This window comes from Bacillus sp. NH11B, assembly GCF_001884205.1.
GTDB classification, from domain to species: domain Bacteria; phylum Bacillota; class Bacilli; order Bacillales; family Bacillaceae_G; genus Bacillus_A; species Bacillus_A proteolyticus.
In genome coordinates this window covers 1-48,680 of sequence record NZ_MAOG01000014.1, presented here as the reverse complement: position 1 = coordinate 48,680, position 48,680 = coordinate 1, and the positions used below count along the sequence as shown (strand labels likewise).

Sequence of the window (48,680 nt, the reverse complement as noted above, 5' to 3'; positions counted from 1 at the left end):
AGGGTATTTTAACTCATCTCGTGCCGGAGATGTAACAGTTAGCTTTGATAAAACCCGCCGTGCGTCTAAATACAGTACGAACGATTTCTTTGGGGGCGTAAAATACGAGATTGACTTAACAAAACCATATGGAAGTAGAATTACAAATTTACGATCTATTCGTACAAATAAACCAATCAAAATGAGCGATGTTATGACGCTGGGAATGAATGCATATAGAATGGAGGCTCTTCAGGCAAAAGGTGGAGCTTTAGAGGGACGTAAGTTTGAACAAATTTGGTCATCTAAACAAGAGAATGCATTGGGAGAAACAGGTGGAACCATTCGTAACCTTGCTATTACATATTTAAAAGAGGTAAAGAAGGGTGTATATACGCCAAAAGTTATGCATAATTGGAAAATTACTGGTGTAGATACACATTCTTCAGAGCATAAGGCTGTAGTGGATCTTGTAAATAAAGGGATTTTAGAAATTTCAAAAACAGAAGATGGAAAATATACAAATATAGCATCTATAAATACTAAAGATTCAATTACAAAAGAAGAGATTGTAGCAATCTCTCAAAATGCTAATATTAATCCGAATCAGTTTAATCATGTAAAAACAAAAGGTGAATTTTACAAAAAACTTAATAGGATTATTAAATAAAATATAAGAAAAATGGTTTTGGTGCAAAAAATCTATCAACCTTGGACATACTGATACTACTACTCTACAAAGGTGTGTGATTGGTATGGAAATAAGTTATACGAACAACTACTTTGAGTTTCGCGTTGTAAAGAAGATCCTTAATTTAATAATCTTCAACAAACAGGCGCGATTGTTGAACAACAATTAAAAGGGCGATACATATTATGCATGACTAATATGTATCGCCCTTTATTTTTTATGACTTTTTACGATTTAGGTCTTGATAACTAAAAAAAAGATGTGATGTGTTGAAGAAAGCCACGATGTTTATAAAAAGTTGTGAAGCTTTGCCCTTTTAGATCATTTAGTCTAAAGGGGTGTTTATATTTTTTTAAAAAGAGCTTCTGTGATGGTTGAAGAGGAAGGTAGAAACATTAGATCAACAGCAGAGGAAGATTATTATTTGTGATTCATCTCACAACATAAATACATATATAACTTTACAATTAGAATATCAATTGATGGGAGGGTTAATCTTGATTAATCGTGATTTTAATAAAAATCCGTTTATTGTGATATGGGAGTTAACAAGAGCATGTCAATTAAAATGTCTGCATTGTCGTGCAGAAGCACAGTATCATCGTGATCCTCTAGAGCTAACATTCGAAGAAGGAAAAAAACTAATTGATGATATATATGAAATGGAAAATCCAATGCTTGTATTTACTGGTGGAGATCCATTAATGCGTCCAGATGTATATGATATTGCGGAATATGCAGTGAAAAAAGGTGTTCGAGTATCTATGACGCCAAGTGCCACTCCAAACGTTACGAAAGAAACAATTCAAAAAGCAAAAGAAGTAGGACTTGCTAGATGGGCGTTTAGTTTAGATGGACCAACAGCTGAAATACACGATCATTTTAGAGGGACAGAAGGGTCATTTCAATTAACAATGAATGCGATTCGTTATTTGCATGAATTAAAAATCCCTATTCAAATTAATACTGTTGTTTCTAATTATAATGTGGATGTACTTGAAGAGATGGCAATGTTAATAGAAGAATTAGAATGTGTACTTTGGAGTATATTTTTCTTAGTTCCAACGGGGCGAGGTAAGGAAAAAGATATGATTTCACCAGCCCAACATGAAAGGGTATTCCATTGGCTATATCAACTTAGTAAAAAGGTTTCTTTTGATATTAAAACAACAGCTGGTCAGCATTATAGACGTGTTGTGATTCAAGAAAAAATGAAAGAAAATAAAAAAACAAATCAGGTCATTCAATATCAGGATGTATTGATGAATGGGACGACGGGTCGAATTGATGGGCTTGGGCGTGCTCCAAAAGGGGTGAATGATGGAAACGGTTTTGTATTTATTTCTCATATTGGAGATGTATATCCAAGTGGGTTATTGCCAATTAAAACTGGGAATATTAGAACAACATCGCTAGCTGAAATTTATCGAAACTCCCCTGTTTTTCAAAACCTTCGTAATCCGGACAAGTATAAAGGAAAGTGCGGTGTTTGTGAGTTTCGATATGTTTGTGGGGGATCTCGTTCTAGAGCATATGCGATGACGGGGGATTACATGGAAAGCGAACCTTTCTGTGTATACATTCCAAAAGCATTGCGAAAACAGAAAAAGAACGTAAAAAGCGGTACATGAGTAAGGGTTTGCTCATGTACCGTCTTTTTTAGATTATATAATTTATTGTACTTTGCATCCGTCGTACGATGATCTAAGAAATGAAAACTGTATCCCTCATTAAAAATCCACTACCTGGCTCCGTTGTGCTGATACGAGTTTTTTACATGTTAATTCTATTAAACTGATTTTAATAAAGAATAATAATTCGTATCATATGGAATATCATCTTGATACATATAATTTTTTAAAACTCCTTCTTTTTCAAAACCTAATTTTAATAGCACTTTATTTGAAGCTTCATTTTCAAGAAAGACAATCGCACCGATACGTTTTAAATGAAGGGTGTGGAAACCATATGATATAACTTCAGGAACTGCTTCAGTCGCATATCCATTTCCCCAGTGTTCAGGGAGAAAGGCATAACTTATATTGGCGCGTTTATGCTCAGAAGACCAATCGTGAAAACCAATTGTTCCAATGAGTTCTTTCTTATCTTTTAATTCGATTCCCCATTTTATACCGTTTCTTGCATTGTAACTCAACTTGAAATTATTTATGATCTGTTTTACTTGATCAACATTCTGTAATGGTTTTTGGCCATAATAGCGCAGTACATCAGTGTTAGAAAAGCATTGTAGTATACTTGGTGCGTCTTTTTCGGTAAGTTCTCGCAAAATGAGTCGGTCGGTCTTTAATATAGGAAACATGCCTTCACTCCTGTTCATATGAAACTAAAATGTATTTGTTATTATATAATTTAAATTGAAAATAAAGATTATTCAAGAAGAAAGGGTAGGTTTGATTTATGTTAAAATTAGATGTGGAATATATTTCAAAAAAGAGGTTTGGAAATGGAGAAAAACTCGATATTAATTGTAGATGATGATCTAGATATTGTTCAATTTATTAATGTGAATTTAACGCAAGAAGGTTTTACTGTTTTTAGTGCTCATAACGGAGAAGAGGCATTAGAGATAATAAATAATAACAGTATTCAACTTGCTATTCTTGATATTATGATGCCTCAAATGGATGGTATAGAACTGTGTAGAAGGATTAGAGAGAAACACAGTTTACCAATTATGTTTTTAAGCGCAAAATCATCGGATGTAGATAAAGTAATTGGATTTAGTACTGGGGCAGATGATTATATTGTGAAGCCGTTTAGTACAATTGAATTTATAGCAAGAGTGAAAGCTCAATTAAGAAGGTATACATATTTTAATCAAATTACTGTCCAAGTAATGGAAAAGAAAATAAACATTAAAGGTTTAGAAATAGATGAAATTTCTAGAGTAGTAAAGATATATGGACAAACAATTAATGTTACAAAAACTGAATATGATATTCTGCACTTAATGGCAGCTGCAAAGAACCGTGTGTTTACGATTGAAGAAATATATGAAAGTGTTTGGAATGAAAGGGCCTATGAAAGTAATAATACGGTAATGGTTCATATTGCGAGATTAAGAAATAAAATCGAAGAGAATCCAAAAGAACCGAGGTTTATACAAAATGTTTGGGGAGTCGGGTATAAAATTGGAGATTAAATCATTACAAGGAATTAGAGCTAAATTCTTTTTCGCATTTATATGTAGTATCCTGTTAGCTACGGTAAGTATCATATTAGTTCAAATTTTATTTGGAAGTATATATAGTGACGTTGTCGCGCTAGAAGAAAAATATTCGTTTTTTTATTTTATGTTTTTTCTGCTGTTAACCACTATATATTTTGCATTACTGACAAAGACAACTATAAAAAGATTGAATGAGATCAATAAGAACGTGAAGGAAATAAGCAATGGTAATTTGGAAATACATATACCTATTTCGAAAAGCGATGAGATTGGTGAGTTAGCGACGAATGTCAATAGAATGGCCAAAAGTTTAAAAGAGTCTATTGAAAATGAAAAAAAATCACAGGAAATGAAATGATTAGTAATATTTCACATGACTTACGAACGCCTGTAACATCTCTAATTGGTTATGCGGATTTACTAGGAAATAAGCTTCATTCACATGGAGAAGAATGTGAACAATATGTAAGTATATTAAAGCGAAAAAGTTATGAATTAAAAAATCAAGTTGATGATTTATTAGAATACTGTCAAATAAACTATAGAGAGATTGAATTACATAAAAATGTAGTAGATATGAAAGCATTAATTGAACAGATCATGATTGATTTTTTACCACAGTTAGATGATGCCAATATGAGTTTTTATATTAAAAGTAATGAAGAGCTATATATAGAAGTTGATGTAGCACTTATAGTGAGACTTTTTGAAAATGTAATTAGTAATAGCATTATGTACGGGAAAGGTGGAAAAGAAATTTCAATTCAAATTTCCCAAAGAGAAAGGAATGTTGAAGTAGAAATTAAAAATTTTGGACAATGTATTCCGACAGAGAGCCTTCCTTACGTTTTTGAGAAGTTTTATCGTGGTGAAAAATCACGTAGTTCTCATACGGGTGGGAAAGGAATGGGACTTGCAATTTCGAGAAATATAGCTCAGCTCCATAAAGGAGATATAACTGTATGTAGTAACGATAAAGAAACAGTTTTCACTGTAAAATTACCACAGTATAAAAAAGTAAGAAAGTCGTAAGTATTTCTTTTATATGTCGTAATTTTTACTTCGTATCATTGAGAACAAAGATATGAGAGTAGGGATACAGCATGTGGAAGAAAAGTTTGTTAGCAATTATAGTTTCTTTTTTATTTATAAGTTGGAGTGTAGTTTATTTAGCTAATGGTACTATATCAGTCGTTGTTTGGTGGGGTATACAAGCATTTAGCGTAGTTTCGATTTTTGTTTTGATAGGTTCAGTAGTAATGTTTGTTTGGAAGGGCATCTTTAGAAAGCGAATAGATAGAACGTTACTTTTAATAGTTCTGTTCTCTATCATTGGAGCTTGGCCTGTTGGGTGGTTCGCCTAACATTGGGGGAATTGCATACCCAGCAGATGTACAGTCTACGAGTCCTAAAATAGTCGTTCGTTTTCCTTTGAATGAGCGGGCGTTAGTAGGTTGGGGTGGTGATCGGCTAGAGAAGAATTATCATGTGATAAAACCAAATGAAAGATGGGCATATGATATTCTCATTCCACCTGCTGAAGTGAAAAGTAGTACGTTAGAGGATTATGGAATATATGGAGCGAAAGTAATGGCACCAGCTTCTGGAACAGTTGTATCAGTTAATAATGATGAAAAAGATTTAGTTCCGGGATCAGATGATTTTCAGTCAATGGCCGGGAATCATATTTATTTACGGTTAGATGAAACAGGGACATTTTTGATTCTCGCTCACTTAAAGAAAGGGTCGATTAAAGTTAAAGAAGGACAACATGTAAATGAAGGCTACGTTCTTGCCCAAGTTGGTAACTCTGGAAGTTCAAGTGAGCCGCATTTACACATTCATCATCAAAGAGAGGATCCATCCAAGGTGAGTATGTTTTGTACGGAAGGCTTGCCACTGTATTTTCGAACTAAAAAAGGTGCTATGATGCCGGAAAGAGGTACATACGTAAAAGGTAATTAGAAGAGAATTATTGTACTAAAAAGGGTATTCCATTTTTATTGGAATACCCTTTTTCATTAGCCTACAAATGTTTGATACAGTAAGAAAATATTTAAAACGATAACGAGTGCAGCGATTATCCAAGCGATAAATGTTGTTATACGGTGGTTAACGAGTGCACCCATAATCTTTTTATTACTTGTAAACATAATAAGTGGTACTAGTGCAAAGGCAATACCGAACGATAAGACAACTTGACTCATAACGAGAGCGTAAGTTGGGTTTACGCCTAAAGCAATAATAACTAGTGGTGGAATCATTGTAATAAATCGGCGTAAATATAGCGGAATATGCATGCGAATGAATCCTTGCATAATAATATCACCCGACATTGTACCGACAGATGAGCTAGAGAGTCCTGCTGATAAGAGTCCAATTCCAAATAAAGCAGCTGATACAGGACCGACTAAGTTACTAAATTGGTTAAAAGCAACATCAAGATCTTCAACATGCAAGCCGTTTTTAAAGAATAAAGCAGCTGCTACAATTAACATACTTGCATTAATAGCTCCAGCGATAACCATTGCAATAATAATATCGATGAATTCGAAGCGGAAAATCTTTTTCCTTTGTTCATCATTTGTTCCGACTACGCGGCGTTGTGTTAAGGCAGAATGTAAATATATCGCGTGCGGCATTACTGTCGCACCTAAAATTCCAGCTGCTAAAAGAATGCTATCCACGCCTTGGAATTTTGGAATAAATAGACCTGAAAGAAGAGGACTTAATTCTGGTTTAGCATAAAAGACTTGGACACCAAAAGCGATAACAACGATAAAAATCATCCCTGTTATGATAGCTTCTAATGGACGAAAGCCTCTGCGCTGAAATTCAAGAATAATAAATGATCCAACCGCTGTAATTAAAGCAGCTGGTAACATCGGAATTCCAAACAGTAAGTATAATCCGAGTGCTGCTCCAATAAATTCAGCTAAATCAGTCGCCATAATAACGAGTTCACCTTGTATCCATAAACCGATGGAAACTGGTTTTGGGAAATTTTCTCGAGCTATTTCAGGAAGGTTTTTCCCAGTAGCGATTCCTAATTTAGCTGATAAAGTTTGGATTAATACAGCCATTAAATTAGAAGCGAGAATTACCCAAAGTAATAAATACCCATATTGGGATCCAGCAGCTATATTCGTTGCAAAATTCCCAGGATCAATATAAGCAACTGATGCGATAAAAGCAGGTCCTAAGAATGGTAATAGTCTCTTTAAGCCTTTCGTTTGTCCGCTTAATGCTAAATGTGCGGATTGAACAGTTGTACTTTGAGAAGGGACTTGTTCATCTTTTGATATATCTTTATTCATAGTAGTGTTCCCCTTTGGAATGTTAACTTGATGAAATTATTGTATTTGCTCTTATTCATTATTTCAATACATTTAAATATATTATGTGGCAATTTCATTTGAACACGAAAGTTTCCTTAATGCAAATTATATGACTTCGTGCAAAGAATGGTGTGACGATGTGAAAAATATTTTGGGAGTTTATGGATGCTGAATAAGGGGGAAGATAATAAATTATAGGGTTGTTTTTGAAATTTATGTGAACATAGAGCCTATATTACAGCATATTAATTGATGGAAATGAAATTGTATGATATATAATATATTGGGATTACAACATAACCATAGTGTTTTGTGATGTAATCTTGTTTTTATTTTTGTTAACTTATAGAAAAAATTGTAAATAGAAGAAAATAGGCTAAGTACAATTTAGTATGTATTTTCTTATTATATATGTTTTGATATGAACGTTAACTTATACATGATTTTAAAATTTAGATAGGTGGTAGAAATACATTGGCAACTACAAAACCATATAGAGTATTACTTTATTACATGTACACAACAATTGAAAATCCAGAAGAATTTGCTGAACAGCATTTAGAATTTTGTAAATCACTTGAGTTAAAAGGAAGAATTCTTGTAGCGACAGAAGGAATTAATGGAACTTGTTCTGGAACTGTTGAGCAAACAGAAAAATACATGGAAGCGATGAACAATGACCCACGTTTTGCTGGAATCGTTTTTAAAATTGATGAGGCAGATGAACATGCATTCAAGAAAATGCACGTACGTCCTCGCCCAGAGTTAGTTACACTTCGCTTAGAAGACGACATTAATCCAAAAGAAATTACTGGGAAGTATTTAGAACCAAAAGATTTTTATGAAGCAATGAAACAAGAAGATACAGTTATCATTGATGCACGAAATGATTATGAATTTGATTTAGGACACTTCAAAGGTGCAATTAAACCAGATATTGAATCATTCCGTGAATTACCAGATTGGATTAGAGAAAATAAAGAAACACTTGAAGGCAAAAAGATTTTAACATACTGTACAGGCGGAATTCGTTGTGAGAAGTTCTCTGGTTGGTTAGTTCGTGAAGGTTATGAAGATGTAAGTCAGCTTCATGGCGGAATTGTAACATACGGAAAAGATCCAGAAGTACAAGGCGAGCTATGGGATGGTCAATGTTACGTATTTGATGAGCGTATCGCTGTACCAGTAAACCAAAAAGAGCACGTTATCGTTGGTAAAGATCACTTTACAGGTGAACCTTGTGAGCGCTATGTAAACTGTGCAAACCCTGAATGTAACAAGAAAATTTTATGCTCTGAAGAAAGTGAAGCAAAACATTTACGTGCATGTTCTCATGAATGTCGTGTACACCCACGTAATCGTTATATCGTGCAACACGAATTAACTGAAGAGCAAGTAGCTACTGCATTAGAAAAAATCGAAGCAGGGAAGTAAGCGGAATTAGTGTAACACAAAGAGAAGAGGCTACTCCAAGGTTCATTTTGGAGTAGCCTTTTTTATGATTCGGTTCTTATTTTTGTCAGTTTTTGTCGATAAGTCGATATATTTAAAAAATCGCTGATATATTTTAAGTTGCGCCGATATATTCGGAAAATCGCTGATAAAAATTTCATTTACTTAAGTGCACCATGTATTTTTAATTTGAAAATAATCGTCTTTAATTTTTATCCTCTTTTTCGTTCACAGCAGAAAGTACAGTTTGTTTTACCCACGCTTGTCTTCTTCGATGCTGTATACCCCATTGGTATAAACTTTGTGCACCTAAAATAAAGGAAATGACTATACCGCTAATTGCTATTAACAGTGCGAAAAATTCAAGAGGCGATGATATTTTGTTTGAATCTGTGTTTCTTAAAAGGTCAATCATAGTAAACCCTAACATTTGGCCCACCACAGAGTAGAGAGTTAAAATTAATAATAAAAGGCTATCTTTTTTAGCGGCGACATTTTCTTGATATTTAAACAAACCATCAAGATTTTGTTTCGCGTTCGAGTATAAAATTTCAATGTTAAAAAGTTTTCTTAAGCGGAAGAAAATATCTTCACTTTGTGATTGAGATACTAATTCTAAAGAAAAATAATTCGCTGTAAACGAATTGATAGAGTAAATTAATTTCTCTATTTCATTTGTATCTTGTTCAATATTTAGTTCAGCATAAGCGTTCGCCATCTTTAATAAAACAACTTTATGGAATAGGTTTAATAATAAAGCGTAATAAAATTCTCCGTACATTTGACTAGCAAGTTTAGTGACTTCTCGTTCACCTTCATTTGTTATACATGTGAAAATATGTTCTTCCATAATAAAATAACGGTTAGGAGCCCATCTTTGATAAGAATGCTTTGTTAAATAATCATCAATATAAGGAACATTATTTGCGCTAATATACGGCTTACCATCGTCTGTTAATCCGGAAAGACTGGAAGCTCGATATACATCAACTACATGAAGGTGTGACTTTTTGTTAATAGATAATAAGGTTTGTACATACATTCGTTGGTCTTCAAAGAAGGGGAATGTTTGAAAGTATGAACTCCGCAACCTCTTATTCTCAAAGAAGTCTGTTAAGCCATGAAATAAATCGCCGAATATAAGTTTTTCTACTTGTGAATATTTTTTTCCATCACATTCAATACAAATGGTCTCAGTTGTATCATTTCTAGTTTCAAGCACACGGAAGCGAGAAGCGAATTCGATGGCTTCTGATAATGTCATGTTTGGAGCGGTTTTGACTTCTGTTCGAATTGTTAAGAAGCCAAGCTCATAAGGACAAAGTGTTACATCAATAGAATGTATCTTGAATGGAACGGAAATAAGATTTGTTGTTAAATGTCCATTTAAATTAAGATCTTTAGAAAAGCGCTGTAGTCCCTTTTGATGTTCTGAATGAGGAAAAAGAATTTTATTCGTAAATGAAAGATAGTATGCTTCCATATTTTGATGTGAAACTTTAAACTCCCCATAATATGTATTTTCATCTTCGAGATGATCGAGTCGAAAAGGACGGAAATTATTTTTTTGTAAGAAAGGGAACATATTTTGTTCATATCCAGTTTTAAACGAAAACGGGAATATAAATTGAAATATAGCTGTTGTTACATCTTTTTCTTCAATTATTTGTATTGCCTCCATTTACATTGTTTCCTTTCCGAATAAGCTATAGAAACAACATGCCCAATTTTTCTTGAAAATAACCTTGTTTTTGCAATAGATTAAGAATGAAAATTCAGCTAATTTAACAGGGGACATGTATAATGTTATGTATACTAAAACTAGTATAATTGTGTTAGGAAAAGGGGATATTGTATGCGCATTTTAGTATTAGGAGCTGGTGGCGTCGGTGGATTTTTTGGTGGCCGATTAGTAGAAAAGGGAGAAGATGTTACATTTCTCGTTCGCAGCAAAAGAAAACAGCAATTAGAGGAAAAAGGACTTGTTATTCGTAGTGTGAATGGAGATTTTGCATTTCAACCGAAATTGATAACGAAAGAAGATAGAACGTCTCCATTTGATGTGATTTTATTTTCAACAAAAGCGTATCATTTACACGAGGCGACCATAGATTTAAAGCCGTTTGTAGGTGAAAATACTGTAATAATCCCATTGTTAAATGGTATCGCTCATTTATCACTATTACAAAAGGAATTCGGCGTGGAAAAAGTAATTGGTGGTTTATGCTTTATCGAGACGACGTTAAACGAACAAGGAGAAATTGTACAAACTAGTGCTGCTAACAGACTTGTATTTGGGGAAATTAAGCCTCAAGATTCAGAGAGAATAAAGCGTATTTCTAAAGTATTTGCAGGTACAAAAGCTAGTTTTGTTTTAAGTGAAAATATTACGCAGGATATGTGGCATAAATATTTATTTATAACTGTAATGTCAGGTGTGACAACATTAATGCGTGCACCAATAGGACCGATTCGTGAAAGTGAAGGTGGTCGTGATTTTATCCGAAACTTATTTGAAGAATCTGTACAAATCATGAGGGCATTAGGAGCTCCAGTAAAGGAAAACATTGTTGAGGAACATATGAAAACGATTGATAAAATTTCGTATGATATGAAGTCATCGATGCAGCGTGATATGGAAAAATGTTCGTTTATTGAGGGGAAGCACTTACAAGGATACTTACTGGATTTAGCAGAGCAATTTTCTATAGAAGCACCTTTATTAGGCGTTGTATATCAAAATTTAACAGTGTATGAAGAGATGATAAAAAGTAAGGGAATAGTATGATTTTAATAGTATGAAAATGGATAAAGGATAGCAAAATATAAATACGTTGCTATCCTTTTTGGTGTTTATAGTGACAATTTATTCATCTCTTCTAATTCTTTCTGTCGTATTTTTTTCTTTATCACGGTTACCATATAATTGATTAATTTCGCTTGCTACTGCATCTAAATATGAATCGGAAAAAATAGGCTTCTTTTCTTTAGACATATGGGTCTCCTTTGTGGATTTTTTAGTATTCATTATGTATATTTATCGGTGGATTATACGCAATCATTTTAATTATTTTCTTTTTGAAAATTTTTGTTTACTTTTTGAAAATAAAGGAGTAATATAATCCACAGTTTCAATTTTCTAAATCGCTGAAACCGCATGGTGCGGGGGACCCGTTTAAATGAATTAGTGCATAATTCAATGGGGTGAATCCTTGAAAAAGGTAGGGCTACTCATAGGCCCGAATCCGACAGCTAACCTCGTAAGCGTTATATTGAGAAGGAAGGTGGAGCTTGTGCGACAAAAAAAATAATGTCTACAAGTCTATTTCGTTATGGCTTGTAGACATTTTTTGTTTTCTGAAGAAATACTTTACTTGCTCTAACTAGCAGAAAAGTTCGTACAAAATTATTGGAGAGTGGACAGCAGTGGTTTCAACTATCAAAAGGTTTTTAATTGGAAGGCCATTAAAATCAACAGAGCTTGGAGAACAAAAGCTTAATAAAACGAAAGCGCTAGCTATTTTATCTTCTGACGCTTTATCATCAGTTGCTTACGGTCCAGAGCAAATTTTAATTGCATTAGCAGGTCTTGGAGCGGTAGCTTATTGGTATTCTATTCCAATAGCTGTTGGGGTATTAGTATTATTAACAGCTCTTATTTTATCTTATCGGCAAATTATTTTTGCTTACCCTCATGGCGGGGGCGCATATGTTGTATCAAAAGAAAATTTAGGGATGAATCCAGGCTTAATAGCTGGTGGATCTTTATTAGTAGATTATATTTTAACAGTCGCAGTAAGTGTATCTGCAGGTACAGATGCGCTCACATCTGCTTTTCCTAGCCTACATGCACATAATGTAATCATTGCAATTATATTTGTAATACTAATTACCATTTTAAATTTAAGAGGGGTAACTGAATCAGCTTCTATTTTGGCATATCCTGTTTATTTATTTGTTTTAGCATTATTTATATTAATTGGTGTAGGGGTGTACAATATTTTAACTGGTCACGTTTCACCGACTTTACATTCACCGATTGGAACACCGGTTGCAGGAATTAGTTTGTTTTTACTGTTAAGAGCATTTGCTTCAGGAAGCTCGGCTTTAACAGGTGTTGAAGCGATCTCTAATGCAATTCCAAACTTTAAAGATCCTGCACCTAACAATGCAGCAAAAACATTGCTTGCGATGGGGGCATTACTTGCCATTTTATTTTCAGGAATTGTCTTTTTAGCTTACTATTACGGAATTACTCCAAATAAACAAGTAACAGTCGTTTCGCAAATCGCTGAACAAACATTTGGACGTAATTTTATGTACTTTTTCATACAAGGTATAACAGCTTTAATATTAATTCTTGCAGCTAACACAGGGTATTCTGCATTTCCGTTATTAGCAGTTAATCTTGCGAAAGATAAGTTCATACCGAGAATGTTTACAATTAGAGGAGACCGTCTGGGATATTCAAACGGTATTATTATACTAGGGGTTTCTTCGATTATTTTAATTGTAGCTTTCCAAGGGCAAACAGAACATTTGATTCCGCTATATGCGGTAGGGGTATTTATTCCATTTACGCTTTCTCAAACTGGAATGGTACTAAAGTGGCTTCGTGAAAAGCCTGAGGGATGGATTTTACGATTATCGATTAATTTAACGGGTGCAGTTATTAGTTTTATCGTAATGAGTATGTTCTTTTTAACTAAGTTCGCACAAGTTTGGTCGATCCTTATTTTCTTACCTGCCATTATCTTCTTGTTCCATCGAATTAAGAAGCATTATGATGCAGTGGGCGATCAATTAAGTTTAAAAACTTGTGAACGGATTGTTCCGATTGAGGGAAATGTAATTGTCGTTCCTGTAGCAGGCATGACTCATGTAGTAGAAAATTCATTGAACTATGCGAAGGCTCTTTCTGCAGATCAAGTTATCGCTGTATATGTTGCTTTTGACAGAGAAGAGGAAAAGCAATTTGAAGAGAAATGGAAGAAGTGGCAACCTGAAGTAAGGCTTGTTACATTACATTCTCATTATAGAAGTATTATTCAGCCGTTAACCAAGTTTATTGATACAGTGCAATATAAAGCGAGTGAATCAAATTACCGAGTTACGGTCGTTATACCGCAGTTTATTCCGAAAAAAGGTTGGCATAACATTCTTCATAACCAGTCTAGTTTACTCATTCGTGCGTATTTACTGTATCGAAGAAATGTTGTTATTACGACAGTACCATATCATTTGAAAAAGTAAGGGGATTTTTTAAGGATAACTTCACGAAAGTGAAGTTATCCTTTTTGTGTATATGCTATGCATAATTGCATATAGGTCTTAAAAATATATTACTATAATATTATCACTTATGAGTAAATAGTGTTTTTTGTTGTGATATATGGATATTTTAATGGAGAAAGTTAAGTGGATTTTATTTTGGAATAAGGACATGAGAGCTTGAAAATAAAGGGAATTAAAATACTTCTTTACGGTAGATGAATAGCTGTGTTTAAATGACCTTACAGTACAAAACTTACATGAAAACAAAACAAAATTTCATACTTTCGTATGTTAATTAGTTTAAAATAAATAATATTTTTAGGTGATATATTCACTGTGTGAATGCTGGACTTGAGGTAATATAGAAATTTTATACAATATTATTCACACTAAGCACATATGAAAAGTTATAAAATGTTTTATAACAATAAGTTAGTACTGTAGCAATAAAATTTGAGATAGGTGATTCGTACATGAATCACGGTGATAATGTTCTCTATTTTTACCATCTCAAATCATGTGCAAAAAATAGAATAATAAAATGCGATAGTAATAGTTGCTAATACATAGGAGGAGTTAAAGTGAAAAAGACTTTAATTACAGGGTTATTGGTTACAGCAGTATCTACGAGTTGCTTCGTTACTGAAAGCGCTTACGCGAAGGAGGGGCAAACAGAAGTGAAAACAGTATATGCGCAAAATGTAATTGCACCAAATACATTATCAAATTCAATTAGAATGTTAGGGTCGCAGTCACCACTTATCCAAGCATACGGATTAGTTATTTTACAACAACCAGACATTAAGGTAAATGCTATGAGTAGTTTAACGAATCATCAAAAATTTGCAAAAGCGAATGTACGAGAGTGGATTGATGAATATAATCCGAAGCTGATCGACTTAAATCAAGAAATGATGAGATACAGCACAAGATTTAATAGCTATTATAGTAAGCTCTATGAACTAGCAGGAAAAGTAAATGAAGATGAACAGGCAAAAGCAGATTTTACAAATGCATATGGAAAATTACAATTGCAAGTCCAAAGCATTCAAGAGAGTATGGAGCAAGATTTATTAGAGTTAAATCGATTTAAAACGGTATTAGACAAAGATAGTAACAACTTATCAATTAAAGCTGATGAAGCAATAAAAACAATGCAAGGATCAAATGGGGATATTGTGAAATTAAGAGAAGATATTAAAAGAATTCAAGGGGAAATTCAAGCTGAACTAACTACTATTTTGAATAGACCTCAAGAAATTATTAAAGGTTCTATTAATATCGGTAAACAAGTATTTACAATTACAAATCAAACTGCACAAACGAAAACAATCGACTTTGTATCTATCGGGACTTTAAGTAATGAAATTGTAAATGCTGCAGATAGTCAAACGAGAGAAGCAGCTCTTCGTATTCAACAAAAGCAAAAAGAGCTATTACCACTTATCCAAAAATTATCACAAACTGAAGCCGAAGCGACTCAAATTACATTCGTTGAAGATCAAGTAAGTAGCTTTACAGAACTAATTAATCGCCAAATTACAACTTTAGAGACGTTATTAACGGATTGGAAAGTTTTAAATAATAACATGATCCAAATTCAAACAAATATTGAAGAAGGTACGTATACAGACAGTAGTTTACTTCAAAAACATTTCAATCAACTCAAAAAAGTAAGTGATGAAATGAATAAGCAAACGAATCAATTTGAAGATTATGTTACAAACGTTGAAGTACATTAAACAGAAAAATAATTAGCGATATAGGGAGAGAAGAAAAATGACAAAAAAACCTTATAAAGTAATGGCTTTATCAGCACTTATGGCAGTATTTGCAGCAGGGAATATTATGCCAGCCCATACTTATGCAGCTGAAAGTACAGTAAAGCAAGCTCCAGTTCATGCTGTAGCAAAAGCTTATAATGACTATGAAGAATACTCGTTAGGACCAGAAGGCCTGAAAGATGCGATGGAAAGAACAGGTTCAAATGCTTTAGTAATGGATCTGTACGCTTTAACAATTATTAAACAAGGTAATGTTAACTTTGGAAATGTATCGAGCGTTGATGCGGCTTTAAAAGGAAAAGTGATTCAGCACCAAGATACAGCTAGAGGAAATGCGAAACAGTGGTTAGATGTTTTAAAGCCACAGCTTATTTCAACGAATCAAAATATTATTAATTACAATACGAAATTCCAAAACTATTATGATACTTTAGTTGCTGCGGTAGATGCGAAGGATAAAGCAACACTTACGAAAGGTCTAACTAGATTATCAAGTAGTATTAATGAAAATAAAGCGCAAGTAGATCAGTTAGTAGAAGACTTGAAGAAATTCCGAAATAAAATGACGTCGGATACTCAAAACTTCAAGGGAGATGCAAATCAAATTACATCAATCTTAACTAGTCAAGATGCTGGAATTCCGCTTCTGCAAAATCAAATTGCAACGTATAATGAAGCAATTAGTAAATATAATGCAATTATTATCGGCTCATCTGTTGCGACAGCTTTAGGCCCAATTGCAATTATCGGTGGTGCAGTAGTTATTGCTACTGGTGCAGGAACGCCGCTAGGAATCGCATTAATTGCAGGTGGTACAGCAGCTGTAGGCGGTGGAACAGCTGGAATCGTATTAGCGAAGAAAGAGCTTGATAATGCACAAGCAGAAATTCAAAAGATAACAGGACAAGTTACAACTGCGCAATTAGAAGTAGCAGGATTAACGAACATTAAAACGCAAACGGAATATTTAACAAATACGATTGATACTGCAATTACAGCGTTGCAAAACATTTCAAATCAATGGTACACAATGGGGTCAAAATACAATTCTTTACTTCAAAATGTAGATTCAATTAGTCCAAATGACCTTGTTTTCATTAAAGAAGATTTAAACATTGCGAAAGATAGCTGGAAGAACATTAAGGACTATGCAGAAAAGATTTATGCTGAAGACATTAAAGTAGTAGATACGAAAAAAGCATAATAGTAATTAAACCGCTACAGCATTATGTGTAGATAAATAATTTTAAAATAATAGAGAGCTCCTGTTCAGTAGTGAGCAGGAGCTTTTTTTACCTCTAATGTTTCATATCCTCATAAAAAGAATAGGTGATAATTATGCGTAATAATTTCTATAAAAAATGTCTTTTAACGATAATGATTGCTGGAGTCGCAACAAGTAATGCGTTTCCTTTACATCCTTTTGCAGCGGAACAAAACGTAAAAACATTGCAAGAAAATGCGAAAAATTATTCTCTCGGACCAGCGGGGTTCCAAGATGTAATGGCGCAAACGACATCGAGCATATTTGCAATGGATTCATATGCAAAATTAATTCAAAATCAACAAGAGACTGATTTGAGTAAAATAAGTTCAATTAATAGTGAGTTTAAAGGAAATATGGTTCAGCACCAAAGAGATGCAAAAATTAATGCAGCGTATTGGTTAAATAATATGAAGCCTCAAATTATAAAAACAGATCAAAATATTATTAATTACAATAATACTTTTCAAACGTACTATAATGACATGCTAGTAGCGATTGATCAAAAGGATAGCGGTAAATTAAAAGCGGATTTAGAAAAGTTGTATGCGGACATTTTAAAAAATCAAAATGAAGTAGATATTTTATTAGGGAATTTAAAAGCATTTCGCGATAGAATGGCGAAAGATACAAACAGTTTTAAAGAAGATACAAATCAATTAACTTCGATTTTGGCGAGTACGAATGCTGGTATTCCAACTTTAGAGCAACAAATAAATACATATAACGATTCAATTAAAAAGAGCAATGATATGGTTATTGCTGGTGGTGTACTTTGCGTAGCGCTAATAACATGTCTTGCGGGCGGACCGATGATTGCGATCGCAAAAAAAGATATTGCAAATGCAGAACGAGAAATAGCCAATTTAAAGGATAGAATTTCTGGAGCACAAGCAGAAGTGGTAATTTTGACAGATGTAAAAAATAAAACAACAAATATGACAGAAACAATTGACGCAGCAATTACAGCACTACAAAATATATCAAATCAATGGTATACGGTAGGTGCAAAATATAATAATTTACTACAAAACGTAAAAGGAATGAGTCCAGAAGAATTTACCTTTATAAAAGAAGATTTAAATACAGCGAAAGATAGCTGGAAGGATGTAAAGGATTATACAGAAAAATTGCATGAAGGTGTGGCGAAGTAAACAGTGAACTAGTTCCGCTGTTTATTTTTTTATCCCGTTTTTTGTGGAGAGCCGAGCATGTAATTTTATCCATAAGTTTGCTGTGCGTTTTATCAATGTGGCTTTCTATGAGAATTTAACTTGTTTTTTCATTTTGGGGTGGTAAAAAATTCTTAAGTCGATGGGCATGGGATAGCACCACATGCCCATCAACTTAAGAACAGGAACTTACGCTTGAACATAATATCAAATTTAAATGAGCAAAGCTCTATTTCAAGTGAATAGAATCCACTCTTTAAGAATACATAAAATATATACATACAAGCTTAGTCTGATTACTACATCATTAGTGAAAGTAGGATTCTATAGATTTTGGAGGAAGAAATATGCAAAAAAAGGTTCTCCTGTTTACAGATTTGGGGATTGATGATGCGTTTGCTATACTGTACACCTTTTTTCGTAAAGACATTCAACTTGTAGGAATTGTAGCCGATTATGGAAATGTATCAAGAGAAAATGTATTAAGAAATATTAACTATTTGAAGTACATTGCGGGAAGGGAAGAGATACCTGTATTCCTTGGTGCTTCTGTACCGTTGACAGGTATAGTGATTCAGTATTTCCCTGAGGTACATGGAAAAGTCGGATTAGGGCCTATTATTCCCCCTGAAATTTCATATCCAGTTTATCCTTTAAATGATATTTATCAAATTATAGAATCAAATTTAGAAAATCTTACAATTATCAATTTAGGAAGACTTTCTTCGTTAGCTACGACTTTTGTATTGAATTTAGAAACAATGCGAAACGTAAGAGAATGCATTTGCATGGGGGGAGCTTTTTTCTATCCAGGTAACGTAACTGCTGTGGCTGAAGCTAACTTTTACTCAGACCCTTATGCAGCAAACTTAATTCTGCAGCATGCAAAGAACTTGACAATTATTCCTTTAAATGTGACTCAACATGCGATTGTTACACCCGAAATGGTCCAGCAAATCGATGCATTTCACCGGAATACACAGGATCTTGCAGGACTCATCATCAAACCTATGTTAGACTATTATTATAAATTCTACTCCAAGTCTAATCCAGGTATAAGTGGAAGTCCTATGCATGATTTTGTGACAGTGTGGTATTTGCTGAATCAAGAGGCTGTGGGCCTTTCAAGAGTACCTATTAAAGTAATTCCTGACCAAGGAGAAGGATTTGGTCAAAGTATTGCAGATTTTCGTTTTGCTACTAATCCAGGCTATAAAACGCATAATGTAGCTTTTCAGTTTGATTATGAAAAATTCAAGAAGGATATTATGGAAACGTTTTTAAAGAAGAGAGTGTAACAGACTTTATTAATTTCAGATAATACGGATTATGTGAATGTAATGCCACTTCACTTAACGTACAGGAATTCGACTTTATTAGGTTAAATTTCGCTTAGCATATAAAACTTCCAAAATGTTGGCTGTATCCCATCACTATCAAGCTAACAAAACAAAGTAAAACACCCCACTAAAATGAAAAAATCCGCGAATTTCTCAAAGTAATTAACTGCAGTGAAAGAAAATTTTCATTTCGGGGTTACATTAAAACTTTAGCTTGATGGCCGTGGATTTCGCCATCAAAATGTGAATTTCATACGCTTAAGGAATTTCTTTGTTAAACGTACATTAAGGAAGTTCCATAAACGATATTTAATATTTGTTATTGAAGGGTTTTGTTATCGTTACTATAAAAAGAATAAATATAAATCGATTTAACTGTTTCAAGATCATCTGTATCGAGTGTATGAAGCTGAAAAATAAAGTTTCATTATAAAGACTAAATGGAATATCAGTTCAGGTAGATAAAATTCATTAGTCGAAATTTCTTGCATAAAGCTGTATAATGCTTGTAACGAAAGGGAAATACAGGAAGGGATTTGTAATGAGTTACTATGGAAAAAGATAAACAACAATTAAGCGTTGAAGTTGCAAGGTTATATTATCAATCAGATTATAGTCAGCAAGAAATTGCTAACAAATTAAATATTTCAAGACCGACGATTTCTAGATTATTAAAGTACGCGAAAGAAAAAGGGTTTGTTCAAATTAGCATAGCCGATCCATTTGCGGATTTAGATAACGTTGGGAATTTACTTAAAGAAAAGTACAACCTATTAGAGGCACATGTTGTGTTTTCTCCAGTGCCAGAATATGCAACGATTACGGAGTATATTAGTAAATATGCAGCTGAGTACATGGAAAAGACGGTGAAAAACGGTGATATCGTCGGTGTAAGCTGGGGAATGACGATGTATGAAATCGCTAGGAAAATCGTACCACAACATGTGAAAGGTGTAGAAGTTGTCCAGTTAAAAGGTGGTATTAGTCATTCGAGTGTAAATACATATGCGAATGAGACCATCACTTTATTTGCAGAGGCTTTTCAAACGACGCCAAGAAATTTACCGCTCCCAGTTATATTTGATAATGCGGTGACAAAAGAATTAGTAGAGCAGGATCGACATATTCATCACATTATTGAAATGGGGAAACAAGCAAATATTGCAGTTTTCACTGTTGGAACAGTGCGTGATGAAGCGTTATTATTCCGATTAGGATATTTAGATAAGGATGAAACGAACATTTTGAAAAAACAAGCTGTCGGTGACATTTGTTCACGTTTCTTTGATGGAGACGGAAATATTAGTAGCGAAGAAATTAATAAGCGTACCATTGGAATTGAGTTAGAGGAACTTAAATTAAAGAAACGTTCTATCTTAGTTGCAGGTGGTAATAGAAAAATACAAGCAATTGATGGTGCGTTACGTGGCGGGTATGCAAATGTATTAATTATTGATCAGCATACAGCAAAAGAATTGTTACATTATCAAAAAGGTTAGAAATAAAAGGCTTTCTCAAAATGTTAATTTTGAGAAAGCCTTTTATTTTTAGTATGAATAAATCAATGTGTAGTACCTTGTAAAGTATTTGTAAGGAATGCTCTTTGATTGATCTCCTTTTTCAAAAATTAGTGAGTTAGCCATAATATCTCTATCTACAAAAGTCCATCCATCTCGCTCCATCATATTGATAAAAGGTTCCATTTTTCCGCGCTTTACTAAGTAGGGGTATTGATTATCTAGCGGTTCTACTTCCACCATTTCTTTATTTTGAATAACCATCTTAGACATAGCTAAAGCAAATGGAATGGGGTTTCCTTCTTGGAAAATAACATCCCTTTTATAAAAAATAAATATGGATAGTGAGGTGCATACTAGCAATGTGAATATAAAGAATTTTGACTTAAACAAGTAGTCCACATCCTTTATTTACAAACTTATACTACTTTCAATGTATTACAAGAAATTCCCTTCTGAAAAAATAATGAACAAAATTTCAAAAGTATGTTTACATTTGTTCAACTAAGAGTTAGAATGAAGTTGTTAAAAGATATGAGGAGTGAAGATAATGAACATTGCAAAGTTAATTGACCATACAATTTTAAAACCAAATTCAACTAAAGAAGATGTTATGAAAGTAATCGAAGAAGCAAAGGAATATAAATTCGCTTCTGTTTGTATTAATCCTACATGGATAAAGCTAGCTGCTGAAGAATTAGCTGGACATGATGTAGACGTTTGTACTGTAATCGGTTTCCCATTAGGAGCAAGCACTACTGAAACAAAAGCATTCGAAACAAAAGATGCTATCGCAAAAGGTGCAACTGAAGTTGATATGGTAATCAACGTAGGCGCTTTAAAAGATGGCGACAATGAGTTCGTTGAAAAAGATATTTATGAAGTAGTACAAGCAGCAAAAGGAAAAGCTCTTGTAAAAGTTATTATTGAAACTTGTTTATTAACAGATGAAGAGAAAGTACGCGCTTGTGAATTATCAGTAAAGGCTGGTGCTGATTTCGTAAAAACTTCAACTGGATTCTCAACTGGCGGAGCAACTGCTGAAGACATCGCATTAATGCGTAAAACAGTAGGACCAAACGTTGGTGTAAAAGCATCTGGTGGAGTTCGTACACGTGAAGATGCAGACAAAATGGTAGCTGCTGGAGCTTCTCGCGTTGGAGCTAGTGCTAGTATTGCAATCGTATTGAATGATGCAAAAGGTGCTACAGATAACTACTAATTAATAATGAAAGTAAAGAGCAATAGATACACGTTTAAAGTAAAGTGTATCTATTGCTTTAACAATTGAAAAATATGTAAGCGGATACGGAGGGAGAAGACGGCTTATGAAATACTTAATCGGTATTTTTGGCCTCGTATTGATTTTAGGTATCGCTTGGCTTGCTAGTAATGATAGAAAGAAAGTCAAATATCGTCCAATCATAACGATGGTTATATTACAATTCATTTTGGGGTTTTTATTATTAAATACAAGCGCTGGGAATATATTAATTAGCGGAATAGCAGATGGCTTTGGAGAGTTATTAAAATATGCCGCTGATGGTGTGAATTTTGTATTTGGTGGATTAGTAAATCAAAAAGAGTTTTCATTCTTTTTAAGTGTATTAATGCCAATCGTATTTATTTCAGCTTTAATAGGTATTTTACAGCATATTAAAATATTACCTATTATTGTGAAATCTATCGGTCTAGTATTAAGTAAAATAAATGGAATGGGTAAACTAGAATCATATAACGCGGTAGCTTCTGCGATTTTAGGACAATCTGAAGTGTTTATTTCAGTTAAGAAACAACTGGGATTATTGCCAGAGAAAAGAATGTATACATTATGTGCATCTGCAATGTCTACAGTATCTATGTCTATCGTTGGATCATATATGGTGTTATTAAAACCGCAATATGTTGTAACCGCTTTAGTGCTTAACTTATTCGGTGGATTCATCATCGCTTCTATCATTAACCCTTATGAAGTTACTGAAGAAGAAGATATGTTAGAAGTACAAGAAGAAGAGAAAAAGACATTCTTTGAAGTATTAGGGGAATACATTATAGATGGATTTAAAGTTGCGATTACAGTAGCAGCTATGTTAATTGGTTTCGTTGCTCTTATCGCATTCATTAATGCAGTATTTAAAGGTGTAATCGGTATTTCATTCCAAGAAATTCTCGGTTATGTATTTGCACCATTTGCATTTATTATGGGTGTTCCATGGCATGAAGCGGTTAATGCCGGAAATATTATGGCAACAAAATTAGTATCAAATGAATTTGTCGCTATGACAGATTTAGCACAAGGAAACTTTAATTTCTCAGATAGAACGACAGCGATTATATCTGTATTCTTAGTTTCATTTGCAAACTTCTCTTCAATTGGAATTATTGCAGGGGCAGTTAAGAGCTTAAATGAAAAACAAGGGAATGTAGTCGCAAGATTTGGTTTGAAATTACTTTTCGGTGCAACGTTAGTAAGTTTCTTATCAGCAACAATCGTTGGCTTATTATTTTAACAGATTCATATAATATGAAAAGGAATGGTGATTATAATGAGAATGGTAGATATTATTGCGAAAAAACGTGATGGAAAAGAATTAACGACTGAAGAAATCAAATTCTTTATTAATGGATATACAGACGGAAGTATTCCTGATTATCAAGTGAGTGCACTTGCAATGGCAATTTTCTTTAAAGATATGACAGATCGTGAACGTGCAGATTTAACAATGGCAATGGTTGAGTCTGGAGAAACGATTGATTTATCAGCAATTGAAGGAATTAAAGTAGACAAACATTCAACTGGCGGTGTTGGTGATACAACAACATTAGTATTAGGACCATTAGTAGCTGCTTTAGATGTACCAGTAGCAAAAATGTCTGGTCGTGGTTTAGGACATACAGGCGGAACAATTGATAAATTAGAAGCGGTAGAAGGATTCCACGTTGAGATTACGAACGAGCAATTCATTGATATTGTAAACCGCGACAAAGTAGCTGTTATCGGACAAACAGGAAACTTAACACCTGCAGATAAAAAGATTTATGCATTGCGTGACGTCACAGGAACAGTAAACTCAATTCCTTTAATCGCAAGTTCAATTATGAGTAAAAAAATTGCAGCTGGTGCTGACGCGATCGTACTTGATGTAAAAACAGGTGCTGGCGCATTTATGAAAACAGAAGAAGATGCAAAAGAATTAGCACATGCAATGGTACGTATCGGAAATAATGTTGGACGTCAAACGATGGCTGTTATTTCAGATATGTCACAGCCTCTTGGTTTTGCGATTGGTAATGCTCTTGAAGTGAAAGAAGCAATCGATACATTAAAAGGCGAAGGTCCAGAAGATTTAACAGAATTAGTACTTGTATTAGGAAGTCAAATGGTTGTACTTGCGAAAAAAGCTAATACATTAGAAGAAGCTCGTGAAATGTTAATTGAAGTTATGAAAAACGGAAAAGCAACTGAGAAATTTAAAGAGTTCTTAAGCAATCAAGGTGGAGATAGCTCGATTGTAGATCATCCAGAAAAAATGCCACAAGCGAAATATGTAATTGATGTACCTGCTAAAACTTCAGGTGTTATTTCTAACATTGTTGCAGATGAAATCGGTATCGCAGCTATGCTACTTGGTGCTGGTCGTGCGACAAAAGAAGATGAAATCGATTTAGCAGTAGGATTAATGTTACGTAAAAAAGTTGGCGATGCAGTAAAAGAAGGCGAGCCATTCATAACAATTTACGCAAATCGTGAAAATGTAGAAGATGTAAAAGCTAAAATTTATGAAAACATTTCTATCGCTGAAACAGCAGTGGCTCCTAAATTAGTTCATACAGTTATTACTGATTAATCATAATTACAGTTACTTTGAGGAGGAAATAATATGGATAAGAAAAAATATATTGAAGAAGCGAATAAGATGTTATCAAAAGCGTATATTCCGTATTCAAAATTTCCTGTTGGCGCAGCATTAGTTACGAAAGAAGGTAAAATTTATACTGGTTGTAATATAGAAAATGCTTCTTACGGTTTATGTAACTGTGCAGAAAGAACGGCAATCTTTAAAGCAGTATCAGAAGGTGAGCGCGATTTTAGTTACTTAGTCATTACAGGCGAAACGGATGGACCTATTTCACCATGTGGTGCTTGTAGACAAGTAATTGCTGAGTTCTGTGATCCGAAAATGCCTGTATTACTAACGAATGTAAAAGGTGATGAAAAAGAAGTGACGGTTGAACAGTTATTGCCGGGTGCTTTCACAATTGAAGATTTAAAATAAGTAAAAGCCATTCCACAAGGAAAAGTTGTGGAATGGCTTTTTTGTTTTTAAAAAATAGAATGTAACATTCTGTTCATATTCCGTTCATAAACATTACGTAAAATAATTGCAGCGGATATGGAAAACGACGATATGAATTGTCGTTCTACAGCAGGAGGAATATAATGAAGAAATTATATAATGCAGCATTCATTTACTTAATTATTGGTTTATTATCAGGTGTATTTGCAAGAGAGTATACAAAAGCACAAGGAATTAAAGGATCTACTATGTTACAGCTAGTGCATACGCATGTATTAGTATTAGGATTCATATTCTTTTTGGTTGCATTAGCTTTATTTAAAGTGTTTCATGTACAAGAAACAAAAAGCTTTCACGCATGGTTTATTGTTTATAATGCAGGATTAATTTTTACTATCACTACAATGGTATTTAGAGGTCTTCTACAAGTAAACGGAACTGACTTTAACGGTTTAAGCCATATGACTGGATTAGCTCATGTCATTATAAGTATCGGGCTCGTTTGGTTTATGATTTTGCTTAAAAAGTCTTTTAAATAGATAGGAGTGGAGAATATGAATATAGCCCTTTTATCAAGTATCGTAGCAGTTTGTATGGCTGTTGGAGTAATGTTTCTACGTTTTAAAGCAGCGAAAAAACCGGTAACGAAAAAGAAAATTATATTACCGCCAATTTTTATGAGTACTGGTGCAATGATGTACTTCTTACCGGAATTTAGGTTAACATCGTTAGAAATAGGAGAGGCAATTATCATAGGGCTTATTTTCTCTATATTTCTTATTAAAACAACTAAGTTCGAATTAAGAGACGAACAAATATATATGAAACCGTCTAAAGCATTTATATTTATTTTAGTTGGGCTATTAGCTGTACGAGTAGCATTGAAATCATATTTAAGTCAATCGATTGATTTAGCACAGTTAAGTGGAATGTTTTTCTTACTCGCATTTGCGATGATCGTATCGTGGAGAATTGCGATGTATCGCTCGTATGTTAAATTAGAAAAGACAATAAAAAGAGCTGGAATTTCTATATAGAAATTTCAGCTCTTTTTATGTTTTATTGAACTTCTTTAGCGCGGAACTCATTTGCTTAATTTTAAACGTATTTGAGCATCTTGTAATGCAACTGGTGTAACGTTAAGACCTTTTGGATCAACAATTTTTGTATTTAATAAAATAGAATCTAGGCTTCCGCGAAATGTTTTTGTATAGTTTTGACGCAACATTTGTTGTTCTTGTTTTTCATCAACCGTTAATCCAGATGTTCTTTCTTTTTTTGATAATTCGTTAATACGGAATAAAATTTTTTGCATTTGTTTTCACCTCTAGTTAAATTTAATTAAATTAGTTACTTACTAATTTATAGTTATTTTAACGTGTAATTTTTATTATGTCAACACCATCTAAAAAGGTTAATAATTGACGAAAAATTATAACAATAATAGAATGAATTGTATTGGATAATTAGTTTGAAAAACATACATAGAACATTAGGGGGATTATTATGAAGTCAACATTTTTTACTCAAAATAGAGAACGATTAGCGAAAACATTACATGATGAATCTATTACTATTTTATTTGCTGGACAGGCACCTCATATGTCAGCTGATGCACATTATAAATTTGTGCCGAATCGAAATTTTTACTACTTAACGGGAATTGATGAGCCGAATGTTATTTTCATGTTGAAAAAGTTTGGAAATAGTATAGAAGAAACTCTTTTCATTGAAAAATCAGATCCAGTGCTTGAAAAATGGGTTGGAAAAACAGTGTCTAAAGAAGATGCAGAACAAATTTCAGGCATAAAAAAAGTTGTATATATAGAAAGCTTTGAAAAGACAATGGCAAATACACTTTTCGCAGAAAATGTGAAACATGTGTATTTAGATTTAGAGTGTCGTGAGTGGAAGGGTACTGAAACGAAAACTTTAGCGTTTGCTAAACATGTAAGAGAACAATATCCACACGTTTTAATTGGTAATGTATACCCGAATATTTGTGAATTACGAGTGTTTAAAACAGAGGAAGAAATTGAAATTATTAAAGGAGCAATTGCTGTAACGAAAGAGGGTATTTATAATGTGCTGAAGCATGCAAAATCGGATGTGATGGAATTTGAATTAGAAGCACATTTTGATTTTACACTAAAATCATCTGGAATTAAGCATCATGCGTTCAATACAATTTTGGCAAGCGGTAAAAATGCCACAGTCCTTCATTATGAAGACAATGATGCACAAATTCAAAATGGCGATTTAGTACTGCTTGATTTAGGTGCTCAAAAAGACTACTACAATGCTGATATTAGTTATACATTCCCAGCGAGTGGAGCATTTTCTAGTCGCCAAAAACAAATATATAATATCGTATTAAAAGCATTAAAAGAAACAACAGAGATTATTAAGCCGGGAGTAAAGTTTGCTGCATTAAATGAGCATACAAAAAAAGTACTAGCAGAAGAGTGTAAAGAAATTGGTTTAATTCAAGAAGACGAAGAGTTATCAAAATACTATTATCATGGTGTTAGCCACTTCCTTGGTTTAGATACGCATGATGTAGGAACATACAAAGATAGAGTGTTAGAAGAAGGTATGGTTATTACGATAGAACCGGGCCTTTACATCGAGGGCGAATCAATTGGTATTCGTATTGAAGATGACATTCTTGTAACGAAAGACGGGTATGAAAACTTGTCAAAAGATATCATTAGAGAAGTTGAAGAAATCGAAGAGTTTATGAGCGAAAATAATGAACATATAAAGGGAAATCAGGCCGTAGTTAAATAATAAGAAAAAAGGTAAGCACTAATGTATTTGAACTTTATCTCGAATCGTGGACACTTAAAAAAGCCCATGATTCGGGATAGAGTTCGGCGCTACCTTCGAAATACTAATCTTTAATCACTAATCCCAATAAAGTTGCGAACTGAACAGCTTGATATGTTGATACTTTACATCCTCTTAAATCGTTCACTGAAACTGTAAGTGTATCAAAATTAGAAGAACTAATATCTATCCCCTTCAGTGATGTTTGATCAAAATTAGCTTCGTCAAGGCTACATAATTGGAATTCAACTTTTTTTAGTTTACAGTCAAAGAAATCCGCATTATTTAATGAAGTTTCATTAAATATAATTTTTTCTAGTTTAGAATTTCCAAATGCCGCTAAATTCAAAATTGAATTCTCAAATTTAACATTTCCTAAGCTAGATTCTGTAAAATTAACCCCAATTAATTTACTATTTTTAAATTCAACTCTGTGAACAGAAGAATTGCTTAAATTAACATTTGATAAATCGCAGTTTTCAAAACAAACATCTGTAATATCGATATTGCTAAAGTCTGTATTAGTGAACTTACAATTCTTTATCACTACATTATATAATCGCACTCTATCTAAAGATTCATTTTCGAAAGTGGAGTCTATAATTTCACACATTTCTAATGTAGGATCTTCTTCATAAAAAATATCTTGAAAATTCTTTGAAGATAACTCTGGTGAAATTTTTGGTCTATCAATTTTCATAGTATATCAATCCTCTTCTTTTTAATATATAAGTGTATTTCAGGTTTAGTGAATTTTCGAAAGGAACATTAGTTCTCATTATACACAATCCTACGTTTTTTTGTGAAGAGCCTTTTAGTTACTTTTTTATTTAATTACATCTCCTTATTTTCTTGAAAATCGTTTTTTATAATGATTTTGAAAAAGAAAAAGGAGGAGTTTTCGATGAAAAGATTTGTATTAACAGCAGTTACAGTCTCCGTAATATCTTTAATTGCTGCATGTTCTGCGACCACAAATACAACAAAAGATCATAAAAATATGAACGATAAAAAAACAACACAGACTGAGACGGCTACAAAGCCATTGAAAGTTGTAAAAGGACCAGAAGTTACTTTAGTAGCGAAAGAAGAAAAACAAAAGCTAAGTAGCGGTGTTATTGTTCCAGTCTGGACATTTAATGGTTCATCCCCAGGCCCAAAAATTAGGGTGAAAAAAGGTGAAAAGGTTAAAGTGACATTAAAAAATGAATTACCTACGCCAGTATCTATTCATTGGCATGGGTATCCTGTCCCAAATAACATGGATGGAATTCCAGGCGTGACACAAGATGCGGTTGAATCAGGAAAAAGTTTCACCTATGAATTTGAAGCAAACGTACCAGGAACGTATTGGTATCATTCACATCAAGATTCTGTAAATCAACTAGATAGAGGCTTGTATGGTGCTCTTATTGTAGAGGATACAAATGAAAAGTATGATAAAGATTACACATTAATGTTAGATGAATGGGTAACAGATAAAGAAGAAATTAATAAGCAGTTAAAAGAAATGACAAAAGGGCCAACAGGTAATAAATCTAAGAGTAATGAAAATACGAAAAAGAATGATGATATGAAAGGCATGGATCATTCCGGTATGGACATGGGCAGTGATAAAAAAGACTCTGGTAATATGGCAGGCATGGATCATGGAAATATGAAGATGGAAGGTCATGATATGAGTATGTATGACTTATTCACAATCAATGGTAAAAGCGGTGATTTAGTAGAGCCATTAAAAGTGAATAAGGGGGATAAAGTTCGTCTTCGACTCGTTAATTCGGGTTATCTATCACATGATATACACGTTCACGGTCATGATATAAAAGTAATTGCAACAGATGGTCAACCAATTAATGATCCAAAAGTTATAAAAGACAAAGTAATTTCAATTGCACCGGGTGAACGTTATGATGTTGAATTTACCGCTAACAATTTTGGGAAATGGTACGTTGAAGACCATTCAGAAAATAAGGGTGCAAAAGGAATGAAAGCTGTTATTGAATATGAAGGTAGTAAAGAGATGAACGATAAAGGAAACGAAAAAGAAAAACTACCAAAATTAGATATGACGAAATATGGTGCGAAAAAATTAGGTAGTTTCACGTTAGACCAGCAGTATACTGCCACATTTAATATGGACTTGAATACGCAAATGAATGGAAATGAAATGGTATATACAATAAACGGAAAAGTATTTCCGGATATTGATCCAATTCCAGTGAAAAAGGGTGACTTAGTAAAAGTAAAATTGGTAAATCAATCTAAAATGGACGATCATCCGATGCATTTACATGGTCATTTCTTCCAGGTATTGAGTAAAGATGGAAAACCGATAGAAGGTTCTCCAATTGTTAAAGATACATTGAACTTAAAACCGGGAGAAGAATATGAAGTAGCCTTTGTAGCAGATAATCCGGGTGATTGGATGTTCCACTGTCATGATTTACATCATGCTTCCGCGGGGATGGTAACAGAAGTGAAATATACAGATTATAAATCTGATTATGTTCCAAACCCAAGCATTCCTAATAAGCCAGAATAAAATGAAGCAGTTATCCTATGGATAGCTGCTTATTAATTTTCGGTGCAAGTGTCAATGTATATGTCGATCATGCCCGGGTGAAGGTGGGGGAGTATAATCTGGGAATGTCACGAATACGGCAACGATAATTACTACACTAATTGAAAGTAATAACAAAAAACGCCGTTGGATAAAAGTAGAAAAGGTGTCTGATAAAAGCTGAATCATACATGACATAGTTATCGTTATAGTAAGTAAAAGACTAATAAAGAGTATACTATGGGCTTGTTGAGCGTTTAGCATTTCTGTAATCATTGCTCCCATCATACTTGCCATTAATCCAGAGAACATTCCTTCTAGGGCAGTATACAGGTGAAAACGTAGACCGACTAAAAAACCGATAAAACCACTAATCAAAATAGCAAGCAAAGTAGAATATAGTAATTCTCCTTTCAAGAGAATCCCTAAATAAAAACCGATACTTAAACCGATACTCATACTAAAAGACATAATAAATACCATATACTCCATTAGGGTACCCTTACGTTTAGAAATATATGATGTGATAATAATCGAGATACAACAAAGTGTTAAGGCAGTTAACGTATAAGCAAACATCATGATACCTCCCTGTCCTATCATTCACTTCATCATATGTTTAAATGGAGAGTACTTATGCTAATATATATCTGCAAATTATCTGCACAATTTAAAAAAGGTAAGTTCAATATAATTCTCAGATAATGATGGTTATCTTAGTAGACGATGCTCCATAAGGGATTGTTGTATTTTAGATTTTATAGAATATATGGAAGTAAATAGTAGTTGGTAAAAAAGACGCTCGATTTTGAGCGTCTTTTTTGTCTATGAGCATGTGAAAGAAATTGTTATATAATGAGTTTCTATTGTGAAGCCATAAAGAATAAGCGTATAATATTATAGGTCTCCCATTTGTGAGGCAAACCGCGAATGATAAATAAGATGGTTGTTTTATCAGCGCTTCTAAACATATATACAATGAAAGTAACACTGGAATACAGATAGGGAGTTATAAAATGAAATTAATCTTAGCCGAGAAACCAGATCAAGGTTTGGCTCTTGTTTCACAGTTTAAATATCGCCGGAAAGATGGATATTTAGAAGTAGAAGCGAATGAGTTATTTCCAAATGGAGCGTACTGTACATGGGCAATTGGTCATTTGACGCAGTTATGTAATCCAGAACATTATCACGCTGAGTGGAAGAAATGGTCACTTAATACATTACCGATGATTCCAGAGCGTTTTCAGTTTGAGGTAACAAAGTCAAAGTATAAGCAATTTAACGTTGTGAAACAGCTGTTACATAATCCTCAGGTGACAGAAATTATTCACGCGGGCGATGCTGGGCGTGAAGGGGAACTGATCGTACGAAACATTATTAATCTTTGCAACGTGCAAAAGCCAATGAAGCGTCTTTGGATCTCATCTTTAACGAAGCAAGCAATTTATCAAGGGTTTAAAAACTTACTTGATGAAGCGGATACGATTAATACGTATTACGAAGCATATACAAGATCATGTGCTGACTGGGTCGTTGGTATGAATGCATCGCGTGTCTTTAGCATTTTGCTAAAGAAAAAGGGAATGAATGATGTGTTTTCCGCTGGTCGTGTACAAACACCAACATTAGCACTCATCGTAAAGCGTGAGAAAGAAATTGAGAACTTTAAGTCAGAGCCGTTTTGGGAAGTGTTCGCAACCTTTAATATAGAAGGAAAGAAGTATGAGGGGAAATGGGAGAAAGATAATGAGTCCCGCCTAAATGATCCTGATTTGGCAAATAAAATTGCAGCGTTTTGTCAAAACAAACCGGCTGTAGTAAAAGAAATGAAAACGGAGCGTAAAGAGTTTCAGCCACCGTTTTTATTTAATTTATCAGCACTGCAAGCGACAGCGAATAAAGCTTTTAAATTTTCACCGAAAAAGACGCTTGATATAACACAAGCACTATATCAAAAAGGGATAGTTTCTTATCCACGTTCAGATTCTAACTATGTTACACAAGGAGAAGCAGCGACGTTCCCTGATATTTTACAGAAGTTAAGTCAGTTTGATGAATATAAAGGCTTATTGCCAGCACCAATTGAATCAATTATGAATAACAAGCGTTATGTGAATGAAAAGAAAGTTACAGATCACTACGCAATTATTCCGACAGAACAAGTTACAAACCCAAGTAAATTATCGGGTGATGAAAAGAAAATTTACGATATGATTGTAAGAAGACTTATTGCGGCGCATTATGAAGTAGCAATCTTTGACTACACAACAATTACAACTCTTGTAGACGAACGTGCTGCGTTCATTTCGAAAGGAAAACAGCAAATTCAAGAAGGTTGGCGTAAAGTTATTTTCCAAGACGATAAAGATGACGAAACGATTCTTCCAATTGTAGCTGAAGGTGAACAAGGCAAAGTTGTAAAGGTGAAAGTGAAAGAAGGAAAAACACAGCCACCGAAGCGTTATACGGAAGGACAACTTATTACGCTAATGAAAACGGCAGGTAAGTATTTAGAGAATGAAGAGCTGGAGAAAGTATTAAAGAAAACAGAAGGTTTAGGTACTGAGGCAACTCGCGCTGGAATTATTACGATGCTGAAAGACCGTAAATATATTGATGTGCAGAAAAACCAAGTGTATGCAACCGATAAAGGTAAAGTTTTAATTACAGCAATCGGCGACAAAATACTAGCTTCACCGGAAATGACTGCAAAATGGGAACAACGTCTTGCGGAAATTGGTGAAGGTACCGCTTCACCAGCTACATTTATGGAACAAACGAAAAAGTTATCAGCTAAAATTATTGAAGACGCGGTTGAAATGTCGGAGAAATGGGATTTCACTGGATTACATGTTGAATCGATTGAGCGAAAAGGATCGAAATTTACAACTGGTAAAAAGGTTGGAAGTTGTAAAAAATGCGATGGTGATGTAATTGATAAATCTACGTTTTACGGTTGTTCCAATTACAATACAACACAATGTGACTTTACCATTTCGAAGAAAATATTAAGTAAAACAATTTCGCAAAAGAATATGACAAAGCTCTTAAAAGGTGAAAAGACCGATTTAATTAAAGGTTTTAAAAAAGGCGAGAAAACGTTTGATGCGAAGTTAGAGTGGAAAGATAATAAGATTAATTTTGTGTTTGAGAATTAATAGTGTCAACAAATAAAAAAGTGCTTTACTGAATAAAAAAATCCTTTCCAAAGTAAAAGGTTATGTAACAGGTTAGGTTTGAAAAAAATATTGATATAATAGAAAAAGCATGACAATTTTATGTCATGCTTTTTTATTTTATAATTACAGACTTTTGTGTACTAATACTAAAAATTATTTAAAATAATTGTTTGAAAAGATAGTATGAAATAGTGTTAAGTAGCAATAAAGTTATTTAATTTACAATAAAGTCTTTTGAAAAATAAAAAAGTTGTTCAAAGATTCTTCTTTAACTAAAAGGCAGGTTAGTTTTAATACAATGTTTGTTTTATCATTTAACCAAAGTGATAGAAGGTCGAAGAAAAGGCAGTAATAAAGAAGTGCCATTCCTAATGTGGACTGGCACTTGGTAAGGTGCAAAATTCATTATTTGATTTCGGCTGAGGAATTTGATTCATCTATTTTTCCTGTACTTTATTATGATTCCTTAAGCAGCCTTCTCTGTTTTAAATACCCATTGTTGAAGAGTTGGTTGATAATACGGTATCATCCACCCTAAAATTTTGCCGATAAAATAGGCGGCAATTAGTGTACCGATTCCGATTGAGCCTAATGATTGAATGAAAACTATACAAATTGCACCGGCCACACAAATGTTTATTAAATCGCTCAAAATTTTTGCTTTACCGAATTTCAAATTGAATTTTTCACTAATTGCATAAGTTAACGCATCATACGGCATTAATGGCAGTTTCGCTGTTGTATAGCCCATTAGACCGACCGCTATAACAAATAAACTAACAATCAAATATACACTTCGAGCAAAGATAGTTTCAGGTGCAGGGAAAAGTTGTACAAGGAAGAGCGTTGCATCCATGAAAAACCCAAATAAAAACGAAATAATGAATTGACTCACAAATTCATTTAACTCCATTCGTTTACTTAATATCACTTGAATAATAATGTATAAAACATTTGCAAGCGCCATTGTCACACCAACCGATAAACCAATCGTTAGCGTACTTGCATATGCTAATGATGACACAGGTGATACACCAAATCCTGCTTGAATCGACATGCTAATGCCAATCGACATAAAAAATAACCCGAGCACGTATAAGGTGATGCGCTTCAAGGTTCTGTTCCGATGATTCATAGTATCTCTCACTTTCTAGTTAATATTATCAATATAAAGACTATAGCTATACAATTAAATATAACGCCAAATTCGACATATGAAAAATATATATATGATAAACTAATCATATCAAAAAACATATAACGGAGAGATACAATGGATTTCAGGCAATTATATTACTTTAAAGAAATTGTGAAACAAGGAAGCATATCTAAAGCAGCAGAAGTGCTCCATATCGCGCAGCCACCACTTAGTCAATTATTAAAAAAGCTTGAAAATGATCTTGGCACAACTTTAATTCATCGATATCGTCAAAAATGGGAGCTTACAGAAACAGGTGAAATACTATACCAATATGCCAATCAAATGCTAATGCAAATTCAAGATGTAAAGCAGCAAATTCAAGAAATTGAACAAGGTATAGGAGGAACAGTAAGTATCGGTGTATCGTCTACATGTTCGAATATGCTCATTGACTATGTTAGTATGTTTAGAACACAATACCCAAATGTTAAAATAAACATAGTAACTGGAAATTCAGAAGAATTATTAAAAAGACTAGAGCAAAGAGAAATTGATGTTGCCTTACTTTTACGATTGGGTAATAGTGAACAATATGAGATGAAAATATTAAAAAAACAACCAACCGCTGTGATTATTCCAACAAGTTGGGCAACATCGTTTTCATCACAGCATGTGACGATTGAACAGATTGCCCAGTTCCCATTCATTATGCTAGGAGCAATGGAAGGACTCTCCTTCAATGAAGACCTCTTCAAAGTGTTTGATGAACATCAAGTCAAGCCAAATATCATTATCGAGTGTAAAGATATAAGGATGGTTGTAGCACTTGTTAGTAGAGGACTAGGATTATCCGTTATTCCAAGTATGGATTACACATCACCATTTTTAGAACATACAACGCTTTTTGAATTGAAACAATTTGATTTTCATCTAGAGCCTGTAATAGTAAAATTAAAAGACCAACGAATTTCCAAAGTAGCATCTCAATTTTGGGAAATGGTTGATTAGGAGATGTGGACAAAGCAAAAATGGCCTTTAATCAAGTAATATAGACATCGTCCGAAGAATTGAGTCGGAATAAAAAAGTTCTTTACTTGAGGAAGTTTTAAAACTGACTGTAGTTATATAAATAAAAGATAAAAAAGCTCCTGCTCGAGTGAAAGGTGCTATAACAGATTAAGTTTGAAAAAATAATGATAGAAAAGAAAAAGCATGACACTTTTATGTCATGCTTTTTTATTTTTACTTAAAACAAAATATACAACAAAAATATTATACAAAACAATAAAAATTTATTGTAAAACAATAAAAAATATAATAAAATCAAAATCAGAATAAATAAGTGAGGTGCTTTTTATGGAAAAAGTAACAGCGTTGTTTTTAAAATTAGAGGAGGTATAACTATGGAAATTAACAAATTAATTATTGAAAATATGGATAACCCTCATGAGCTGGAGAGAATGTATAGAAAAGACCCGAAAGCTTTTAAAAGATCATTCTCACAAGCATGGGCCCAAAACCCTGATTCTCAGGTACTAGCTGCTTGGTATGAAAGATTGCATTTCAAGGAGACGGCAAATAAAGAAAAAATATCGCTGTTTCAAAAAGGTTTCTTATTCATGGGCATGTTAGCTATTCTAGCTGGGCTAAGCACTAGAATCATTTTCCACTTTGTCGAGCAGGAAGCAATTGCTCCAATTAACCTGGCTTTTGGTATAATTCCCTTTATTGCTGCTTATTTTGTTTACAATAATACTCCGAAAAAAAGTATTATTTATTCCCTTGTAGCGTTGTTCCTAATTTCCGGGTTGTATCTTAATATGTTGCCATTAAATTATAAAGACAGCAGTATCCTTGCGTATTTACATCTTCCTATATTGTTATGGGTCTTATTGGGACTTGCGTTTACGGGAAATGAATATTCAAAAGGCAGTACAAGATTAGCTTATATTAAATTTAATTTAGAATATTGTCTTCTCTACGCGAGTATGGCAGTGAGTGGAATGGTACTAGCAGTATTCACCATGCGGTTATTTAGCTTTGTTGACTTGGATATAGGAGAATTCTATTTTAGTAATGTTGTTTTATTTGGAGCTGCCGCTCTCGCTGTAGTGGCTGCATACTTAGTATCAATGAATCTTAAACTTGCTAAGAATATTACACCATACATATCTAAAATTTTTAGTCCTCTCGTCCTGATAACATTGTTGATTTATCTTATAACGGTTATATTGGTCGGAAAAAATCCATTCTTGGACCGCAATTTCCTGATGGCCTTCAATGGAATACTCCTTGGTGTATTGGCCGTTACCATATTTTCCATTGTTGAGAGCGACTCAGACGAGAAAAAGAACATTTCAGATTATATAAATTTTGTTTTAATTGTTCTTGCGCTTATCATTGACAGTGTTGCTTTGTCAGCAATCGTGTTCAGACTTTCTTCTTATGGGATTACGCCTAATAGACTTGCTATTTTAGGAGTAAACATACTTATCTGGGCAAATCTAATTTGGATTATGTTCTCCTATATGCGTTTTCTGCAAAATAAATCTGGACCTACAACTATCCAAGATGCCGTTACTAAGTATTTGCCAGTCTACGGATTTTGGGCAGCTTTCGTTATATTTACTTTTCCTATAATTTTTAATTAGAAAGGATCTGTTAATGTAACGATAAATTTGTTAAAAGAGGGTGATAGCTTGATGTCATCCTCTTCAGCTTCTATTCTATTTATTATAATTGGTATTATTACGTTTGTAGTTTCGGTTATTTCATTTGTATTGATAAATAAGAAATAAGTGTTGTATGTAATTTTCAATAATAAAAAACGTCCCATAATGGGACGTTTTTTATTATGCGTATTGCCGTTTTTTCTTAATAAGTAACAACACTTGTGAAACACAAGCAAGTACTGGCAACTCAATCAACGGGCCAATAACGAGTGCAAGTGCGATAAGAGGCTCATCTGGAAAAGCAGTTACAGCGATAGCGAGTGCAACAGGTGAGTTTCTCGCTAACGTTGTTAAGCTTAGGCTGACAGTGTCTTCATAGGATAAATACATCATACGTCCTACAAACTGTCCTAGTATAAAGTTAATCATGAAGAACAGTAATACTGGTATAAGTAACAATAAAACAACATTCATATTTTGTAATAAGTACTTACCTTGTGATGCAAACATCGCTACAATTGCTAAACTTAAAAATACAATTTGGGCAGAGCTGAAAAACGGAATGATTTTATTCTCGAGTGCTTCAGCTTTTTTCATTTTATTCATAATGAATTTTGTAGCATGTGCAAGTAAAAATGGTAAGACGATTACGATAACAATACTTTCTACTAAAACAGAAACCGCTACAGTCTTCATTACACCAGCAAATAAAAACAAATAAATTGGCAGCAATAATACTTGTAAAATTAAATTTACCGGTAAAATTGATGTAGATAATGCGACGTTACCTTTTGCGATCTCTGTGAAAATTAAATACCAATCTGTACACGGAGTAACCATTAACATAATAAAGCCAACCCAAAGAGCTGGGTGATCTGAAAGAAATAATGCACCTAATCCCCAAGCGAGCAAAGGTGTCCATATAAAGTTAATGCCTAGGCTTGTTCCAGCGAATTTTAAGTTGCGGAATCCATTTTTTATATCCTTTAATGGAATGCTGAGGAATAATCCGTAAAGCATTAAAAATAAGAAGGGAACAATAAATTTTTCCGAATACATATGTATCATATTAAATTGTCCTAATATAACCCCGAATATAACGGCTGCAAGAATGATAAAGGTTTGAATCTTTTCTAAAGTACTCATTAATTAATCCTCTCTATAGATGAATTTCTCTTTCTAGTTGTATTATACAAGGTATTTCACTTATGTGTTTTTGAATTGATCATTTTGACTGAGGAAATATATTTATTAAATGTTTTTAATTCGAGATTTTTTTATTTTTAAAAAGTTACTTGACTAAAGTAAGTGACTGTATTACAATCACTTACATAAGGTAATTAAATAACAAAAAGTTTTAATTTACTTAGGTTAAGGTATCTATTAGAACTTTTTATTAGAATAAGAATTTTTATGATGATGAATAATGAATATGATGAGAAAGTTTAGGTGAAGAAAATGGGATTATTTAGCTCATTATTTGGTAAAAAAGAAGAAAATACAAATGTAGAGGAGAATAAAACTATGTCAAAAGTATTATTTGTAAAAGCGAACGATCGTCCAGCGGAGCAAGCAATTAGTTCAAAGATGTATGAAACATTTGTAAGTGCTTATAAGGAAGCAAATCCGAATACAGAAATTACGGAGTTAGATTTATTTGCATTAGATCTTCCGTATTACGGAAATATCGCTATTTCAGGTGGATATAAACGTAGTCAAGGAATGGAGATAACAGCTGAAGAAGAGAAGGCAGTTGCTACAGTAGATAAATATTTAAATCAATTTTTAGAGGCTGATAAAGTAGTATTTGCATTCCCATTATGGAACTTTACAGTACCAGCACCATTAATTACTTACATTTCATATCTTTCTCAAGCTGGAAAAACGTTTAAATATACAGCAAACGGCCCAGAAGGTTTAGTTGGTGATAAGAAAGTAGTTGTATTGGGTGCTCGCGGTTCAGATTACTCTTCAGAACAAATGGCTCCTATGGAAATGGCTGTTAATTATGTGACAAACGTACTTGGGTTCTGGGGAATTACAAATCCAGAGACAGTTGTAATTGAAGGGCATAATCAATATCCAGATCGCTCACAACAAATTGTTGAAGAAGGTTTAGAAAACGTTAAAAAAGTAGCTGCGAAATTTTAATTAATTATAGTAAATGGAAAAACCAACATGGATGACCATGTTGGTTTTTTAGTCTATTTTCTATGTTAAAAAATGTATATTTATAAAATGAATGAAAAGTTTGAAAATAGTATTGCAAAATATTATATATCAAACTATAATGAGTTTAAGAATAGTTGATACTTAAATTAAATATTCAGAAAATTCAATTAGTTAAAATTGGAAATGAGATAAGGAAATTTGAATGGGGGTTATATTATGGCGAATAAAGTACCGTTTTCGTTCATAGTAGTTATCGGATTAATGTTATTTGCACTATTTTTTGGAGCAGGAAATTTAATATTCCCAGCGATGCTTGGTCAATCGGCAGGAGAGAATGTATGGGTTGCTAACGCTGGATTTTTAGTAACAGGTGTTGGATTACCATTATTAGGTGTATTAGCATTTGGTTTTTCAGGTAAAGATGATTTACAGTCATTAGCAAGTCGAGCTCACCCGGTATTCGGGATTGTGTTTACGACAGTTTTATACTTAGCGATCGGTCCGTTATTTGCAATACCTAGAACGGGAAATGTTTCTTATGAAATTGGTCTTAAGCCATTTATGCCAGAGGGATTAGGTTCTACACCTTTAATTCTTTTCACTATTATATTCTTTAGCATTACTTGTTTTTTTTCGCTAAATCCTGCGAAAATTGTCGATATTGTTGGAAAAATATTAACACCAATTAAATTAACATTCATCGGTATTTTAGTAATCGTTGCTTTTATTCATCCAATTGGCGATATGCAAGCACCGGCTGAAGGCTATACAACACATGCATTCTTTAAAGGTTTCCAAGAAGGATACTTAACGATGGATACGCTCGCATCGTTTGTATTCGGAATCATCATCATTAATGCAATTAAAGAAAAAGGTGCAAAAACGAAAAAACAAATTATGGTTGTTTGCGCAAAAGCGACGATCATTGCAGCATCTATTTTAGCGATTATATATACAGCTCTTTCTTATATGGGAGCTTCAAGTGTTGCGAAGCTTGGGCATTTAGAGAATGGCGGAGAAGTATTAGCGAAAGTTTCTAACTACTATTTCGGATCATATGGCGGAGTATTATTAGGGTTAATGATTACAGTAGCTTGTTTAACAACTAGTGTGGGACTTGTATCAGCATGTTCTTCATTCTTCCATAAGTTATTCCCAAATGTTCCTTACAAAGCAATTGCAATTACGTTGTGTGTGTTTAGTGCAATTGTTGCAAATGTAGGATTAACACAATTAATCGCAGTTTCTGTTCCAGTATTAACAGCAATTTATCCACTTGCAATCGTGTTGATTTTCTTAACATTCTTCCACTCATTATTCAAAGGAAGAGCTGAAGTTTATCAAGTGAGTTTAATCGTAACATTTATCATCAGCTTATTTGACGGATTAAGTGCAGCTGGAGTTAACATTGAAGTAGTAAACCAAGTGTTCACGAAATTCCTTCCGATGCAGGAAGTAGGTTTAGGGTGGATCTTCCCAGCGATTATCGGTGGATTTATCGGGTACGGTATTAGTGTTCTAAAAGTGAAAAATCAAGTTCAACCAGCAGCTAGAGCGAATAAGAAAATAGGTTAAATATAAAAAGTTATAGACTTGTTTCTATAACTTTTTTTGTTACTATTAATAAGGATAGAAAAAATAAAGTAGTAGGGGAAATAGAATGAAAAAAACAATTGATCATATCGGCATCGCAGTTCGAGATATAGATAGTACGATACGTTTTTATGAAAAGGTATTGTTAGGAACTTTAATAGATCGTTACGTAAGTGAGGCACCAGGCGTTGAAAGTGAAGTGGCTATTCTTGAAGTAGACGGCGATAGAATTGAATTACTTGCGCCTACGAATAATACGACATCTCCAATAGCCCGATTTATTAAACAAAAAGGTAAAGGCGTTCATCACGTTGCGTATCGTGTAGATGATTTAGATGTAGCTTTAGAAGAGTTAAAAGAACAAGGTATTCGAACGTTAGAACATACACTTCGAATGAATAAACATGGTAGACGATTAATTTACCTTAACCCAGCAGATACTGAAGGGACAATTATTGAGTATTGTGATTATCCGGAAGAGAAATAAAAGAAGTATATTTTTGAGAAAGGTGTTACGTACTAACGTAGCACCTTTAAATATATGTATTTGTGTGGAGTAACAAAAAAGTTATACATTTTATAAGAAAGTCATATCTTATACTAAGATGAAAATTAGCTGATTATTCTCCTTTTCCATAGCAACATGTTAAAGGGGAATAGTAGTTTGTAACCAACTATATATTTTTAGGCAATTAATATAAATAGTTAATTTCATGTATTGGAGAGTGGCTATCTGTGGAGATTTCAAATAGTGCTGAAAATTATAACGTATTATTTGTTAAATCTGGTGCTTCTGTATATTTTCCGGTGCTAGAGGAATCTATATTTAATAGTTTGAAAAAAGCAATTGGTAATGTAACGATGGTAACATACGAAAACTTAGTGAAAACAGCTTTAAAGATACAACCGTCTCTCATTATTGTATTCCATGGTTTTGAAGAAGGGATAACTAAGGGGATACAAGAATTAAAGCAATATAAATTTAAGACTGCACTCTGGCTTACAGATGATCCTTACTTTACAGATGTGACGAAAAACTTAGTGCTTGATTATGATTATGTTTTTACACAAGATACAGGATGTATTGATTTTTATAAAGATTTAGGCTGTGATAATGTATATTACTTGCCTTTAGCGGCCGAACCACCTTTATATACGCCGATACTTACGGAAGAGGAATACGCATTTGATATTAGTTTCATAGGGACTGCTTTTGATAATCGGCTCGCGTTTATTGATTCAATTGCAGAGTACTTAGTGACTAAAAACACTCTAATTATAGGATGTAATTGGGATAGACTAAAAAGTTATGAGTTATTGAAGGATAAAATTTTACTTTTACCATTTTTGGTTTATAAAAATAGCATGGGATATTACAAAAAAAGTAAAATTAACATTAATATACATCGTTCGATAGAGGATTTAACATTTAATATAAATAAAGTAAAAATAAATGCTTGTTCCATTAATAATCGTACATTCGAAATAGCTAGTACAGGTGCTTTTCAAATGACGGATATTCGTTCAGACTTGGAAAAGTGCTATATTCCAGGGGCACAAATTGAGACATTTACTTCATCGGCTGATTTTATAGAGAAAGCAGAAAGATATTTAGTGAATCCGGCACAAAGAAAGAAAATTGCGATGGAAGGACTTAAGAGAACGCTAATCGAACATACATATGATAAAAGGGTAAAACAGTTGTTAAAAATAATTGAAAGTAACCCTAAAAAAGAAAATGAAATTTAAAAATAGGGAAAGGATATGTTGAAACACAACATATTTAAAGAACAAGGTATTCGAGCGTTAGAGCATATACTTCGAATGAATAAACATAGCAGAAGATTAATATATCTTGACCCGGCAGATACAGAAGGAACAATCATTGAGTACTGTGATTATCCAGAAGAGAAATAAAAGAAGGATATTTTTTTTAAAGGTGTTACGTACTAACGTACCACCTTTTTATTTATCCCGCTATTTGTGGGCAGTAAGACTCCCACCTCAAAAGCTGGCGAATGGGAGGGAGTTAGGTGGGGGATGGACAAAAAACCCACTGATTAAAGTTTCACTTTATGTATTTCACATTTTCTTCACAAATGATTCACGATAACTTTTCTTTTTTAGAAACTTACAAAAATATATTTTGTGCTATAATAATAATCGACTTTAAAAATATAAGTAATGTCTATGAGGATAGTTACTATTATATTAGAAGTATAGAGGTGAGGAATTAATAGAGAGTGATACTATATAGATCCTTATACTTAATCAGGTTAATAGTTTAGCGGAGAATGAAATTCAAGAAGTAAAGTAATGAAAGTGTAGTGACGAAAAAGAAAGAAGTGAAATGAGTGTGAAAGTAAAAAGAAGGTTAGGGGCATGGCTATTAATTGCATGCGTTTTTATCATATTAATACCAAAAAGTGCATCTGCTCATGCGTATGTTGTAAAATCAAACCCTACGGAAAATGAAACATTAAAGAAAGCACCACCTGTTGTGAAAATTGAATTTGATGAGGATATACAAGTTTCACATTTTAATACATTGTTTGTAAGAGATTCCTCAGGTAAAAGAGTAGATATAAAAGATGCTCATATAGATAAAAGTAATAAAAAATTATTAGAAGCTGGCTTAAAAGAGAATCTCAAAAATGGTCTCTATTCTATTCAGTGGAAAGCTATTTCAGCTGATGGACATCCAATTCAAGGAGTTATTCCGTTCCGTATTGGGTCAGCAGAAGCGGGAACAGATGATATAAAAGTAGAAGAGATGGGCTATGTTCCGAAAATCGATATGATTGTGGAACGCGGAATTTTATATACAAGTTTTTCTCTATTTATCGGTGTTCTATTATTTAATCTTATCCTTTATAAAGGAAGTGAAAGTCAAGTTCAGTCGAGGAGTAAGAAAATAATATGGATATCATTATTTGGTATATTCATTAGTTTACTTTTCAATTTACCATTGCAAGCGAAAATAAATGCTGATGTTTCATGGCTAGAAGCATTCGATCCTTTATTATTAAAAGAAACATTACAGCTATCTGTTTTTGGTTATGTATGGATCACTCAAATGGCTCTTATTAGTATGCTTATAATTGTTACATATTTTGTGATGAAGCGTGAAAAGCTTTCGTCTTTTAAAGTATGGAGCATTCCAATACTATTATTTATTGGGTTACTTGTTATGAAAGCCTTCAATAGTCATGCATATGGATTAAAGTTTAAAGAAATTGCTGTCGTTATGGACTTTCTACATTTATTTGCAGCTTCATTATGGGTTGGTGGTCTATCATCGATTATTCTTCTTTTACGTAAAGAGGATGGTAAGTGGGCTATGTATTGGGATGCGATTAAGCGTTTTTCACCATGGGCAACAGGTACTGTCATAGTGATTTTATTAACAGGTCTTTTTAACAGTACATTTTTTATTCCAACGATCCATTCACTATTTGATACGAAGTATGGATTAGCCTTATTAGCAAAGATACTTTTATTCGTTTGTATGGGTATATTGGGAATTATTCATTATGTGAAAGGGAGAATGCGAGCGCAGCAAAGGTTAGGAGCTACGGTGAAAGTAGAGTTTATCATTGGAGTTATCGTTTTCATAATCGTGGCCTTTATGACAAACGTACAAACCCCGCCGATGCCTTCTACTGGACCTTTCACAGAGAGTAAACAATTAGATAATGGATATGAACTTACTCTAAATGTAAGTCCTAATAAGGTAGGACAAAATACATTCCATATTACTTTAAAGGATGAGAACGGACAGCCAGTTACTGATATGGAACAAATTATATTGACCACACAATCGTTAGATATGAATATGGGCAAAGGTTCATTTAAAGTTTCGGCAGTTTCACCAGGAGAATATGAAGCGGAAGGCATGTATATTAACATGACAGGAAACTGGAATATACATGTTCATGGATTAACAAAATCTCTTGATAGCTTCGATATAGATTATAAATTTATTGTAGGTGGCAGGTAAAGAGACGTTATAGATGAAAAGGAGTTAATAGAAAATGAAGCGTATAAAAAAAATAGGAACAACAATGATAGCAACAATAATTGCGATGGGGATTTTTTCGTTACCTGTTAGTGCTCACGTAACTGTGAAACCAGCCACTTCGGATGTTAACTCATGGGAGACTTACACAATAAAGGTACCAGTTGAAAAGAATGTGGCAACGACCAAAGTCACACTGAAAATACCATCTGGAGTCGAGTTTCAACAGTATGAGCCAGTGCCAGGATGGAAAGTGGAAGAACAAAAAGATACAGCTGGAAAAGTTAAAACTGTAATATGGGAAGCAACAGGAGAGGGGATTGCACCTGGTCAGTTCCAACGATTTACTTTCGTTGCTAAAAACCCAGATAAAGAACAAAAAATAGCTTGGGATGCATATCAACAATATAAAGACGGAGAAATTGTTGAATGGACAGGCGACGAGAAAGCAGAGAAACCACATTCACTTACTGCAATTACAAAAGGTACGTCACTTACAGGAGAACATGATGAAGTATCTAGTGTGGAGAAAAATGAAGGTACAAGTAATATGCAAACAATAGCAATTGTCTTATCCATTTTGGCAATTGTATCGTCAGTGAGTACTTGTATTTTTATAGTACGTCGTAAAAAATAGGCAATATTGAAAGGTCTCATTGAAAGTAATGAGACCTTTGTTAATTAATATTAGAGATTAAGCAGCCCCGAGGGGGATGCGTGTTTGAAGTGTTAAAATTAAATAATTTCTTGTATTTTCTGTTCTTTACTTTTTAGAGATGCCCATAAACGAACCAGCATTGTTTCAGGGTGGCGTGACAAGAAATTGGAGGAGAAATATTGGGAAATAAAAAATTGACATTCGTATTATCCATAATCTATGCATTAGCACTTATTTGGTTAGTTCTTTTTAAATTACAGTTTTCTTTTGATCAAATAGATAGGGTACGAGTAATTAATATGATTCCACTACTGACTGCAGGAACAATTTTTTGCTAACTCAAATGGCTAATTCAAATCCTGCGTGCTCACTGAGATAGACTCCCTCACTTTCCTTGAGGAGGGAGTCTTCTTGGCTAAAAAGATAAAGGGGACAGATTTCCTGATGCCTTGCACTGTGTACATAAATTTCATCCGTAAGGGTGTTAAGTATCTTCGATATTCATTTACCATACAAAAAGCCCCACAAGCATAGCGCTTAATAAAGAAACAGCCATTCCACTAACAAGAAGCTTCCAAACATTCTTACCGATAATTGATGATTTTTCTTCGCCAAATAATGAATTGTAAGATCCATAAATCATGCCCACTGTACTAAAGTTAGCAAAAGAGGCTAGAAATGTTGTTGCAACTGCAATAGTATGCGGATGTAACGAGTTTAGGTGTGATTTTAAATCCATCATTGCAACAAATTCATTCGTTGTTATTTTTATCCCCATTAACTCAGCAACATACATAGCATCACTGCCTGATACACCGAGTAAAAAAGCGAAGGGACTAAAGATAATAGAGAAGATTTTTTGAATTGTTAAACCTGTTACAAAAAAACTTAAAATCCCATTTAAACATGCTGTTAATGCTACATATCCAATTACCATGGCTAAAATAACAATAACCATATTCATCCCAACTAACATACTGTTTGAAATGGTAGAAAAGAAATCTTTTTTTTCATTTTTTGAAGGTGAATAAATAATATCTTCTTCTTTAGTGACTTCTATAGGATTTAAAACATTGGCTAAAATTAATGCGTTAATACAGTTTAAAGGAATGGCGCTGAAAATATATGTTGCTGGAACCATTGATAGATAAGCACCAAGAATGGAACCGCTGACGCTACTCATACTCATAATTCCAAAAGTCAACAAACGATTTTCTTTTAAAACAGATAATTGATCACGAACAACTGCAAGTGCTTCCGTGTTTCCTAAAAACATCATTTGAATGGAAAAGAAGCTTTCTAACTTTGGTAAACGAGAAATCTTTGAAATGATTGCACCTACTTTATCGATAATCCAAGTTAAGATTCCAAAATAAGAAAGAATATCAAAAAAAGTGATAACAAAAATGATAGGAAGTAATGCGCTAAAGAAGAAGTCAATTGTTTGATTTTCCATAGCTGAAGGAAATGCAAATCGAATACCTTCATTCGCACATGATAGTAGCCAACTGAAAAATGACGCAATTTTATTAATTATGATACTACCCAATTTGGTACCTAACATAAACCATGTAATAAAAAGTTCCAATATTATTAGAATACTGATTGGTCTCCATTTTATTTTTCTTTTATTAGGCGAACATAGGAAAACGAATAATATTACAATGAAAATCCCTAAAATATTTAATATGAAATTCATGTCAACAACTCCTTGAGCTTTATTATTTGTATATAAAAAAGCTCTTATTCTTCATACTTTGGCTAATGAACAGAAGTATGAAGAAAAGGAGAGGAACGGAAAATTGATGGTCTATAAACATCCCAATACAACGAGAGAAATTATATCATTATTTGAATTTTTGTATTCTACGGGCTGCCGTATTGGAGAAGTCGTAAAACTGAATCGTGATGATATTAACTTCTCAACGAATCATTGTACATGGGAAAGGTGATAAAGAAAGGGAAGTATACTTTAATACTGGTTGCACTATTTGGTTAAAAAGGTATCTAGATGAAAGAGATGATGAGGAGCCTTGTTTATTACGGGAAAAAGGCTCAAAAGACGTATAAGTATTGATAACCTAAGATTTATTATCAAACGTATATCAAATTGTACTGGGATTAAATAGAGTATTCATCCTCATCAATTACGTCACAGCTATGCTACATATATGATTAACAACGATGCGCCACTTGAAGTAATAAAAAGCTTACTTGGTCATAAGAAGAATGAAACCACGAGAATATTTGCTCAGCTGAGCGGAAAGTTGAGACGCAATTTTTATATTAAATATTTTTGAAAGCTACTGAAATTAATCTTTAATCAAAATCGAGGGATGCATATAAAAAGACGTATCTTTTTGAAGTGGACCATTTTGTTGGAAAATTAAATTCCTATTATTTTGTTGTGGTAAATAAGTAGAATAGGTCGTGAATATACTGTGGGGATGTTAAGGCTTTAATTAGGATAGGAGTGAGTAAGCAATTATGATACAAACGATGAGCGTCCTTATTTCTGGTGCAAGCATTGCCGGCCCGGCACTCGCTTACTGG

At 33.5% G+C, this 48,680-nt stretch carries 39 protein-coding genes, 4 pseudogenes and 1 riboswitch; of the genes and pseudogenes, 32 read left to right on the top strand and 11 right to left on the bottom strand.

The window, feature by feature from the left end:
• Together BAU27_RS02275 and BAU27_RS02270 are read left to right on the top strand one after the other, a co-directional pair.
• Positions 1 to 649, top strand: a 649-nt coding sequence (locus tag BAU27_RS02275) for a 5'-nucleotidase C-terminal domain-containing protein (RefSeq protein WP_175546517.1), incomplete at its 5' end; no start/stop codon positions are given.
• 503 nt (positions 650 to 1,152) lie between these two features.
• On the top strand, positions 1,153 to 2,301 hold the full coding sequence (locus tag BAU27_RS02270) for a TIGR04053 family radical SAM/SPASM domain-containing protein (protein WP_071770015.1): 1,149 nt from the start codon (positions 1,153 to 1,155) through the stop codon (positions 2,299 to 2,301).
• A 158-nt stretch (positions 2,302 to 2,459) separates the two neighbouring features.
• Here the strand turns inward: BAU27_RS02270 and BAU27_RS02265 are convergent, their stop codons facing one another.
• Complete coding sequence (locus tag BAU27_RS02265; protein ID WP_071745122.1) at positions 2,460 to 2,990, bottom strand: GNAT family N-acetyltransferase; 531 nt, start codon at positions 2,988 to 2,990, stop codon at positions 2,460 to 2,462.
• 144 nt (positions 2,991 to 3,134) lie between these two features.
• Here BAU27_RS02265 and BAU27_RS02260 point away from each other — a divergent pair, with 144 nt between their 5' ends.
• From BAU27_RS02260 to BAU27_RS02245, 3 genes and pseudogenes are all read left to right on the top strand, one after another.
• Positions 3,135 to 3,833 carry a response regulator transcription factor gene (locus BAU27_RS02260; protein WP_071770014.1) on the top strand — a complete coding sequence of 233 codons (699 nt, stop codon included), beginning with the start codon at positions 3,135 to 3,137 and terminating at the stop codon, positions 3,831 to 3,833.
• Positions 3,823 to 4,892 (top strand): annotated as a pseudogene (locus BAU27_RS31590) (sensor histidine kinase). Before BAU27_RS02260 ends, BAU27_RS31590 begins: the two are co-directional and overlap by 11 nt.
• Before the next feature lie 71 nt (positions 4,893 to 4,963).
• A pseudogene (locus tag BAU27_RS02245) lies at positions 4,964 to 5,825 on the top strand (M23 family metallopeptidase).
• 56 nt (positions 5,826 to 5,881) lie between these two features.
• Here BAU27_RS02245 and BAU27_RS02240 read toward each other — a convergent pair.
• Positions 5,882 to 7,177, bottom strand: coding sequence for an Nramp family divalent metal transporter (locus tag BAU27_RS02240; protein WP_071745123.1), 1,296 nt, complete (start codon positions 7,175 to 7,177; stop codon positions 5,882 to 5,884).
• A gap of 495 nt (positions 7,178 to 7,672) precedes the next feature.
• Between BAU27_RS02240 and trhO the strand changes: the two genes are divergently transcribed.
• The gene (trhO, locus tag BAU27_RS02235) at positions 7,673 to 8,632 is read left to right on the top strand and encodes an oxygen-dependent tRNA uridine(34) hydroxylase TrhO (RefSeq protein ID WP_071745124.1); all 960 of its coding nucleotides are present in this window, start codon (positions 7,673 to 7,675) and stop codon (positions 8,630 to 8,632) included.
• Between the two features lie 223 nt (positions 8,633 to 8,855).
• Here the strand turns inward: trhO and BAU27_RS02230 are convergent, their stop codons facing one another.
• The gene (locus BAU27_RS02230; protein WP_071770011.1) at positions 8,856 to 10,331 is read right to left on the bottom strand and encodes a hypothetical protein; all 1,476 of its coding nucleotides are present in this window, start codon (positions 10,329 to 10,331) and stop codon (positions 8,856 to 8,858) included.
• A gap of 174 nt (positions 10,332 to 10,505) precedes the next feature.
• Between BAU27_RS02230 and panE the strand changes: the two genes are divergently transcribed.
• Complete coding sequence (panE, locus tag BAU27_RS02225; RefSeq protein WP_071770010.1) at positions 10,506 to 11,438, top strand: 2-dehydropantoate 2-reductase; 933 nt, start codon at positions 10,506 to 10,508, stop codon at positions 11,436 to 11,438.
• Positions 11,439 to 11,516: 78 nt separating this feature from the next.
• Here panE and BAU27_RS33190 read toward each other — a convergent pair whose 3' ends face one another.
• Positions 11,517 to 11,645: a hypothetical protein gene (locus tag BAU27_RS33190; protein WP_071745127.1), complete on the bottom strand. Its 129-nt coding sequence runs from the start codon at positions 11,643 to 11,645 to the stop codon at positions 11,517 to 11,519.
• A 140-nt stretch (positions 11,646 to 11,785) separates the two neighbouring features.
• Positions 11,786 to 11,932: riboswitch (cyclic di-AMP (ydaO/yuaA leader) on the top strand.
• A 144-nt stretch (positions 11,933 to 12,076) separates the two neighbouring features.
• On the opposite strand from BAU27_RS33190, the gene BAU27_RS02215 reads away from it, so the two are divergent.
• The 6 genes from BAU27_RS02215 (at position 12,077) to BAU27_RS02190 (ending at position 20,983) form a co-directional block, all read left to right on the top strand.
• Positions 12,077 to 13,903 (top strand): APC family permease, encoded by a 1,827-nt coding sequence (locus BAU27_RS02215; RefSeq protein ID WP_071745128.1) that lies wholly within the window; start codon positions 12,077 to 12,079, stop codon positions 13,901 to 13,903.
• 602 nt (positions 13,904 to 14,505) lie between these two features.
• Positions 14,506 to 15,666: a non-hemolytic enterotoxin NHE subunit A gene (gene nheA / locus BAU27_RS02210; RefSeq protein ID WP_071770009.1), complete on the top strand. Its 1,161-nt coding sequence runs from the start codon at positions 14,506 to 14,508 to the stop codon at positions 15,664 to 15,666.
• Positions 15,667 to 15,703: 37 nt separating this feature from the next.
• Positions 15,704 to 16,912: a non-hemolytic enterotoxin NHE subunit B gene (gene nheB, locus BAU27_RS02205; RefSeq protein WP_071770008.1), complete on the top strand. Its 1,209-nt coding sequence runs from the start codon at positions 15,704 to 15,706 to the stop codon at positions 16,910 to 16,912.
• Between the two features lie 134 nt (positions 16,913 to 17,046).
• Positions 17,047 to 18,126: a non-hemolytic enterotoxin subunit C gene (gene nheC / locus BAU27_RS02200; protein WP_071770007.1), complete on the top strand. Its 1,080-nt coding sequence runs from the start codon at positions 17,047 to 17,049 to the stop codon at positions 18,124 to 18,126.
• A gap of 365 nt (positions 18,127 to 18,491) precedes the next feature.
• Positions 18,492 to 19,442 (top strand): nucleoside hydrolase, encoded by a 951-nt coding sequence (locus BAU27_RS02195; RefSeq protein ID WP_071745725.1) that lies wholly within the window; start codon positions 18,492 to 18,494, stop codon positions 19,440 to 19,442.
• Positions 19,443 to 20,035: 593 nt separating this feature from the next.
• Entirely contained in the window at positions 20,036 to 20,983 is a 948-nt protein-coding gene (locus BAU27_RS02190; RefSeq protein WP_071745724.1) for a DNA-binding transcriptional repressor DeoR, read from the top strand.
• A gap of 48 nt (positions 20,984 to 21,031) precedes the next feature.
• On the opposite strand, the gene BAU27_RS02185 is transcribed toward BAU27_RS02190, so the two are convergent.
• Positions 21,032 to 21,394: a hypothetical protein gene (locus BAU27_RS02185; protein ID WP_071770006.1), complete on the bottom strand. Its 363-nt coding sequence runs from the start codon at positions 21,392 to 21,394 to the stop codon at positions 21,032 to 21,034.
• A gap of 157 nt (positions 21,395 to 21,551) precedes the next feature.
• Between BAU27_RS02185 and deoC the strand changes: the two genes are divergently transcribed.
• The 6 genes from deoC to BAU27_RS02155 all read left to right on the top strand — a co-directional run bounded on the left by deoC (position 21,552) and on the right by BAU27_RS02155 (position 26,336).
• Positions 21,552 to 22,223: a deoxyribose-phosphate aldolase gene (gene deoC / locus BAU27_RS02180; protein ID WP_071770005.1), complete on the top strand. Its 672-nt coding sequence runs from the start codon at positions 21,552 to 21,554 to the stop codon at positions 22,221 to 22,223.
• Positions 22,224 to 22,329: 106 nt separating this feature from the next.
• Positions 22,330 to 23,511, top strand: a complete 1,182-nt coding sequence (locus tag BAU27_RS02175; RefSeq protein ID WP_071770004.1) for a NupC/NupG family nucleoside CNT transporter — start codon at positions 22,330 to 22,332, stop codon at positions 23,509 to 23,511.
• Positions 23,512 to 23,547: 36 nt separating this feature from the next.
• Complete coding sequence (locus BAU27_RS02170) at positions 23,548 to 24,849, top strand: pyrimidine-nucleoside phosphorylase (protein ID WP_071770003.1); 1,302 nt, start codon at positions 23,548 to 23,550, stop codon at positions 24,847 to 24,849.
• A gap of 33 nt (positions 24,850 to 24,882) precedes the next feature.
• Positions 24,883 to 25,278 (top strand): cytidine deaminase, encoded by a 396-nt coding sequence (locus tag BAU27_RS02165; RefSeq protein WP_000358534.1) that lies wholly within the window; start codon positions 24,883 to 24,885, stop codon positions 25,276 to 25,278.
• A gap of 164 nt (positions 25,279 to 25,442) precedes the next feature.
• Positions 25,443 to 25,838: a DUF2871 domain-containing protein gene (locus tag BAU27_RS02160; protein WP_071745721.1), complete on the top strand. Its 396-nt coding sequence runs from the start codon at positions 25,443 to 25,445 to the stop codon at positions 25,836 to 25,838.
• A gap of 15 nt (positions 25,839 to 25,853) precedes the next feature.
• Positions 25,854 to 26,336: a CcdC family protein gene (locus BAU27_RS02155; RefSeq protein WP_071770002.1), complete on the top strand. Its 483-nt coding sequence runs from the start codon at positions 25,854 to 25,856 to the stop codon at positions 26,334 to 26,336.
• 47 nt (positions 26,337 to 26,383) lie between these two features.
• On the opposite strand, the gene BAU27_RS02150 is transcribed toward BAU27_RS02155, so the two are convergent.
• On the bottom strand, positions 26,384 to 26,614 hold the full coding sequence (locus tag BAU27_RS02150; RefSeq protein WP_071745719.1) for a DUF896 domain-containing protein: 231 nt from the start codon (positions 26,612 to 26,614) through the stop codon (positions 26,384 to 26,386).
• A gap of 191 nt (positions 26,615 to 26,805) precedes the next feature.
• On the opposite strand from BAU27_RS02150, the gene BAU27_RS02145 reads away from it, so the two are divergent.
• The gene (locus tag BAU27_RS02145; protein WP_071770001.1) at positions 26,806 to 28,089 is read left to right on the top strand and encodes an aminopeptidase P family protein; all 1,284 of its coding nucleotides are present in this window, start codon (positions 26,806 to 26,808) and stop codon (positions 28,087 to 28,089) included.
• Between the two features lie 103 nt (positions 28,090 to 28,192).
• Here BAU27_RS02145 and BAU27_RS02140 read toward each other — a convergent pair whose 3' ends face one another.
• A complete protein-coding gene (locus tag BAU27_RS02140) occupies positions 28,193 to 28,828 on the bottom strand; it encodes a pentapeptide repeat-containing protein (RefSeq protein ID WP_071745717.1) in 636 nt (211 codons plus the stop codon).
• 204 nt (positions 28,829 to 29,032) lie between these two features.
• Here BAU27_RS02140 and BAU27_RS02135 point away from each other — a divergent pair, with 204 nt between their 5' ends.
• Positions 29,033 to 30,673 (top strand): multicopper oxidase family protein, encoded by a 1,641-nt coding sequence (locus BAU27_RS02135; RefSeq protein WP_071770000.1) that lies wholly within the window; start codon positions 29,033 to 29,035, stop codon positions 30,671 to 30,673.
• A 51-nt stretch (positions 30,674 to 30,724) separates the two neighbouring features.
• On the opposite strand, the gene BAU27_RS02130 is transcribed toward BAU27_RS02135, so the two are convergent.
• Positions 30,725 to 31,270: a hypothetical protein gene (locus tag BAU27_RS02130; RefSeq protein ID WP_071769999.1), complete on the bottom strand. Its 546-nt coding sequence runs from the start codon at positions 31,268 to 31,270 to the stop codon at positions 30,725 to 30,727.
• A gap of 437 nt (positions 31,271 to 31,707) precedes the next feature.
• Here BAU27_RS02130 and topB point away from each other — a divergent pair, with 437 nt between their 5' ends.
• A complete protein-coding gene (gene topB, locus BAU27_RS02125) occupies positions 31,708 to 33,852 on the top strand; it encodes a DNA topoisomerase III (protein WP_071769998.1) in 2,145 nt (714 codons plus the stop codon).
• Between the two features lie 487 nt (positions 33,853 to 34,339).
• On the opposite strand, the gene BAU27_RS02120 is transcribed toward topB, so the two are convergent.
• A complete protein-coding gene (locus tag BAU27_RS02120) occupies positions 34,340 to 35,008 on the bottom strand; it encodes a YczE/YyaS/YitT family protein (RefSeq protein WP_071769997.1) in 669 nt (222 codons plus the stop codon).
• 138 nt (positions 35,009 to 35,146) lie between these two features.
• On the opposite strand from BAU27_RS02120, the gene BAU27_RS02115 reads away from it, so the two are divergent.
• Complete coding sequence (locus tag BAU27_RS02115; RefSeq protein WP_071769996.1) at positions 35,147 to 36,022, top strand: LysR family transcriptional regulator; 876 nt, start codon at positions 35,147 to 35,149, stop codon at positions 36,020 to 36,022.
• A gap of 395 nt (positions 36,023 to 36,417) precedes the next feature.
• Positions 36,418 to 37,665 carry a DUF4153 domain-containing protein gene (locus BAU27_RS02110; RefSeq protein ID WP_071769995.1) on the top strand — a complete coding sequence of 416 codons (1,248 nt, stop codon included), beginning with the start codon at positions 36,418 to 36,420 and terminating at the stop codon, positions 37,663 to 37,665.
• Between the two features lie 201 nt (positions 37,666 to 37,866).
• Here the strand turns inward: BAU27_RS02110 and BAU27_RS02105 are convergent, their stop codons facing one another.
• The gene (locus BAU27_RS02105; RefSeq protein ID WP_071745710.1) at positions 37,867 to 38,832 is read right to left on the bottom strand and encodes an arsenic resistance protein; all 966 of its coding nucleotides are present in this window, start codon (positions 38,830 to 38,832) and stop codon (positions 37,867 to 37,869) included.
• Positions 38,833 to 39,144: 312 nt separating this feature from the next.
• On the opposite strand from BAU27_RS02105, the gene BAU27_RS02100 reads away from it, so the two are divergent.
• From BAU27_RS02100 to BAU27_RS02070, 7 genes and pseudogenes are all read left to right on the top strand, one after another.
• Positions 39,145 to 39,837 (top strand): FMN-dependent NADH-azoreductase, encoded by a 693-nt coding sequence (locus tag BAU27_RS02100; protein ID WP_071745709.1) that lies wholly within the window; start codon positions 39,145 to 39,147, stop codon positions 39,835 to 39,837.
• Positions 39,838 to 40,074: 237 nt separating this feature from the next.
• Positions 40,075 to 41,433 carry a branched-chain amino acid transport system II carrier protein gene (gene brnQ / locus BAU27_RS02095; RefSeq protein ID WP_071769994.1) on the top strand — a complete coding sequence of 453 codons (1,359 nt, stop codon included), beginning with the start codon at positions 40,075 to 40,077 and terminating at the stop codon, positions 41,431 to 41,433.
• A gap of 85 nt (positions 41,434 to 41,518) precedes the next feature.
• Positions 41,519 to 41,938, top strand: coding sequence for a VOC family protein (locus BAU27_RS02090; RefSeq protein WP_000750834.1), 420 nt, complete (start codon positions 41,519 to 41,521; stop codon positions 41,936 to 41,938).
• A 248-nt stretch (positions 41,939 to 42,186) separates the two neighbouring features.
• The gene (locus BAU27_RS02085; RefSeq protein ID WP_071769993.1) at positions 42,187 to 43,200 is read left to right on the top strand and encodes a CgeB family protein; all 1,014 of its coding nucleotides are present in this window, start codon (positions 42,187 to 42,189) and stop codon (positions 43,198 to 43,200) included.
• A gap of 36 nt (positions 43,201 to 43,236) precedes the next feature.
• Positions 43,237 to 43,368, top strand: a pseudogene (locus BAU27_RS02080) (glyoxalase); the annotation flags it as partial.
• Between the two features lie 433 nt (positions 43,369 to 43,801).
• Entirely contained in the window at positions 43,802 to 45,451 is a 1,650-nt protein-coding gene (locus BAU27_RS02075; RefSeq protein ID WP_071769992.1) for a copper resistance CopC/CopD family protein, read from the top strand.
• Between the two features lie 34 nt (positions 45,452 to 45,485).
• Positions 45,486 to 46,106 (top strand): YcnI family copper-binding membrane protein, encoded by a 621-nt coding sequence (locus BAU27_RS02070; RefSeq protein ID WP_071769991.1) that lies wholly within the window; start codon positions 45,486 to 45,488, stop codon positions 46,104 to 46,106.
• Between the two features lie 526 nt (positions 46,107 to 46,632).
• Here the strand turns inward: BAU27_RS02070 and BAU27_RS02065 are convergent.
• Positions 46,633 to 47,826 carry a NupC/NupG family nucleoside CNT transporter gene (locus BAU27_RS02065; RefSeq protein WP_071745704.1) on the bottom strand — a complete coding sequence of 398 codons (1,194 nt, stop codon included), beginning with the start codon at positions 47,824 to 47,826 and terminating at the stop codon, positions 46,633 to 46,635.
• Positions 47,827 to 47,971: 145 nt separating this feature from the next.
• Between BAU27_RS02065 and BAU27_RS32690 the strand changes: the two are divergent.
• Positions 47,972 to 48,427: pseudogene (locus BAU27_RS32690) on the top strand (tyrosine-type recombinase/integrase); the annotation flags it as partial.
• Positions 48,428 to 48,680 lie beyond the last annotated feature (253 nt).

What these genes read in the sequence shown, in the direction of transcription:
- BAU27_RS02115 (WP_071769996.1), top strand. Translation starts at nt 35,147, where the DNA reads ATGGATTTCAGGCAATTATATTACTTTAAAGAAATTGTGAAACAAGGA.
- BAU27_RS02120 (WP_071769997.1), bottom strand. Translation starts at nt 35,008, where the DNA reads ATGAATCATCGGAACAGAACCTTGAAGCGCATCACCTTATACGTGCTC.
- deoC (WP_071770005.1), top strand. Translation starts at nt 21,552, where the DNA reads ATGAACATTGCAAAGTTAATTGACCATACAATTTTAAAACCAAATTCA.
- BAU27_RS02230 (WP_071770011.1), bottom strand. Translation starts at nt 10,331, where the DNA reads ATGGAGGCAATACAAATAATTGAAGAAAAAGATGTAACAACAGCTATA.
- BAU27_RS02165 (WP_000358534.1), top strand. Translation starts at nt 24,883, where the DNA reads ATGGATAAGAAAAAATATATTGAAGAAGCGAATAAGATGTTATCAAAA.
- BAU27_RS02130 (WP_071769999.1), bottom strand. Translation starts at nt 31,270, where the DNA reads ATGTTTGCTTATACGTTAACTGCCTTAACACTTTGTTGTATCTCGATT.
- BAU27_RS02145 (WP_071770001.1), top strand. Translation starts at nt 26,806, where the DNA reads ATGAAGTCAACATTTTTTACTCAAAATAGAGAACGATTAGCGAAAACA.
- topB (WP_071769998.1), top strand. Translation starts at nt 31,708, where the DNA reads ATGAAATTAATCTTAGCCGAGAAACCAGATCAAGGTTTGGCTCTTGTT.
- BAU27_RS02110 (WP_071769995.1), top strand. Translation starts at nt 36,418, where the DNA reads ATGGAAATTAACAAATTAATTATTGAAAATATGGATAACCCTCATGAG.
- BAU27_RS33190 (WP_071745127.1), bottom strand. Translation starts at nt 11,645, where the DNA reads ATGTCTAAAGAAAAGAAGCCTATTTTTTCCGATTCATATTTAGATGCA.
- BAU27_RS02105 (WP_071745710.1), bottom strand. Translation starts at nt 38,832, where the DNA reads ATGAGTACTTTAGAAAAGATTCAAACCTTTATCATTCTTGCAGCCGTT.
- BAU27_RS02160 (WP_071745721.1), top strand. Translation starts at nt 25,443, where the DNA reads ATGAAGAAATTATATAATGCAGCATTCATTTACTTAATTATTGGTTTA.
- BAU27_RS02090 (WP_000750834.1), top strand. Translation starts at nt 41,519, where the DNA reads ATGAAAAAAACAATTGATCATATCGGCATCGCAGTTCGAGATATAGAT.
- brnQ (WP_071769994.1), top strand. Translation starts at nt 40,075, where the DNA reads ATGGCGAATAAAGTACCGTTTTCGTTCATAGTAGTTATCGGATTAATG.
- BAU27_RS02175 (WP_071770004.1), top strand. Translation starts at nt 22,330, where the DNA reads ATGAAATACTTAATCGGTATTTTTGGCCTCGTATTGATTTTAGGTATC.
- BAU27_RS02075 (WP_071769992.1), top strand. Translation starts at nt 43,802, where the DNA reads ATGAGTGTGAAAGTAAAAAGAAGGTTAGGGGCATGGCTATTAATTGCA.
- BAU27_RS02150 (WP_071745719.1), bottom strand. Translation starts at nt 26,614, where the DNA reads ATGCAAAAAATTTTATTCCGTATTAACGAATTATCAAAAAAAGAAAGA.
- BAU27_RS02065 (WP_071745704.1), bottom strand. Translation starts at nt 47,826, where the DNA reads ATGAATTTCATATTAAATATTTTAGGGATTTTCATTGTAATATTATTC.
- BAU27_RS02070 (WP_071769991.1), top strand. Translation starts at nt 45,486, where the DNA reads ATGAAGCGTATAAAAAAAATAGGAACAACAATGATAGCAACAATAATT.
- BAU27_RS02170 (WP_071770003.1), top strand. Translation starts at nt 23,548, where the DNA reads ATGAGAATGGTAGATATTATTGCGAAAAAACGTGATGGAAAAGAATTA.
- BAU27_RS02140 (WP_071745717.1), bottom strand. Translation starts at nt 28,828, where the DNA reads ATGAAAATTGATAGACCAAAAATTTCACCAGAGTTATCTTCAAAGAAT.
- BAU27_RS02100 (WP_071745709.1), top strand. Translation starts at nt 39,145, where the DNA reads ATGGGATTATTTAGCTCATTATTTGGTAAAAAAGAAGAAAATACAAAT.
- BAU27_RS02240 (WP_071745123.1), bottom strand. Translation starts at nt 7,177, where the DNA reads ATGAATAAAGATATATCAAAAGATGAACAAGTCCCTTCTCAAAGTACA.
- BAU27_RS02265 (WP_071745122.1), bottom strand. Translation starts at nt 2,990, where the DNA reads ATGTTTCCTATATTAAAGACCGACCGACTCATTTTGCGAGAACTTACC.
- BAU27_RS02270 (WP_071770015.1), top strand. Translation starts at nt 1,153, where the DNA reads ATGGGAGGGTTAATCTTGATTAATCGTGATTTTAATAAAAATCCGTTT.
- BAU27_RS02195 (WP_071745725.1), top strand. Translation starts at nt 18,492, where the DNA reads ATGCAAAAAAAGGTTCTCCTGTTTACAGATTTGGGGATTGATGATGCG.
- nheB (WP_071770008.1), top strand. Translation starts at nt 15,704, where the DNA reads ATGACAAAAAAACCTTATAAAGTAATGGCTTTATCAGCACTTATGGCA.
- BAU27_RS02190 (WP_071745724.1), top strand. Translation starts at nt 20,036, where the DNA reads ATGGAAAAAGATAAACAACAATTAAGCGTTGAAGTTGCAAGGTTATAT.
- panE (WP_071770010.1), top strand. Translation starts at nt 10,506, where the DNA reads ATGCGCATTTTAGTATTAGGAGCTGGTGGCGTCGGTGGATTTTTTGGT.
- nheC (WP_071770007.1), top strand. Translation starts at nt 17,047, where the DNA reads ATGCGTAATAATTTCTATAAAAAATGTCTTTTAACGATAATGATTGCT.
- BAU27_RS02155 (WP_071770002.1), top strand. Translation starts at nt 25,854, where the DNA reads ATGAATATAGCCCTTTTATCAAGTATCGTAGCAGTTTGTATGGCTGTT.
- BAU27_RS02260 (WP_071770014.1), top strand. Translation starts at nt 3,135, where the DNA reads ATGGAGAAAAACTCGATATTAATTGTAGATGATGATCTAGATATTGTT.
- BAU27_RS02135 (WP_071770000.1), top strand. Translation starts at nt 29,033, where the DNA reads ATGAAAAGATTTGTATTAACAGCAGTTACAGTCTCCGTAATATCTTTA.